The sequence below is a fragment of the Aminobacter sp. P4_H6_2 genome, from assembly GCF_056400805.1.
The window spans coordinates 1-50,658 of record NZ_JBFUKO010000001.1; the positions used below are offsets into that span (position 1 = coordinate 1).

The following is a 50,658-nucleotide window of genomic DNA, read 5'->3' on the forward strand; positions in this document are numbered from 1 at the left end:
TCCACGCCCTGCATACAAGTTTGCAGGGCTGACCACAGACGATCGCCAAAGCGTATCTCTTTTTGGTCTGCCCTTCGTGGTGATGCAGCGCTGAGCCTTTGAGTTCGCGCCTGCACAGTGACAATCCACCGGGCCTAGCCTCCCCAGATGCATCCTTTGACCGGATGCGGGATGACGGTCCGGACAGACCAGAGAACGACTATGGCATTGATCAATCTGAGGTCGCTTGGCGTAACCCTTGGCGCACCGCTTTTTTCCAATCTCAACCTTTCCATCGAGCCGGGCGACCGCCTCGGCATCGTCGCCGCCAATGGCCGCGGCAAATCCACGCTTTTGCGTTCCATATCAGGCGGCTTCGAACCGACATCGGGTGACATCACCCGCGCGCGCGGTCTGCGCGTCGGCCATGTCGAGCAGGACGTGCCGGCCAGCCTGAACGCCGCGACGTTTTTCGAGGCGGTCCTTGGCGCACTGCCGCTGGATCAGGCCGAGAGCGAAAGCTGGCGCGTCGACATCGTGCTCGACTCGCTCGATGTGCCCGAAGCGATGCGCGAACGTCCGCTGTCGCAGCTGAGCGGCGGCTGGCAGCGGCTGGCGATGCTTGCCCGCGTCTGGGTGACCGAGCCCGACGTGCTGTTGCTCGACGAGCCGACAAACCACCTCGATCTTGCCCGGATCAGCCAGCTCGAAGACTGGCTGAACGCGCTGCCGCGCGATGTGCCAGTCATCATTTGCAGTCACGACCGGGCCTTCTTCGATGCCGTGACCAACAAGACGCTGTTCCTGCGCCCGGAAAACTCGCAGGTCTTCTCGCTACCTTACTCCAGGGCACGGGCTGCACTCGATGAAATCGATGCCTCCGACGAGCGTCGGTTCCAGAAGGATATGAAAACGGCGCAGCAGTTGCGGCGGCAGGCAGCCAAGCTCAACAATATCGGCATCAATTCGGGCAGCGACCTTCTGGTGGTGAAAACCAAGCAGCTGAAGGAAAGGGCCGAAAAGCTGGAGGATGCTGCCAGGCCCGCGCACCTGGAGCGCTCGGCGGGCGCCATCAAGCTGGCCAATCGCGGCACGCATGCCAAGGTGCTGGTCACGCTCGACGATGCGCCTGTCACCACGCCCGACGGAACGCTGTTGTTCAGGACTGGCAGGCTATGGCTGCGCCAGGGCGACCGCGTCGTTTTGCTGGGCCGCAATGGCACCGGCAAGACGCGGCTCGTCAACATGGTCAGGCAAGCAATCGGCGCGCCGGAAAACGCCGGCGATGCCGTCAAGGCGACGCCGTCTCTGGTGCTTGGCTATGGCGATCAGGGCCTGTCCGATCTCGAAGACCGCGACACGCCGCTCGGCGTGCTTACGCGTCGCTTCGAGCTAGGTGAACAGCGCGCCCGCACCTTGCTGGCCGGTGCCGGCATGGGAATCGATATGCAGGCAAGCCAGATCGGCCGGCTTTCGGGCGGGCAGAAGGCGCGCCTCGGCATGCTGGTGCTCAGGCTGACCAACCCGAACTTCTATCTGCTCGACGAGCCGACCAACCATCTCGATATCGACGGGCAAGAAGCACTGGAAACCGAACTGTTGAAGCACGAGGCGAGCTGCCTGCTGGTGTCGCATGACCGCAGCTTCGTGCGCGCCGTCGCCAACCGGTTCTGGCAGATCGAGAAAAAGCGACTGGTCGAGGTCGAGGGGCCGGAGGACTTTTTCACCGATGTGGCGGGCGCCGCTTAAACGCCGCCAGCTTGCCGAGGCCCACAAGCTTCGGCAAGCTGTCGCCGCATGCTATTCGGTTTTAAGATTTCGGCTTGGATGGAGGCCCATATGCGTTCGATTTTGACGGCAATCTTGCTGGCATCTGCTCTGAGCGGCGCGACGGCCTCGACCGTCACCATCGACTTGCCCGGCGATGCGGCGGTCGAGCGTCAGGCCGTAACCTACAGATGCGGCAAACGCGAAGTGAAGGCCGAATACATCAACACGGCGAACAACTCGCTGGTCGTGCTCGGTCTCGGCGACGAGACGGTCATTGCGGTGACAGTACTCAGCGGTTCCGGCGCCAGATACGCTGGCCAGCAATATGTCTGGTGGACCAAGGGCGACAACGCCGACTTCTACGACCTGACCAAGGGCGAAGATGCTCCGCCGGTGTTCTCTTGCACGGCGGAGAAGTAGCGCAAAAGCTGCACGTTATGCTTGAGCTTCTGCCGTACCTTCAGGCCGTCCCGAACACGCTCGCGCCGTGGTCGGCGCGGCCGGCCATCTGGCGGAAGCCGGCAAACAGCTCGCGACCGAAGCCGTATTCGTTGCCGGAGAGGTCGCAAACCGGGGCCGGACGCAATGCCAGGTCGCCGGCCGGAACCAGTACTTCGAGCGTGCCTTCCTCGGCGTCGAGCCGGACGATGTCGCCGTCATGGACGCGGCCGATCGGCCCGCCTTCAAGCGCTTCGGGCGTGACGTGGATGGCCGCAGGCACCTTGCCGGATGCGCCAGACATGCGCCCGTCGGTGACCAGTGCCACCTTGTGGCCGCGGTCCTGCAGGATGCCGAGCACTGTGGTCAGCTTGTGCAGTTCCGGCATGCCGTTGGCTTTCGGTCCCTGGAAGCGGATGATCGCGACGAAATCGCGGTCGAGCAGTCCGGCCTTGAAGGCATCGTTGAGACCCTGCTGGCTGTCGAACACCAAAGCCGGTGCTTTGATGATGCGGCGTTCTGGCTTCACTGCCGAGGTCTTGATGATGGCATGGCCAAGATTGCCGCCAAGCACCTTGAGCCCGCCGTGCGGTTGGAACGCCTTGGATGCCGGCGCCAGCACCTTTTCGTCGCCGCTCAGCTTGGGAGCTGCCTCGCGCACAACCGAACCGTCGGCGCCGAGCTTGGCTTCGACCGCATAGGGGCGCAGCCCTTCGCCCCACACCGTCTGCACGTCTTCATGCAACAGGCCGACGTCGAGCAGTTCGCGGATCAGGAAGCCCATGCCGCCCGCTGCCTGGAAGTGGTTCACGTCGGCAAGGCCGTTCGGATAGACCCGCGCCAGCAGCGGAACCGCGTCCGACAGGTCCGAAATGTCCTGCCAGGTCAGCCGGATGCCGGCGGCAGCCGCCATGGCAATCAGGTGGATGGTGTGGTTGGTCGAGCCGCCGGTGGCGTGCAGGCCAACGACGCCGTTGACCACCGAGCGCTCGTCGATCATGCGCCCGGCGGGAATGTATTCATTGCCGAGTGCGGTGATCGCCAGCGCGCGCTTGGCGGCTTCGCGCGTCAGCGCCTCGCGCAGCGGCGTGCCCGGATTGACGAAGGAAGCGCCCGGCGTGTGCAGGCCCATGATCTCCATCAGCATCTGGTTGGAGTTCGCCGTGCCGTAGAAGGTGCAGGTGCCCGGCCCGTGATAGGATTTCGACTCCGCTTCGAGAAGTTCGGCGCGGCCGACCTTGCCCTCGGCATAGAGCTGCCTGATCCTGGCCTTTTCGTCATTCGGCAGGCCAGTCGTCATCGGCCCGGCGGGAATGAAGATCGCCGGCAGATGGCCGAAGGTCAGTGCCGCGATCACCAGCCCCGGCACGATCTTGTCGCAGACGCCGAGATAGACCGCCGCATCGAACATATTGTGGCTGAGGCCGACGGCTGCCGCCATGGCGATCACGTCGCGCGAAAACAACGACAGCTCCATGCCTGGCTGTCCCTGCGTGACGCCATCGCACATCGCCGGCACGCCGCCCGCGACCTGGGCAATGCCACCGGCTTCGCGCGCCGCATCCTTGATCAGCTGCGGGAAAGTTTCGAATGGCTGATGCGCCGACAGCATGTCGTTGTAGGAGGTGATGATGCCGATATTGGCGACCTTGTCGCCGCCGAGCGCCACTTTTTCCGAGGGGCTGCACACTGCAAAGCCATGGGCGAGGTTGCCGCAGGATAGCACGGCACGGTTGGCCGTCTTCCCAGCCGCCTCGGCGAGGCGGCCGAGATAGATCTCGCGGCTGACCTTCGAGCGCTCGCGGATACGCTCGGTGATGGCTTGGATGTCGTTCCTGGCGGTCATGGCCTTAGTCCTTTCAACTCGGCGCCCAAAGCTTGGGAGGGGCATCGGGCAATGGACGTCCGCTCAGGGCGCCCAATAAATCTCGGCGGCGCGCGGTGCCCGGTCGAGCACGGTGCGGATCGGCAGAGCCGTTTCCGCCGCCATGGCGGCATCGAGCACGGAACGCTTTTCAGCACCTTCGATGTGCACGACCAGCAGCCCGGCGCCGACCAGTGCGGGAAGTGTCAGTGTCAGGCGCGGCTCGCCCGCGCTTGCGGCATGCACCGGCATGACGATGCGCGCCGAAGTCGGGTCGAGTAGGGCATCGAGCCCTTGTGCGTCGGGGAAAAACGAGGCTGTGTGGCCATCGCCGCCCATGCCCAGGATCGCGGCATCGAGCGGCCAGGGCAGGGCGCGGATTTCGGCATCGGCCATCGCCGCAGCGTCTTCGACCGTAGCAGCCTCATGATAGAGCGGCGCGAATCGCGCGGCAGCGGCATTGTTCTGCAGCAGGTTCGCTTTGGCCAGCGACGCGTTGGAACGCGCAGAGGTCTCGGGAACGAAACGCTCGTCGACAAGCGTCACGATGACCTTGCTCCAGTCGAGTTCTTCCCGCGACAGCGCTGCCATGAAGCGGCCTGGCGTGGTGCCGCCTGACACGGCGAGGAACGCCTCGCCTTGTCGTGCAATCGCTGCCCGCAGCACGTCGGCGACCTTGGCGGCAAGTGCTGCCGCCAGTTCATCGCTCGTTGCAAACTCGTTCCAGCGGGCCAGGGCCATGGTGCTCAATTGCTTTCGTGCCAGGTGCGGCCGTCGCGTTCGATCAAGGCGATCGACGCCGATGGGCCCCAGGTGCCGGCGGTGTAGCCTTGGGCTTCCTGGCGGCTGGCTTCCCAGGCGTGCTGGATCGGATCGATCCATTTCCATGCCGCCTCGACCTCGTCGCGGCGCATGAACAGCGTCTGGTTGCCGCGCACCACATCCATGATCAGCCGTTCATAGGCATCGGGCGCGCGTCCGTCGAAGGACTGGGCGAAACTCATGTCGAGTGGAATCTGGCGCAAGCGCATGCCTCCCGGACCCGGATCCTTGATCATGATGAACTGCTTGACGCCTTCGTCGGGCTGCAGGCGAATGACCAGCTGGTTGTTGAAGATCGGACCGGCACTTTCGTCGAAGATCGAATGGGGGATCGGCCGGAATTCGATGACGATCTCCGAGACGCGCGAGGCCAGCCGCTTGCCGGTCCGCAGGTAGAAAGGCACGCCGGCCCAGCGCCAGTTGGCGATCTCGGCCTTGATGRCAACGAAGGTCTCGGTGGTGCTCTCGGCACCGAGTTCTTCGATGTAACCCTTGACCGGTCCGCCAGCGGAAGCTCCGGCACGGTACTGTCCGCGCACGGTGTGCTTTGGAGCTTCATTGCCATTGATGCGCTTCAGCGCGTTCAAAACCTTGAGCTTTTCGTCGCGTACCGCATTCGCCTCCATCGAGGCCGGTGCCTCCATGGCAACGAGGCAGAGCAGCTGCAGCATGTGGTTCTGCACCATGTCGCGCAGCGCACCTGCCTTGTCGTAATAGGTGACGCGGTCCTCGAGGCCGACGGTCTCGGCGACGGTGATCTGGACATGGTCGATATTGGCCGAGTTCCACAGCGGCTCGTAGAGCGCATTGGCAAAACGCAGTGCCATCAGGTTCTGCACCGTCTCCTTGCCGAGATAGTGGTCGATGCGGAAAATCTGGTGCTCGCCAAAATCGTCGCCGATGATGTCGTTGAGCGCCTTGGCCGACTCAAGGTCCCGGCCGATCGGCTTCTCCACGACAATGCGCGAATCCGGGGTGACGAGCTTGTGTTCCTTGAGATGGTCGGAGATGTCGCCGAACAGGCTGGGTGCCACGGCGAGGTAGAAGACCCGGATGCGCTTGCTGTCGGCCACCGACTTCTTCAACTCGGCAAAGCCATCACCTGACTTGGCGTCGATCGCGACGTAGCTCAGCCGGTCGAGAAAGGTCTTGAGCTCAGCTTCTTCGATATATTCCGGTTTGACGTGATCCGAGATCGCCTTCTTGGCGAAAGCGCGGAATTCCTTGTCGTCCATCTTGGTGCGCGAGGCGCCGATGATGCGCGTCGGCTCGGAAAACTGGTGGTCCCGCTGGCGATGATACAGCGCCGGCAGCAATTTGCGTTCCGACAGATCGCCGGTGCCCCCGAAAATGATGAAGTCGAAGGGATCGACGGGGATGATCTGGCTGGTCATTTTCTATCCGTTTCCAAGACGGTCGCGATGTCGCCGCCCGATATATGCTAATCGATTTAAAAACGCCAGTGCCTAGGTGTCACAGTTTCGTTTTCGACGTGGCGGTCGCACCAGCCCAACATAGGGCCTCGGCGTTTGGAAATCCAAGCACAAGCCGCTGGCCCGATACATCAGCTGCTCTGCCTTGCGTCGAGCATTGCGGTCAACTGTGGCGGCGGCTAGATCGATCAGGAAGAAAATCGACAGGGCGGAAAGACGATGCGTCTCAAGGATAAGGTAGCGATCATCACCGGGGCTGCGGCCGGTTTCGGCGAGGGCATGGCCAAGCGCTTTGCCGAGGAGGGCGCCAAGGTGGTCGTCGCCGACCTGAATGCCAGGGAAGCCGAGCGTGTCGTTGCCGAGATCGGCAAGGACGCGATTGCGGTCACCACCGATGTGTCGTTGCGTTCCGAGTTCGACGAACTTGTCTATGCCGCCAAGAGTGCTTTCGGTCGCATCGACATCATGGTCAACAATGCCGGCTACACCCATCGCAACGGCGACCTCGTCGATGTCGAGGAGGATATTTTCGACCTCATCACCGCCGTCAACATGAAGGCGATCTATCATGCGGCGCGCGCCGTGGTGCCGATCATGGAGCGCCAAGGTGGTGGGTCGATCCTGACCACGGCGTCGACCGCAGGCCTCAGGCCGCGCCCAGGTCTGACCTGGTACAATGCCTCGAAAGGCTGGGCGATCACGGCCACCAAGTCGATGGCGGTCGAACTGGCGCCGAAGAACATCCGCGTCAACTGTCTCTGCCCGGTGGCCGGCGAAACCGGCATGCTGGAAAAATTCATGGGCAAGGACACGCCCGAAATCCGCGAGAGGTTCAAAGCCTCGATCCCGCTCGGCCGTTTCTCGACGCCGCTCGACATCGCCAACGCGGCTCTGTTCCTCGTCTCCGACGAAGCTTCACTGATCACCGGCGTGGCGATGGAAGTGGACGGCGGCCGCTGTATTTAGGCGATTATTCCCTGAGGTAACCGCCTTTTCGAGCCTGAATCGTGGCGTTTACGCTTGACCGGCGATGCCGGAACCCTATTCCAATGGCTCAAAACCAGCAGGAAACGCCATGCACAGGGTTGCGATCAGCGGTACCGGCATCTTCACGCCGGAGGAAGTCATCACCAACGCCGAGTTGGTGGCCTCCTACAATGAATATGCCCACCGCCAGAACAAGCTGCACGCCGACGCCATCGAGGCCGGCGAGCGCGCGCCGATGGCGATGTCGTCGGAAGAGTTCATCGTCAAGGCGTCCGGCATCGAGCGGCGCCATGTCATCTCCAAATTCGGCATCCTCGATCCAGGCATCATGCATCCGGTGCTGCCCGAGCGCGCCGAGGACGAGCTCTCGCTGATGGCCGAGATTTCGGTCAAGGCCGCCGACAAGGCGATGAAGAAGGCGGGGCTGACCGCTGCCGACATCGACGCCGTCATATGTGCCGCCTCCAACCATGAGCGCGCATATCCGGCGATTGCCATCGAGGTGCAGCAGGCGCTCGGCATCAAGGGCTTTGCCTTCGACATGAACGTTGCATGCTCCTCGGCGACCTTCGGCATCCAGCTTGCCACTGATATGATCCGCACCGGCTCCGCCCGCGCGATCCTGATGGTCAATCCCGAGATCACGTCCGGCCACCAGGAATGGCGCGACCGCGACTGCCACTTCATTTTCGGCGATGTCTGCACGGCGGTCGTTTTGCAACGCGCCGAYGAGGCCAAGGCGGAAAACCTCTATGAGGTCGTGTCGACACGCTGCCTCACCGAATTCTCCAACAACATTCGCAACAACAACGGCTTCCTTCGCCGCACCCGTGAAGGCCACATGGCCGACCGCCGCGATATGCAGTTCCACCAGGAAGGCCGCAAGGTCTTCAAGCAGGTGGTGCCGATGGTCGCCGAACTGATGCTCAGCCATCTCGCCGACCAAGGCATCGAGCCGGCCAGCCTGTCGCGGCTGTGGCTGCACCAGGCCAACAAGGCCATGAACGACCTGATCGGTTCGCGGGTCCTGGGCCACGACGCGACGCGCGATGRGCAGCCCAACGTGCTGCAGGATTATGCAAACACTTCGTCGGCCGGTTCGATCATTGCGTTTTCGAAATTCTCCGACGACCTGCCTTCGGGCAGCCTGGGCGTGATCTGTTCCTTCGGCGCAGGCTACTCCGCAGGCAGCGTCATCGTCAGGAAGATGTGACCGGGCGTTCTAGCCCGCGCAGTCGCTCGACCACCTGATCGGCCATGCGTTCGCAGCGCGCGCCGTTGAACGGGAAAAGCTCGGCAAAGCCGCTCGACAGGCGTTTTTCAATAGCCGCCCGCATTAATTTGCGGGCGCGGTGCAGCCGCGTCTTGACCGTCTCCGGCTTGAGCGCGAGCTGAGTCGCGGTCTCGTCTATGCTCATCTCCTCGACGTCGCGCAAGATGAAGACGATGCGAAAGGCAGCCGGCAGCTCGTCGATCGCCTGTTCAAGCAGAGCGCGGACTTGCCCGCGAGCCAGCTCGGCATCTGCACCTGGTGGTGTCAGCGATGTCGGAAACATGATCACCTGGCCTCCGTTGGCCGCGATATCCAGTTCGTCCAGTTCGGCCACAGGTCGCAGCCTGCGGATGCGCGTGAGCGCCTCGTTGAGAGCGATCTTCGTGAGCCATGTCGAAAACATCGCATCGCCCTTGAAGCTGTCGAGCCGGGTGAAGGCCCTGACATAGGCTTCCTGCACTACGTCCTCGGCCTCCGCGTCATTGCGCATGACGGCGCGGGCGACCCGAAAGAGCCGCTGGTTGTTGCGTTTGATGAGCGCGCGGATGGCGTTCTCGCCGCCTTGGCGCGCGAGTGCCACCAGTTCCTCGTCGCGGCGCCCGTCGAGATCGACCTGTTGCCGCAAGTTTGCCAGCTGCATGCTGTCGCCTCCCTTTGCCGTTCAGACCCGGCGGACGATGCCCTTGGCGATGATCTCGTCGACAGGCGGAAACCCGTTCAGTGCCACATCGGGCAGCGGCGTGAGCGAGGGGTCCGCTGCACTGGGCGCCACCGGCTGCGGCGTGCCGACCACGAAGCGTCCGACCATGCCGGCGTGCTCATGCGGCACGCAGTAATAGTCATACACCCCCGGCACGGTCAGCGTCACCGAGAAGGACTGGCCCGGCAGCAGATAGTCGGAATTCCACGGCTTGGCGTTTGCCGGGATGCGCAACGGTCGGTCGAAGACGTCAGGGTGATAAGACGTCACCGTGTGAGAGTTGCCCGGGTCGCGATTTGTCCAGCGCACAGTCTGCCCCGGCTCGATATGTATGCCGGCAGGGTCGAACCAGACATGCGCGCCATCGTCCTTGCCATGCATTTCGACATCAACGATGTCGTTGCTTGCGGAGAAAGCCAGCCTGGAGAGGAGCGCGGCGAGGAAAAATCCCCCGCCGGCTCCGATCATCTGTCGGCGCGTGGCGATCATTTCGCCACCCGCGCCTCGTCAGCCTTGGCCACATGCCACAGCACGACATGGACATGCGGCTCCTCTACCCCGGGATGGCCGGCATTGTAGTAGACGCTGACATGGTCGACATTGCCGCCGGGCGAGGCGAGGTCGTCGAAGCGCTTGTTCGGATTGAGGTCCTTGATCGGCAGCATGTAGATGGTGCTGACCAGCTTGCCATCATGGTCGTAGGCGAGGAACGGGCCGGCCGGCAGGGTTGCCGGATCAACGAAGAGCTGGCCCATGCCGGGCAAGAAGTCCGGCAGCTTGACCAGGCTGCTGACGGCTTTGAACGCGCCTGGGGGTGGGGCCTTCGCCACGTCCTGGGCGAGCGCGGGCAAGGCACCGGCGAGCATGAGAGCGAGTGCGGCGGAAACCATTTTCATTGGAGCATCTCCCTGTGAACGCCCCGCATCGCGCGGCGGCTTCGAACCATTGGATGCGGCTTTCCCAAAAAGGTTCCCGGAAATCGTGGCGGCAAGCCTCCGGATCGATCCTCCGCCAAGGCCTGCAATGTAAGTGCAATCTTGGCGGCGTAGCTGCGGGCATATCGTCCAGAATTGGGATCAGACATGTCTTTCACCAATGCCTGCCGCGCTGTCGGCGTTTTCGTCGCCGCTGCGACGGTTTTTCTCGCCGGCTGCCAGTCGGACATCATGAAGAACTATGTTGGCCAGCCGCTTGAATCGGTCATCATCGACTACGGACCGCCGGTTGCCGTGCTCGAGCTGGGCCGTGGCCAACGCGCCTATCAATGGCGGAAAATATCGACGAATGTCGTGCCGGGTTCGACGAGCGGCGAAATCAGGGGCACCAGGCGCGGCACGCGGTACGAGGAGATGACGACGCCAGGTTATGTCCAGGAGCAGGAATGCTTCTACACATTCTACGCCAGCATGTCGGACGGCCGTTGGTACATCACCAATTTCCGCAAGCCCAAGCTTGAATGCGAGTGACCCAGTCGGCCTTTAGGCGTGTCGATGTTATGCAAGTCGCGCCGGCCGGTGTCGCGATAGTCAATCCCTGGTCCTTTTGAAGGAACCGCTCATGCGCATTTTGCTGCTCGAGGACGAGCCGGAGATGGCCTCGGTGCTGAAGTCAGCGCTCGCGCGCCGCAATGTGATCGTCGATCATGTCGCGACGCTTGCCGATGCCGAGGCTGCGGCCGAGTTCGGGCCCTATGACGCGGTGGTGCTCGATCGCCGTGTATCTGATGGCGAGGGGCTCGATCTGATCCCGAAGCTGCGGGCGCTGCGTGTCGATGCACCGATCCTGATCCTGACTGCGCTCAGCGGCATCAACGACCGCGTCGCCGGGCTCGATGCCGGTGCCGACGACTATCTGGTCAAGCCGTTTGCCATGGAAGAGCTTATGGCGCGGCTTCGTGCGCTGCACCGGCGTCCTATTGCTTTGAAGGCCGAGCAGACGGTGATTGGCCGTCTCACCTACGATTTCCACCATCGCGAAGCTTCCGTCGGCGACAAGCCGCTGGAGCTTTTGCGGCGCGAGCAACTGGCGCTGGAGGCACTTCTCCGCCGGCCCGGCCGAACCGTCCTGCGCGCGACGCTCGAAGAGTCGGTCTATGCCATGGGCGACGAGATCGGCTCCAATGCGCTCGATTCCCATGTCTCGCGCCTGCGCCGCAAGCTCGACGATGTCGCTGCCGGCGTCGAAATCCGGGCCATCCGCAACCTCGGCTACCTCTTGCGTGCCGTGGCATGAAGAAAGCCGGCCCACGTTCGCTGCAATGGCAGCTCGTGCGCAGGCTGATCCTGCTTCAGGCTGCGACTTTGTTCGCCTTTGTCGGTCTTATCTGGCTGGTTCTCTTCCTGCTCGAGCCGCGGCTGCTCACTGATAACGAAACCGCGGTGGAGGCTGTCGCAGGTGCTGTAAACAGGGATGTAAACGGCAACATTGTCCTGCTCGATACGGAGGAACTGCGCGCGGCGCGAGAAAATTACCCGAAATTGTGGCTGATCGTTCGCGACAAGGCGGGCAAGACCCTGAAGGAAGGGCAGATCCCGGCTGTCTATAACGACGAAAATATCGGGTTGCCGTGGGGAATCGACAACGTGCTGTTGCGGTTTCCGATCTATGATGTCCGGCCGGATGCGAAGATGGCCAATCGCGAAACCGCCGCCGGTCCGGTTCGGATCCTGACGTCGACGATGTACTCGCGTACGGACATGGACGGCGTTGATGTGACCTTCCAATTGAGCATCGATGGAACGCGCGATGTCGATGGCCAAATAGCGTGGCTGAAGATCGGCCCGATCGTTGCCTTGATCATCATCGTGATCCTTCTTCCATTCTTTGTCGTGATGGGAGGGACGACCCTGGTCGCCACGCCAGCTGTGGTGCGACGCTCGCTGGCCGGTCTTATCGCAACTGCCAGCCAGGCGGGGCGCATCGACATCGAAAACCGCGCTGTCCAGCTTCCAACCGAACAGGTGCCGACCGAGGTCGCGCCGCTGGTCCAGGCCTTCAACAATGCGCTGTCGCGACTGGGCGAGGGCTATGACCAGCGCAACCGCTTCCTCACCGATGCGGCACATGAATTGCGCACGCCGATTGCCATCCTCCGCACCCGCGCCGAACTGCTGCGCGAGGACCCCGAAAGCGCGCGCCTTCTGAAAGACATCGAGCGTCTGTCGCATCTGGCGCAACAGTTGCTCGACCGGCAGGTGCTCGACCATTCCGCCGGTGCCCGCGAGGTCGTCGATCTTGTCGAGTTCGCGCGCCACATTGCCGCCGATTTCGCGCCGCTCGCGCTGGCGGCAGGCTATGATTTTTCCTTCGAGCCGGCAGCTTCGAGCGTGCTGGTCAACATTCAGCCGTCGCAGATACAGCAGGCCGTCACCAATCTTTTGCGCAATGCCATCGACCATGGCGGCGGTGAGGGCACCATATCGGTGGTGGTGGACGCCAAAGGCGGGCTAGAGATCCGCGACGAGGGTCCTGGCATCCCTTACGAAGAACACGAACGCGTCTTCCAGCCGTTTTATCGGCTGCGCCCCCGAAACACCGGCGCAGGCCTGGGGCTCAATCTTGCCCGTGAAATCGCTAAACTGCATAGCGGCAACGTCGAAATCCTGGTGGGTCCATGGCACGGTGCCCGCTTCAGACTACAACTGCCGCTGGTCGACGGGCTGCAAGCAGCCGAGGCTAAATCCGATCGCGCAGCGCAAACCAGTTGAGCGCCAGAAACAACAGTGGCGCGCGAAAACGCCGGCCGCCGGGGAAGGGCGGTATCTTCAGGTCCTCGATCAGCTTGAGCCTGTCGCGGTTGCCGGCGACCGTCTCGGCATAGAGCTTGCCGAAGAAATTGGCCAACATCACGCCATGGCCGGAATAGCCGCCGACCGAGATGACATTGGGCATCACCTCGCGCACGAAAGGTTTGCGCGGCATGGTGATGCCGACATAGCCGCCCCAGCCATGGGTGATTTCCACATCCTTGAGCGTAGGGTAAATCTCGGCGATCTGCTTGCGGATGTGGATATGGATGTCCTTTGGGTCGTTGACGCCGTAGATTTCACGTCCGCCGAACAATAGTCGGCCGTCCGGGGACTTGCGGAAATAGCGCACCACAAAGCGGGAATCGTCGACCGACTCTCCGCCCGGGATCACCTTGGACTCCGCACCTAGCGGCACCGTCGCGCCGATGAACGAACCGATCGGCATGATGTGAGACGCACTTATCGGTTCCAGATTGCCGCCATAGGCGTTGACGGCGATCAGGCATTTCTGCGCGGTAATCGTGCCGCGCGGCGTTGTCACGCGTACCTTGCCGCCTTGTGAGGTAATGCCGGTCGACTGCGTGTTCTCGAACAGCTGCGCGCCGGCTTCGGCAGCAACTCGCGCCGTGCCGATTACCAGTTTGAGCGGGTGGATATGCCCGGTGCCGGTGTCGCGCGTGCCACCATAGTAGTGCGTCGAACCCAGCCGCTCGGCGGTCTCCCGCGCATCCATGAACCTGACATGCGGGTAGTTGAAGCGGCTCGCCATGATCTCGGCATGGGCTTTGTAGTCGTCGACAAAGCGCGGCTTGTGCGCCACCGACATCTGCCCCGGCATGTAGTCGATATCGATGCCATGGGTGGCGGCGAAGTCGAACAGATGCGCCTTGGCTTCCTCGGCGAGGTCGAACAGTGCCTTTGCCCGGGTGAAGCCATATTCGCCCTCCAGCTCTTCCGCCCAGGCGCGCTGGCCGGTGCCAAGCTGGCCGCCATTGCGGCCCGATGCGCCATCGCCGAAGCGATGCGCCTCGATCAGCACGACATTTGTGCCGGATTTTGCCAGATGCGCTGCCGCCGAAAGCCCGGTGAAGCCGCCGCCGATGATGACGACGTCGGCCTGCCTGTCGCCGTCGAGCGCTGGATACTCTGGGCGCGGTCCGGCGGTGTCTTCGTACCACGACAAGCCGGGAGAGATCGGGGATTGGTAGGGCATGATGGGCTTTCAGTAGGGCAGTAGGGCAGTAGGGCAGTAGGGCAGTAGGGTTATTCGTTCGATAGCTTTCGGATCAGCAATCGCAGCAGCTTGCCGACGCTTTCGCTCGTTGTCATTGCCTGCCGAATTGCCTCGGGAGTCGTGATACCAACGCGCTCGGCAATGAGCAGGTGTGTCTCCATTTCTTTGAGCGATCCTTGCGCAATCCTCAGGAACTGCTGGTAGGAGCCACGGTTTTCACGACCGTAACCCTCGGCGATGTTGGCTGGAACGGAGACGGCAGCGCGTCTGACCTGGCTGGTCAGCCCGTAAAGCTCCTCCTTCGGCCAAGTACGGGTCGAGCTGTAGATCGCAGTCGCCAACTCCATTGCCTGCTGCCAGACGACAAGGTCCTGATACGAGTTGATCTCGGTCGCCACGCTCGATCCCCCTCGCTGCCGCGCAACTGCCTCACTGCCCTATTCCCCTACTGCCTTACCCTTCACACATTCAGCAGCAGATACTCCCGCTCCCAGGGGCTGATGACCTCCATGAAGGTCTCGAACTCGGCCCGTTTGATCGCCGCATAGGTGGTCGCAAACGACTGCCCCAAAAGCGACGTCAGCTCTTCGTCGCCCTCAAACAGGTCGACCGCTTCGAGCAGGCCGCGCGGCAGGTCGATCTCGTCCTCGTTGGCCGTGGTCAGCACCGGCGCCTCAGCCTGCAGCTTGCTGGTGAGGCCGATCAGCCCACAGGCAAGCGAGGCCGCCAACGCCAGATACGGGTTGGCATCCGACGATGGGATGCGGTTTTCGACACGGCGGCCGCCGGGATCGGAGCGAGGCACGCGGAAGGCGGTGGTGCGGTTGTCGTAGCCCCACTTGTTATTGACCGGGGCGGAGGCCGCCTGGGTCAGCCGGCGATATGAGTTCACGTAAGGCGCAAACATCACCAAGGCGTTCGGCACATGCTTCTGCATGCCGCCGATGAAGTGGAAGAAGGCATCGGTTTCCGAACCGTCTTCGGCGGAAAAGATGTTTTTTCCGGTCTTCTTGTCGATGATCGACTGGTGGATGTGCATCGCCGAACCTGGCTGTCCCTGGATCGGCTTGGCCATGAAGGTGGCGTAGATGTCGTGCTTCAGCGCCGCCTCGCGAATGGTGCGCTTGAACAGGAACACCTGGTCGGCGAGTTCAATCGGATCGCCATGGCGCAAATTGATCTCGAGCTGGCCGGCACCTTCTTCGTGGATCAGCGTGTCGATCTCCAGGCCCTGAGCCTCGGAGAAATGGTAGATGTCGTCGATCAATTCGTCGAATTCGTTGACGCCGGCGATGGAATAGCCAGCACCTCCGCCGATCGGGCGGCCGGAGCGGCCGACGGGCGGTGTCAGCGGATAGTCGGGATCGGGATTCTTGCGAACGAGGTAGAATTCGATTTCAGGCGCAACGACCGGCTTCAGCCCAAGCTTGTCATAAGCGGCGACCACGCGCTTGAGCACATTGCGCGGCGTAAACTCGACCTGGCGCCCGTCCTGGTGGGCGAGGTCGCAGATCACTTGCGCGGTTGGATCGTCTTCCCATGGCACGACGCTCAGCGTCGAAAGATCGGGCACCAGCTTCAGGTCGCCGTCATCTTCCGGATAGGCAAAACCGTTGCCGTCTTCTGGATAACCGCCCGAAATCGTCATCATGAACACCGCCGAAGGCAGCGCCAGCGAGGTGTTGGAGGTGAATTTGGACGACGGCATCATCTTGCCGCGAGCGACGCCCGCCTGGTCGGGCGTGATGCACTCTATGTCTTCGATGCCCCGCCATTCCAGCCATTCGGAGGCTTCTTTCCAATTGCGAACACCACGTGTGTTTTTCACAAAAGCGGGCGTGCGGGCGCGAGCCCCCCGAGTGGTCGGACGGACTTCCTTCTTTGCAGGCGGCATCAATCACCAGGTTGTGGTTGCAGATTCCCGAGTATAGCCGTGCCGCGTGAAGGAAGAAAAGGGGGGCTGGCAGGCGATTCCAGCAAACTGTTACGGCCAAGCCGCTGGTTTTGAGCCGATTTCTGACCTAGATGATCGCCATGACCTCCAAATCGACCCAACTATCCACCATCGGATTCGATGCCGACGACACGCTGTGGCAGAATGAACAATTCTTCCGCATGACGGAGAAGCACTTCGCCGAACTGCTTGCCGAACATGGCGAGCAGGAGCACCTGATGGCCCGGCTGCTCGACGCGGAGAAGCGCAACCTCGGTACCTACGGCTTCGGCATCAAGGGCTTCACCTTGTCGATGATCGAAACCGCGATCGAGGTGACTGAGGGCCAAGTGCCGGCCTCGGTGWTCGAAAAGATCCTGGCCGCCGGCCGCGAGATGCTGAGCCACCCGATCGAGACGCTGCCCCATGTCCACGACACGCTTGAAGCACTCGCCGGGCGCTACCGCCTGGTCCTGATCACCAAGGGCGACCTGTTCGACCAGGAGCGCAAGCTGGCCCAATCGGGGCTTGGCGATTTCTTCGATGCCGTCGAGATTGTCAGCGACAAGTCACGGCCGACCTACGAACGCATCTTCGCTCGCCATGGCGACGGTGCGGCCCGCAGCATGATGATCGGCAATTCGCTGAAGTCAGACGTCGTTCCGGCGATCGAGGCCGGCAGCTGGGGTGTCTACATTCCCCACGACCTGACCTGGGCCTACGAACATGTCGATGAGCCGACGGAAGCCAAGCGCTTCCGCAAGCTGCCGCATCTCGGTGAGCTTTCCGACCTGTTGAAGGCCTTGGACTGAATTCAGGCTCGTCCGACGAGTTTTTCGACGACAGGCTGCAGCCGCTCCGGCGTGATCGGCTTGGCCACCACGATGTCGACTGCGCTCGACAGCGAAAGGCTCTCAGGTGTTCCCTGACGGTTGGACAGCAGGATCACCGAGGGCAGGTTCGCGCCTGAGGCGAGCCTCAGCGACAAGATCGAAGGCATCAGCGCATCGCAATCTGCGTTGTCGCTGCCACCGTCCAGAATGATCGTGCCCGGCGCCATCTTGCGCAGCATGGCCAAGGCGGTATCGGGTGATTCCGAGATCGTCTTGAGGCCAGAGCGCTCGACGATCTTGGCGACGACGACACGGTTGATCTGCGAGCGGCCAACGATGAGCACCTTTGAAAGATCGGCGACAAGGCGGTCAGGAGTGCGCGCATTCGTATCCGGGCCTTGGCCCGAATTGAGGTCATTGCGTTTCATTTGGCTTAGCCRACAGCTGAGGGGCGTCTGTTCAATGCGTGGTTGCGTTCGGTACCTTACGTTCGCGTCAACTGCGAGAAGTGTCAAGTAATACACTCAAAATGACGTGCGACTTTAGTCTTAGACGATAGCATTTCTTCTCGCTAATCAAAGTCCAATGCATAGTGCCGCTAAAGACAAACCCCGCCCGCAGCCGGGGCTGCGAACGGGGTCCGGGGGGCAGGGGCAGGAATGCTTTGACTGCTAGCCGTGCGGCTGCTGGGTCACGATGACAGGGATCAGCAGGTCGCCCCAGTTGCCATCGCCGCCGTGGTGGCGAGCCGAGCGGACCAGTTCCACCGACACGCCGGCCTCGACTGCCTTCATGACCGACTGGTTGAGTCGGTGCAGGTCGTTGGCGACGATGCGGATCACGGCCTGCTGGTCAGCACTCATGGTCGTGGCCTGTTCTTCGGCTCGTTCCTTGACGCGGGTGCGCGGTGCCATTGTGGTTCTCCTCGGGGTGTTGCCTTGCCCTTGTGGGGCGTTTCTGTCGTTTGTCGCCGGGCCTATTCGGCGGCCGGGCGGAACTGTTCGTGTTCGGTCGATTCATGCATCGCGGTCGTCGACGACTTGCCGCCGGTGATCGCCATGGAGACGGCATCGAAGTAGCCGGTGCCGACCTCGCGCTGGTGCTTGGTCGCGGTGTAGCCGTTCACTTCGGCGGCGAACTCCGCTTCCTGCAGCTCCGAGTAGGCAGCCATCTGGCGATCCTTGTAGCCGCGGGCCAGCTCGAACATGCCGAAGTTGAGCTGGTGGAAGCCAGCCAGCGTGATGAACTGGAATTTGTAGCCCATCGCGCCCAGCTCGCGCTGGAACTTGGCGATCGTCGCGTCGTCGAGGTTCTTCTTCCAGTTGAACGACGGCGAGCAGTTGTAGGCCAGCTTCTTGCCCGGATGCGCCTTGTGCACGGCTTCGGCGAACTTCTTTGCCTGGGCGAGATCGGGCTTGCCGGTTTCCATCCAGATCAGGTCGCAGAACGGAGCGTAGGCGATGGCGCGGGCAATGCAGGGCTCGATGCCATTGCGCACCTGGTAGAAGCCTTCCACGGTCCGACCGGCGTCATAATCGACGAAGGGCTGGTCGCGCTCGTCGATGTCGGAGGTCAGAAGCTTGGCGGCTTCCGCGTCGGTGCGGGCAACGATCAGCGTAGACGTGCCCATCACGTCGGCGGCGAGACGCGCCGCGTTCAGGTTGCGGATGTGCGCCGCAGTGGGGATCAGAACCTTGCCGCCGAGATGGCCGCACTTCTTTTCCGAAGCCAGCTGATCCTCGAAGTGGACGCCAGCGGCACCCGCCTCGATGAACGCCTTCATGATCTCGAAGGCATTGAGCGGGCCACCAAAACCGGCTTCCGCGTCAGCCACGATCGGGGCGAACCAGGTGTCGACCGACAGGCCCTTGCCTTCGGACACCTCGATCTGGTCGGCGCGCTGCAGCGTGCGGTTGATGCGCTTGACCAGCTCAGGGGCCGCATTGGCCGGGTAGAGCGACTGGTCGGGATACATGGCGGACGCGGTGTTGGCGTCGGCGGCGACCTGCCAGCCCGAGAGGTAGATCGCCTTGAGACCGGCGCGGACCTGCTGCATCGCCTGGTTGCCGGACATGGCGCCCAGCGCGTTGACGAAATCTTCCTCATGGATGAGCTTCCACAGGCGGTTGGCGCCCATCTCGGCGAGGCTCTGCTTGATCTGGACCGAGCCGCGCAGCCGCTTCACATCCTCCGGCGAATAGGGGCGCTCGATGCCATCGAAACGGCCTTCCGGGGCTGAAGGGACGAGGTTGTAAAAATCAGTCATTGTCGACTCCGTCTGGTCACTTTGGGGCTTGAGGCGGTCGCCGCGTCTTGGCTTCTTGCGGCGATTTCTATGTGACTTGTTTGACATCGCAGCGCCGAAGCAGCCAGAAAATTCAACAATTTGGCCGTGAGATAAGAGAAAACCTGTGTTGCGTTTGACAAAGGCCCGCTGTAAATTTGTAAAAAATGTAAAAGATCGGGTAGGGCAAAACCCCTACTTTCGTTGTAAAAATGGTGTAAAAGCCGATGGCCGAGCAGAAAATCTTCGCCGGACCGCGCATCCGACGCATCCGCAACCAAAAGGGCCTGACCCAGACGGCGATGGCCGAGGGGCTTGGCATTTCGCCGTCGTATCTCAACCTCATCGAACGCAACCAGCGGCCGCTGACGGTCCAGCTGATCCTCAAGCTCGCCTCGGTTTACAAGGTCGAGCCGGAGGAGCTTCAGGGCGAGGCGCGCGGTTCGATCGCTTCGCTTCGTGAGGTCTTCGCCGATCCGCTTTTGGCCGGCGAACTGCCGGGCGATCAGGAGCTGGTCGAGATTGCCGAGGCAGCGCCGAATGCGGCGGCGGCGGTGATCAAGCTGTTTCGCGCCTATCGCGAGCAGGCCGAGCGTCTGTCCGATCTCACCGAACTGCTAGCGCGTGAAGGGCACACGACGGCACTGTCAGGCGCGCGCCTGCCGATCGATGAGGTACATGAGGTCTTCGAGCGCCGGCCCAATCATTTTACCTCGCTGGAAGAGGAGGCGGAGGCCTTCACGACGTTGCTCGACCCAGGCGATGATCTGTTTGGCGCGCTGAAGGCCTGGCTCAGGCGCGAGCACGGCATCGTCGTCAAGGTGCTGCCGGTCGCCACCATGCCCAACTGGCGCCGACGCTACGACCGCCATTCGCAGCGTCTTTTCCTGTCCGAGCGGCTGTCACCCTTCGACCAGCTGCGCGAAGTGGCGATGGAGGCGAGCCTCATCCGCATGCAGGTGGCCGTCGCCGCCGAGATCCAGGCGCTGAAGCTGACGTCGGACGAGGCGCGTCGGCTCGCCCGTTTCGAGCTCGGCCGCTACGCCGCACATGCGCTGATGATGCCCTATCAGGCGTTCTTCGCAGCCGCTCAGCGCGCGCGCTACGATGTCGACGTGCTGCGCTCGCGCTTCGGCGTGTCGTTCGAGCAGGCCGCCAACCGGCTGACAATGCTCCAGCGCTCCGGCGCGTCTTCGGTGCCGTTCTTCATGCTCGAGGTCGACAATGCCGGCAATCGCTTCCGCAAGGCGGGCGCGCAGGGCTTCCCGCAAAGCCGCTTCGGCGGAGGGTGCCCCAAACTGCCGGTGCATGCCGCCTTCACCCAGCCCGGCCAAATTTTTGTCGAGGCGGTCGAGATGCCCGATGGCGCCGAGTTTCTGTGCGTTGCGCGAACGCTGGAGGGTCCGCAAGGCGCCTTCAGCGAGCGGCCACGGCGCACCGCGATCCTGCTTGGCTGCGACATCGCCTTCCGCGACGAGATCGTCTATGGCGCAGCTTTGCCCGCACCTGCCGTCGGCGCCAAGCCAGGCGCGGTCGCCGCGACGCCGATTGGCCCGGCCTGCCGGCTTTGCGAGCGTTCCGGATGCCTGTCGCGCGCCGAACCGCCGATCACCCGCCCTCTTGGTCTCGACGAGATGGTGACGGGGCTCTCGGCTTTTGACTTCCAGTAGACATCAGGCGATCAGTCTGGATGCAGTCTCATCCGTGCCCAGGCCGGTGTGGGCCAGGAGACGCGCGGTGCCGGAATCGAGCGGCCGCCCATACAAGAAGCCTTGCGCCTCGTCGCAGCGCCGATCCTTGAGGAACGCTGCCTGGAAATCGGTCTCGACGCCTTCGGCCAGCACCGGGATCGACAGCTTGTGACCAAGCTCGATGACTGTCTCGATGACGCTGGTTGCCTGCGCCTGCCGGCCAAGCGCGTTGAGGAAGCTGCGATCGACCTTGATCTTGTCGAAAGGGAAGGAAAACAGCGTCGACAGCGACGAGTAGCCGGTGCCGAAATCGTCCATGGCGATCCGAACGCCCAGGGCCTTGATCTGGCGCAGGATATGGAGCGCCTGCCCGGGATTTTCGATCAGCGCTGTTTCGGTGATCTCGATTTCGAGGCGGGTGGGGGCCAAGCCGGTCTCGGCCAAAATCTCCTTGAGACGCTCGGCGAAATTGGGGCGCATCAACTGGATCGGCGAGACATTGACGGCCACGCCCAGTGGTGCCGGCCACAGGGTTGCCTCCTGGCAAGCCTGCACCATCACCCAGTCGCCGATCTCAACAATGATGCCGGTCTGCTCGGCCACCGGGATGAAATCGGAGGGCGCGACCTCGCCGAGCGCGCTGCTGGTCCAGCGCAGCAGGGCTTCGAAGCCCAGCAATTCGCGTTTCTTCATCGCAATCTGCGGCTGGAACACCAGGCGTAGCGAACCGTCGGCGACAGCGCTGCGCAGGCCGATCGCGATCTGTCCGCGCCTGCGGCCGTCTTCGTCGGCATCCGCGTCGAACCAGCACCAGCTACCGTCAGGCACTTTTTTCGAACGGTACATGGCAAGGTCGGCGCGCATCGTCAGCTCGTCGATGCTGTCGCCATCCCTGGGGTAGACAGCGATGCCGATGCTGGCGCTGGTCGAAAAGCGCGCTTTGCCAAGTTCATTGGGCCGCGAAAAGGCATCGCTGATGCGCGCGGCAAACTCCTCGACCTCGTTCTCGCGGGTGAACGGTTTCACCGCGATGAATTCGTCGCCGCCGATGCGGGCAAAGAACTCGCCGTCGATCAGTGCCGAACGCATGCGTGCTGTCGTCTGGCTCAACACCGCATCGCCCGCCGCATGACCGTAGACGTCGTTGATTTCCTTGAAGCGGTTGAGATCGATGGCGATGAATGCCAGCGACGTGCCGCCGGCCTGATTCAGCCGCATCGGCAGTTCGTCGCGAATGGCGGCACGATTGGGCAGGCCGGTCAGCGGGTCGTGCATGGCCAGATGCCTGTAGTGCGCGACGGCGTCCTGCTGGCCCTGTTCTTCGGCAAGGTGCGTGACGGCGCCGAGCACCACCACGAGCACGGTGACTGCAATGACCAGGATCGCAAGCACGCTGTCGGACATGAGTTGGCCAGGGACCGCGACGCGCGGGTCGGGCGTGATCTGCACCGCGCCCATCGCGGTGAAATGCATCATGCCGATCGCCAGGATAAGGGCGGTGATGCCGATATACTGGCTGCGGCGCGAGGTTCCCCGTGCCATGCGGTTGGTCGCCAGCATTCCGAGAACGGCACCAGCAAAGATAGAAAAGGCAACGAGGGCCGGATCGTAAGAAACCGTGCCGGCCACAACGAAGCCGCGCATGCCGGTAAAATGCATCAGCGCAATGCCGGCGCCGATGATGATGCCGCCCATCTCGATCATCCAGCCACGCTCTAGACTGGCGGCGATCAGGAAGCCAGCCATCGACGTGGCGATCGCAAAGGCCAGCGAAAGCACGGTGAAGTTCGGCTCGAAACCATGTTCGACACTGGGGGTGAAGCCCAGCATCGCCAGGAAATGTGTTGTCCAGATCGTCATGCCGCCGGCGACGCCGGCCATGAAGACGAAAGCCGCATGCTTGGCGCGCCTGACATTGCGGGCACGCGAAAACAATCGCATCGATACCACGCAGCCGACGGCGCAGATGACCAATGCCGCGGCGACGAAGCGGTAATCATGTTCGGTGACGAGGCAGTTGAGTACGGTCATCATGTGCGGTTCCTTGCGTGMCTCGGCCCGACGAATTGGGATCGTTTTCGACAGGCGTGGTGCGCGGATTCAAAGAATTCGACTGCCCTTATCGAGGCCAAACATTGCCGATCCGTTTCTTCACGCTGGGGTAGGGCGCGGGGTTGATGTGCCAGGTAATTGAATGGCGTGGCTTCCCCACCCATGTGCTGTTCCAGATCGGGCGATGGCACAGTATCTGGAGAGGTGGCTATGGGTAGTTCTGATGTCGGGCATAAGAGGAAGCGGTGGCTGAAGCGCGGTGCGCTCGCGGTTGTGGCGTTGCTGATTGTCGTTGTGTTGCCGCTCAGCTTCATCCTGTATCCGGTTTTCAAATCCTATCCGTCATTGGATATATCGACCGGGGATTCTTTGGCTGACAAGAACACGCAGGATTTGGCCCATCTTCGCAATATGCAGATGATCGAACGAAGCTTTACGGCTCAAACCAGCGAAGCCTTTGGCCAAGCGCTTGACGAACTCACTACCCGAGCCTCCGAACTCGACCGGCCCGCACTGGCGATGGGAGCAGCGAAGGCGGTCGCCCTTGCCCAAAACGGTCACACCAATGTCCTGGGCCTTGCCGGCGGACAAGGCTTCAATGCCGTTCCGCTGCGTCTCGGCTGGTTTGCAGACGGTCTTTTCGTTGTCCGCGCCACCAGCGAGCATCGCGATCTTGTGGGTGCGCAAATCCTGGCGGTGAATGGCCAGTCGCCCGATGAACTGGTCAAAGCGTTGCGCCCATATGTCGGTGGCACCGACAAATACGCACGCGAGCTTTCGCCGAATTTCATGATTTCGCCTGAATTGCTCCACGCCGCCAAATTGGCGGGCAAGCCGACCGAAAGCGAGTTTCGCGTTCGCAAGGCTGATGGCTCCGAGATCGAGCGCACGCTTGCTGCATTGCCAGCCAAAGGTGAGCCTTTGCCGAGAACCGTGTGGCCAAAGCGGGATCTAAGTCCGGTCGTGGCGAATGAGAGTGACGCCGCATGGGTCCATGTCCTGGATGGTGTTGAAACGCCTGGCTATCTCTCGCGCCCCGATCAGAATTCCTGGCACAGCTATCTGGAAGCGGACGATATCCTCTACGTGCAGCTCAACCGGTTCCGCGACCAAGAGCAGGCCCCGATCTCCGACTATCTCGCAGAACTGCTTGCTGAGGCCGGCAAACGCGAGGTCAAGCATGCTGTCGTGGATCTGCGGTTCAGTCCGGGCGGCAATTATCTGCTCGCAACCGATTTTTCGCGACTGCTGCCTGAGGTGGTGCCGAATGGGCAGATATTCATTCTGACCAGCGGCAACACGTTCTCGGCGGCAATCAGCATCGCGTCGCGGCTGAAATATTACTCGGGCCAGCGTGCCGTGCTGATCGGCGAGGAGATGGGGGACGCAGCCCAATCCTGGGGAGAGGGCGGTACAACGATCTTGCCCTACTCCAAGATCGCTTTCCGATACACCACAGCCTACCACGATTGGGAAAATGGCTGCCGTCTGTCACAGATCGGGACGTGTTTTTTCCTGAACTATTTCTACGGCACGGCGGCGGGCTCCTTGTTGCCTACTGTTCCAATCGCACAGACCTTCGCCAGCTATGCCGCTGGCGATGATGCTGTGATGTCAGAAGTGCTGAGGTTGGCGAAACAAGACAAATAGAGGGTCAAAACAAACCTTTGGCGGTTTAGAATGCCGTTCCGTTGGCTTGGTAGCTGCGTGCACGCAAGATCGTCGTTGCGCCGATGAGGATCGCGATGCTGCCTACGACGAGCCCGGTGTAGAGGAAGGTGTTGGCAAAACCGAACGCCGCGATCATCGGCTGGCTGACGAAGGGCGAGATGAAGTGGCCGGCAAAGATACTCGCCGTCATGCCGCCGGCAACGCGGCCGCGCATTGCGGGCGCTGCGKCTGCCATCGCCGCCGCGGCAATGTTGGGCATGATCATCCCAAGCCCCAGCCCGACCACGCATGCGGCCGCCAGCACCGTCGCCAGCGTATCGGTCAAACCTAGAAGACCATAGCCGATGGCCGTCAGGCCAAAGGCCAGGCCGAATACGCCGATCACCCCAAGCCTGGCGCGCAAGGTGGCATAAAACAATGCTACAGCTGCCCCGATCATGTTGCCCAGGCCGATCGCCAGCCCTGCCACGGTTGGCGAGCCCATGCCCATGGCATTGAGATAGAACGGCAGCTGCGTTGGAAGCAGGTAGTAGGCGACACTGTTGAGAACGGCCGCGATGTAGACGGCAATGACCGCAAGCCAGACTGTGCGGCTTGCTGTCTGCGTGGACGCATCCACAGCGGATGGATTGTTGCGCGCAGGCTCATTGATGAAAGCCAGAACGGCCGGGATTAGTAACAGTGACAGGCCATAGACGGCAAAGGGCGCGCGCCAGTGCAATTCGGCCAGCATGCCGCCGCCGGTCAAAAAGATCAGTCCGCCAATGCCGACAAAAGCTGACTGGTAACCCATGAAACGGTCGCGTTCCGGCCCGGAGAAGTAATCGCCGACAAGTGCAGTCGCGGTCGTCATGACGCCAGCGACCGCGACGCCGAGCAAAGCGCGTCCGACAAGAAGCCCAGCCAGACTGTCGGTAAGCAGTCCCGACATGCCGCTGAGCCCGTAAAGCAGAGCGCCCGAGATCAGCAACGGCTTGCGCCCGAAGCGGTCGGCAAGCCCGCCGGCGAAGGGCGCGCAAATGACTATGAACAATGCGGGCAGCGTCAGCACCAGCCTGGTCAGGATTTGGACATGGCCGCTGCCAGCGAAGTGGCTTTCGATGGCCGGCAGCGACGGCGATATGGTCGCGCCTGACATGATGGTCAGCGTGCTGATGAGCAGCAGCGTGGCATTGCGGCCGGCATGGCTGTCGGGAAAGGGATTTGCCCGCACGACCTGAACCTGTTGCGCCATGGTCATGCCGCCACCTCGATAAAGGGCGTGTTGGTACGGGCATCACGAAGATTGATCGCCCACCATTGCAGGCGCGCGAGCAGAACCGACATCGCCTTGCGTGCGTCTCGCGGTTCTAGCAGCGCGCCTGAGGTGTCGAACCTCCTCGAGGCGAAGGCAAAGCTCACAGTGTCGCGGATCGCCACGACATGAAGCTCGGCGAAGACCAGGCGCAATTGTTCGATGGCCCGCAGCCCGCCGGAGATGCCACCATACGACACGAAAGCCAGCGGCTTGGCCTGCCACTCCACGCTGTGGGCGTCGATCAGTGCTTTGAGGTCGGCGGTGTAGCCGTGATTGTATTCGGGCGTCACCACGATGAACGCGTCGGCCGCGCCCAGGCGGCGCGCGATATCGGCACGATTGTTGGCAAGCTCGCGCGGGTCGATCAGGTCGATGGAGAACTGCTGGTGGCCGCGAATCTCGGTTGCGGCCCAATCGACGACGGTGTCGCAGAAGCGGCCTTCGCGGGCGCTGCCATAGATCAAGGCGAGCTTGATTTTCTGAGGCATTTTTGGGGTGGCTCCGTTTCATTTTTGCAGGAGCCCCGTCTGTAAAACCTCATCTAATATTGAGGTCAAGCGCTAATTTGAAACTTTGAAAACGGCGTCTGGCGTTTCGGCTCGGCAGTGCAGCTTTGCTCGTGCCACAACGGGATCGGAGCGCTGGACCTCGTCACAAAGGCAGCCTTACGTTACGCGAACGCACAAGCCCCAGTCGTTTAGAGCGCATCGTGCCGCTCGCAAGTCGTCGAGATTAGCGCCATGACAGATCTCGCCGCTCCGCCGTCGCCAACAGGCGCTACACCGCACGTCTCGCGGCGCGAGGAGCGTCTCGGCGTATTCCTGGTGTTCATGTCGGCACTGATGTGGAGCCTGGGCGGGGCCATTGCTCGCTTTATCGAGGAACCCGACAGCTGGACGGTGGTATTCTGGCGCTCGGTCTGGGCCGCGGCCTTCCTGCTGGCCTTCATGGTCTGGCGCGACGGCCTGCGCGGAACGCTGAAACTTTTCCGCGACATGGGCCTGCCAGGCCTGTTGGTGGGGATATGCTTCGCCACCGCCTCGACCTCGTTTGTCGTCGCTCTTTCCTACACGACCGTCGCCAACATCCTTCTGATGCAGGCCGGCGTGCCGCTTTTGGCGGCGTTGTTTGCCTGGGTGCTGTTTCGTGAGCGCGTGGCTGTCGCCACCTGGGTGGCGATTTTCGCGGTCATCTCAGGCGTCGCCATCATGGTCTCCGAATCGTTCAGCGGCCAGGTCTCGCCGGTCGGCGACGGGCTTGCTTTGCTGATCGCCGTGGCGTTTTCCATCGCTACAGTCATCACCCGGCGCTTCGCCCATGTGCGCATGACACCCGCCACCTGCCTTGGCACCATGATTGCTGCAGCCTTTGCCGCCTTGCAAGCTTCAACGTTTGCCGTGTCGCCACGCGACATGGGTTTCCTGTTTGCGTTCGGCGTGATCAATCTCGGTCTTGGCCTTGCCTTCTTTGCGACTGGCGCAAGATTGGTCCCGGCCGCCGTTGCCGCCCTGATCGGTACCTTCGAGCCGTTGCTCGGCCCGATCTGGGTCTGGCTCATCCACGGCGAGGTACCGTCGGTTCGCACCATCACCGGCGGCGCGGTCATTTTCACTGCTCTGCTGGTGCATCTGACACTGGAGTTCAGACGCCAGGCAAGGCCCCAGAGGCCGGGTGTGACGGGCATGCCTGTCCCTGATTAAWCAATACATTGTTTACCATTGACAACGCTGCTGTCCGGCGGGCAGGCTGCGACTTGAGGGTAACAACAACAACACAGGCGTATCTTGCCAGGTTCCACTGCCGGGGCTTCGGTGTCCGCAGCTGTAAATCGCCAGAACGTTTGCGCCGCGCGGCAAGCCGGCGGGAGCGCGCTACCTTCGTCACTCGATTTTGCATAGGGATCAGGATGCTGCCGGGACGGGCGCGTCCGTGAAAGGAGAATGTCATGAACCGTAGAGCGCTTTGGCTGACCGCCGCGTCAGCCCTTGTTGCCATTGTCGCGACCGCCGCAAACGCCCAGGAACGGGTCGTCAACGTCTACAACTGGTCGGACTACATCGACTCCTCGATCATCGAAGACTTCACCAAGGAAACCGGCATCAAGGTCGTCTACGACGTCTATGATTCCAACGAGATCCTTGAAACCAAGCTGCTTGCCGGCGGCAGCGGCTACGATGTCGTCGTGCCGACCGCCAGTCCTTTCTTGGCGCGCCAGATCCAGGCGGGCGTCTACCAGAAGCTCGACAAGTCCAAGCTGCCTAATCTGGCCAACATGTGGGACGTGGTCAGCGAGCGAACCGCCGCCTACGATCCCGGCAATGAATACTCGGTCAATTACATGTGGGGCACGGTCGGCATCGGCTACAACCAAAAGAAGATCAAGGAAGCACTCGGTGTCGACAAGATCGACAGCTGGGATGTCGTTTTCARGCCCGAACAGCTCGCCAAGCTGGCCGATTGCGGCGTCTATGTCCTGGATTCGCCAACTGACATCATTCCGACGACGATGATGTATCTCGGTCTCAAGCCGCAATCGACGGCGCTCGACGATCTGTCAAAGGCGGAGGAAGCACTGCTCAAGGTGCGGCCGTCGATCCGCAAGTTCCACTCGTCGGAATACATCAACGCGCTCGCCAATGGCGACATCTGCCTCGCCGTTGGCTGGTCGGGTGACGTCTTCCAGGCGCGCGACCGTGCGGCTGAAGCGGATCAGGGCGTCGTCGTCGACTACGTCATTCCCAAGGAAGGTGCCGAGATGTGGTTCGACCAGATGGCGATCCCGGCTGACGCCAAGCACGTTGCCGAAGCGCACGAATTCATCAACTACATGATGGAGCCGGAAGTCGCGGCCAAGGCGTCCAACTACATCTTCTATGCCAACGGCAACAAGGCGTCGCAGCAGTTCATCGACAAGGACATCGTTGGCGATCCGGCGATCTTCCCCGATGAGGCGATGCTGGCGAAGCTCTTTACCGTCGCGCCTTACGATCCCAAGACCCAGCGCGCGGTGACCCGCAGCTGGACCAAGATCGTCACAGGGCAATAATTGTAGGGACTGTCCCGGCGCCATTGGGCGCCGGGATTTATTACCGGGGCAGGACGGAGAGGGACATGAAATCGCTCGGCAACATCCGCAGGGAATTTGCGCCCTGGAACCAGCCTGACGCCAAGCCCTACATTCAATTCAAGAACGTCACCAAGCGCTTTGGTGATTTCATCGCCGTCAACAACCTCTCGCTATCGATCTACGAGCGCGAGTTCTTCGCGCTGCTCGGCGCTTCGGGCTGCGGAAAGTCGACGCTGCTGCGCATGCTCGCCGGCTTCGAGGAGCCGACGTCCGGCCAGATCCTGCTCGACGGCCAGGACCTGCGCGGTATTCCGCCCTATCGGCGGCCGGTCAACATGATGTTCCAGTCCTACGCGCTGTTCCCGCATATGACTGTCGAGCAGAACATCGGCTTTGGCCTCAAGCAGGACGGCATGCCCAAGGCCGAGATCGAAACGCGCGTCGCCGACATGCTCAAGCTGGTCAAGCTTGGCCAATTCGCAAAGCGCAAGCCGCATCAGCTGTCGGGTGGCCAGCGCCAGCGCGTCGCACTTGCCCGTGCTGTCGCCAAGCGGCCCAAGGTGCTGTTGCTCGACGAGCCGCTCGGCGCGCTCGACAAGAAGCTGCGCGAGGAAACCCAGTTCGAGCTGATGGACTTGCAGCAGACGCTCGGCCTGACCTTCGTTGTCGTCACCCACGACCAGGAAGAGGCCATGACCATGGCCGACCGCATCGCCATCATAGACAAGGGTGAGGTGATGCAGGTGGCGACGCCAGCCGAGGTCTATGAGGCGCCGGGATCTCGTTTCGTCGCCGACTTCGTTGGCAACATCAACATGTTCGAAGGCAAGGTCGCCGACCGTGACGGCATGGGTGCGACCATCGCCAGCACCAATGGCGTGAGCATCCGCACCGCCAATGCCGGCGATGCCCCGGCGGGCAGCGAGGTCGCCTTCGCCATCCGACCCGAGAAGATCAAGGTATCGTCGAAGAAGCCGGAAGGCAGCGACAATGCCATGGAAGGCGAAATCTACGACATCGCCTATCTCGGCGACATGACCATCTTCCATGTTCAGCTCGGCAACGGCCAGGTGGTCAAGGCGAGCTCGCTCAACGCGACGCGCGCCACCGAAGACCCGCTGAGCTGGGACGACAAGGCGTGGATCTCCTTCCGCAACGACGCCGGCGTCGTTCTGACGCGATAGGTGGAGAGATGAAACGCCCCCTCTCGGCCATCACCGACCGCCTCGTCATCATCGTCCCTTATCTCTGGCTGCTGTTTTTCTTCCTCATTCCCTTCTTCATCGTCTTTAAGATATCGCTGTCGACCACCGCGATCGCCATGCCGCCCTACACGCCGGTGCTTGGCCTTTCCGACGGCTTTTCTGGCCTAATGTCGCAAATCGGCGAATTCAGCTTCGACAACTATCTTTGGCTGACGCAGGACGCGCTCTACTTCAACGCCTATGTCTCAAGCGTCATCATCGCGGGGATCTCGACGTTCCTGGCGCTGCTTGTCGGCTATCCGATCGCYTACGGCATGGCACGTGCACCGGCGACGATCCGTCCGACGCTGCTGATGCTGGTCATCCTGCCGTTCTGGACCAGCTTCCTGATCCGGGTCTACGCTTGGATCGGCATCCTCAAGCCCGAGGGCCTGCTCAACCAGTTCCTGCTCGCCACCGGCGTCATCGATCAGCCGCTGGTGATCCTGAACACCCATACGGCGATCTTCATTGGCATCGTCTATTCCTATCTGCCATTCATGATTCTGCCGCTCTATTCGGCGCTCGAGAAGATGGACTATTCGCTGATCGAGGCGGCGCAGGACCTTGGCTGCCCGCCAACCACCGCCTTCTGGAAGATTACCTTCCCGCTGTCGCTGCCCGGCGTCATCGCTGGCTGCCTGCTGGTGTTCATTCCGGCAGTGGGCGAATTCGTCATTCCCGATCTGCTTGGCGGCTCGCAGACGCTGATGATCGGCAAGACCCTGTGGAACGAGTTCTTCGCCAATCGCGACTGGCCGGTCGCCTCGGCCGTGGCTGTGATCCTGCTTCTGCTGCTCGTCGTGCCGATCATGTTTTTCCAGCAGGCGCAGGCCCGCGCTCAGGAACAGGAGCGCTGAGATGAATTCGAGCTGGAGCCGCTTCAACATCACAGCTATCGTTTTGGGCTTTGCCTTCCTCTATCTGCCCATCGTGCTGCTGGTCGTCTTTTCCTTCAACGAATCCAAGCTTGTCACTGTCTGGGGCGGGTTCTCGACCAAATGGTATGTCTCGCTGTTTCACAACCAGGGCCTGATGGATGCTGCTTGGGTAACCATCCGTGTCGGTCTGATTTCGGCGACGCTTGCGACAGTGCTCGGCACGCTCGCTGCCTTGGCGTTGACCCGCTACACCCGGTTCAAGGGCAGGGTGCTGTTTTCGGGCATGGTGTTTGCCCCGCTGGTCATGCCGGAAGTGATCACCGGCCTGTCGCTGCTTTTGCTGTTCGTCGCCGTCGGGCTCGATCGCGGTTTCTTCACGCTCACGCTCGCCCACATCACCTTTTCGATGTGCTTTGTTGCGGTCGTGGTGCAGTCGCGGCTGGTCACCTTCGACCGCTCGCTCGAAGAGGCGGCGATGGATCTGGGGGCTCCGCCGGTGAAAACCTTCTTCCAGATCACGCTGCCGGTGATCTTGCCCGCCATCATCTCCGGCTGGATGCTGGCCTTTACGCTGTCCATCGACGATCTGGTGATTTCGAGCTTCACCTCGGGTCCGGGCGCAACGACCTTGCCGATGAAGATCTACAGCCAGGTGCGGCTTGGCGTGACGCCGGAGATCAATGCTGCCTGTACCATCCTGATCGCCATCGTCGCCATAGGCGTCATTGCCGCCTCGCTGGTCAACAAACAGCGCGAGGTCCAGCGCCTGCGCGACGAGCAGGCCGCGCAACGAGGGTGAGCGGGCACGCCGCCCTGCCGTCAGCAACGCCGGGCACAAGCGGCCAAAAACGGAAATGCAAGGTCGTGAAACGCCCAAAAGGTCAGGTTTTCCAAGGGTATGCCACTGGATAAGCCAAAGTCGCCATGATAGCGTCGTGGCGATAATCTTGAGGAGTAGGGTACATGACACGTTTTATGGCTACGGCCGCAGTTTTGTCTTTCGTCGCACTGGCCGCAGCGGCCTGTAACACCCCGCAGGAACGTGCGTTGGGCGGCGGTGCCGTCGGCGCAGCCGGTGGCGCACTCGTTGGCCAGGCCATCGGCGGCAACACCGGTGCGACTGTTGCAGGTGCGGTCATCGGCGGTCTCGCCGGCGCCATGATCGGTGCTGGAACGGCTCCGGGCCAATGCCGCTACCAGCAGTTGGATAGCCGCGGCCGTCCGATGTACGACCGCAACGGCAATCCCATGAGCTACGAGGCTCCTTGCCGGTAACACCACCCCGCCAGTTCTGACTAACTGTCCTTTGGGGGACAAAAACGGCGCGCTTCGACCGAAGCGCGCCGTTTTGCATTGTTGCTCTGAGCGGGCAGGTTGCGGTTCCGACACCAGAAGCTGAATCGAGGCTCCTTCAAACGTGTGATTCGCGCATACCCCGGACGAGGTGTTAAGCTGCCTTTGTTGTCTGGTGCGTTCACCCAGCGCATTTGCCGGCAACAAAATGCGTGAGTGGGGCCTCTACCCCAGCCCCCAATGCCCGAGAGGCTCCACTCGCCGTCTCCTTCGCACTCCATCAACGATCAACAAACCGTGCGTCGATAGCGCTGCGCTGGCACAGGTGGTAAATTGGGCTGTTGCGGKGCATGGGGCTGGCGCAACTGGTGGGAGGGAGCCCACGGCTTTGCTTGAGCGGCGCTCTCCCACCGCACCTTCACGACATCTCGGCACCGGTACCTATGCATGATCGTCGGCCGTGGCCGGCAGAATCCCTGGAAATCGATTTGCCGATTGGCGTTGGCAACTAAGTGTCCAAACGCGCCGTTTTGCATTGGTGTGCGCCGGTAAGGGGCAACGTTCAAGACTTGGAGGAATACTTCGTCATCACGCCCCGCTGCCGTAGAGGTGGCGGGGCTATTTGCGTTGGCCAAACTTGCTCTTGCCGATGCCGCCATAAGCTTCACGTTGGGGAAGCAACCCTCGATTGCCGAAACTTGTCTTTAGAGGGGGGCTTTGTTCACGTGCATTCGAAAGTCGCAATCATGCAGGAGTAGAAAATGAGCGTGTTTCGCAACGATGTTTCCACCRAAAGCGATGAAACTGCCGCAGGGAATGTAAGCCGCCGCAACGTGCTTCTTGGGGGCACGGTACTGGCGGCAGCCGGTGTCGTGGGCTCGATAGCCTCAACGACCAAAGTACAGGCTCAACAACAGGCGTCGACCGCAGGCGGCAAGCCACCGAACGTCCTTGTCATATTTGGCGACGACATCGGTGTCCCCCAGATCAGTGCCTACACGATGGGCCTGATGGGTTACCGCACGCCCAACATCGACCGCATCGCTTCCGAGGGCGCGAACTTCACCGATTCCTATGGCCAGCAGAGCTGCACGGCTGGGCGCGCTTCGTTCATACTCGGGCAGGAGCCGTTCCGCACCGGGCTCCTGACGATCGGCATGCCGGGCGATCCGCACGGCATCCAGGAGTGGATGCCCACGATTGCCGATGTCATGAAGTCACAGGGATACGCCACCGGGCAGTTCGGCAAGAACCATCTTGGCGATCGCGACGAACACCTGCCGACCAATCACGGTTTCGACGAGTTCTTCGGCAACCTCTACCATCTCAATGCGGAGGAAGAACCAGAAGGTTATTTCTATCCGAAAGATCCGGAGTTCAAAAAAAAGTTCGGTCCTCGCGGTGTCATCAAGTCGAGTGCTGACGGCAAGATCGAGGATACCGGTGCGCTCAACACCAAGCGTATGGAAACGGTCGACGAGGAGTTCCTGGCCGCCGCCAAGGACTTCATCGACCGACAGGCCAAGGCCGACAAGCCGTTCTTCGTCTGGTTCAACTCGACCCGCATGCACATCTTCACGCATTTGAAGCCGGATTCCTTAGGCAAGACCGGGAAAGGCATCCATGCCGATGGCATGGTGGAACATGACGGACATGTCGGCCAGCTGCTCCAGCAACTCGATGACCTCGGCATCACCGAGAACACGATCGTGCTTTATACGACCGACAACGGTGTCGAAATCGCGCTGTGGCCGGATGGCGCCATTACACCGTTCCACGGCGAGAAGGGAACCACTTGGGAAGGCGGCATGCGCATCCCGATGATGGTGCGCTGGCCGGGTGTCGTGAAACCGGGTACGCAGATCAATGAACCGGTGACGCTCATGGACTGGCTGCCGACCTTCGCGACCGCAGCTGGTCTTCCCGACGTCAAGGAGAAGATGAAGACCGGTTTCCAGGCCGGCAGCAAGACTTTCAAGGTCCATCTCGACGGCTACGACCTTACCGAACTCCTCAAGGGCGAGGCCAAGGCGCCGCCGCGCGATGCCGTCTACTATTTCGATCAGGGCGGCAATCTCAACGCGATCCGCTGGAACGACTGGAAGCTTAGTTTCGCCATAGCCAGCCACGGCAATATCGCCACAGCGACGCGCGAGATTCCGAGCTGGGCTCTGATTACCAACCTGCGCATGGACCCCTATGAACGGGGGCTCGAGGAGGGCGGTGGCGCCATGGAATTCCTTGGGCGCAACATATGGTTGCTGGTGCCCATCCAGGGCAAGATCAAGGAGTTCTTCTCCGATTTCGATCAGTTCCCGTTCCAGACGGGAAGCTCCCTGAATGCTGGTGGCATCAACTACGGATGGCTGCAGCAGCAGGCCGCACTGAAGAGACTGAACGAACTTGAGGGGCTGGCGCCTCGATAAGGTTGCCAGTGGCAAGGAGGGCGAATCAGTTCGCCCTCCTCGCTTGCCCAGCATGGGGCGTGCACATCTCCGGTCTTTGTAACGGTCAGCCAAGCCAAGCAGCAAGGATGTGGTGTCCATCTGCTGATGGTCGGGTCAAAACCCTTGAAAGCCAAGGATTGCCAGTCGCAACATGGAATTGCCGGTAGCTGGCGCCCTTGCGCACGTATTGCTTTGATTTGACTGGGAAAAATGATGGTACGGTTGGGTGGGCTCGAACCACCGACCTCCGGATCCACAATCCGGCGCTCTAACCAACTGAGCTACAACCGCGTACCTGTTGGTGCGGCGTCAATACGGACTCTTCGAACGCATTTCAAGAGCTTTGCGCATATTCCACTGCGGCGATTTGCGCTGCCTGTGGGAAGTCCTTGATATCCGGCGTTTCGGCGCCGCGAAAAATAGAAAAAGGCCGGCGGGAGGAGCCGGCCTTTTCCTGTAATGACCAGCGGGAGGAGGTGCTGGCCGCTTCGCCCGACAGGCAGAGGGAGGAGGAAACCGCCCGCCGGGTATCTGTTCAGGCGCTATTAGGCGGCCTTGAGGTCTTTCAGTGCCTTTTCGAAAGCGGTCTTGACCGGCTTCGAAACGTCTTCGGCGGCCTTCGAGGCAACAGCCTGGAATTCCTTGGCCTGTTCGACGGTCTGCTCGACGCGGYCGCGCAGATAAGAGGTCTGCAACTCGATGACTTCCGACAGCGTCTTGGCGCCGGCCAGAGCTTCGAGATGCGCGAAACCGGTCTCGGCATTGGTGCGGAGGGCGGCAATCGCCTTGAGCGACAGCTCGTTAGTCACGCTGCGGGCGGTCTCGTAGCTGGTCTCGATGGTCTTTTGCGCCTCTTCGGCACCGGTCTTGAGCTTGGTATAAGCTTCCTTGGACTGCTCGACGCCCTTTTCGGCGAAGACGCGGAACTGGTCGGAGGCCTTGGAAACGTCAAAGCTCGGCATTTCAATGGTATCTGCGAATTCTGCGGTCTTGGTCTTGGACATTGTCTCACCCTGTGGACTGGACGGGGTGTTGTCACCCGTCTCGTTTATTCGCATGTTGGATATAGGGCATTTTATGGTGCATTGCAATATCTATGTTGCAGTGCACCATTTCCGTCCGGCGGGGTTAACCACGTGGCGAGAATAATGCCGCTAGGGTCCACCTGTTTGCTAGACCTTGGCGATGACGGCTTTTATTAACAAAGCATTAATTACGAGAATGCGTGCCTTGCGGGTTATGTGAATGCCGTCAGCAGCCTATTCCTTCATCGACGTCGCGGTGGTCGATCGTGTCAGGCAGCGTTTCGCTGCCGGCGACGCTATCGTCGTTCTGTCGGTCGATCTCGAGCAGGTGCTCTGGGCCAACGGTCCCGGTGCTGCCGTGCTCGGCTATGACGACATCGATGCGGTGATCGGCGCGCCCGCGCGTCTGGGTATGGCCGCCCGCCGGCAAATCGCCGCCACCTCCGGGTTCCCCGAGATCGGCCGCGACCGCTCGATCATGGTTCGCGTGGCATCCGGCATGACCAGCAGTGCTGTCGCCTTGGCGGCAAGCTCGGTTCGGCTGCCTGATGGCGCAACCGCAATCATGCTTGCGGTGCCCGCAGCTCAAGCCAGCTCGCGCGGCTCAAGGGACATTGCTGCAAACGCTATCAAGGGTTTCACCGAGCCGGGCCATTTTCTCGCCTTTGTCGATGGCGGCGGCGAGATTGAAGCTGCGACCGACGGCTTTGCCGAACTTGGCATTGCCACCTCCACGCTTGCCGGACTGGTGTCATCAGTGGCTCGCGAGCGTGACCGCATCATCAAGCGGGCGATCCCCGCCACAGGCGGCTACCTGCCGGCCGGGCTGGCGCGGTTGACCGACGACCCAGCGCGGCACCTGCTTGTCGTCGTCGACGAGCGCCTCGAGGCGATGGACGACGCCGGCCAGGAGGTGGACGCGCCTCTGGTGATGGCGCCCACCGCGCCCAGCGAGCGCCCGCGCGACGAAGCGCCTGCACCATCGCCAACAACAGTGCATCCTCAGGGGGATGCCGATCACGATCACGATCATTGGTATTTCAGTCCCGAGGAGCGTGAAAGCCAGGCTGGTGCCACTGTTCGGGCGATGGCTGCAAAGCAGGCTGAAACACCTGTTGTATCTGCGGTGACTAAGGTGCCAGCCGATGAGCCGGCTCCCCTCCCTGAACCAGTTGTCGAGCCGGTTGCGACCTTGAAGCCTGTCGAGGAGCTTGCCGCAGTAGTAGCGGCCGCCGAGGGTTTGCCGACCCAATCCCAGCCGGCACAGGCAAAACCGCTAACCGACCGCTCGGTCGCGCCGGTTCGCTTCGTCTGGCGCACCGACGCCGAAAGCCGCTTCAGCGCGATTTCGCCCGAATTCGCTGCAGTCGTGGGCGAACATGCCGCCGATGTCGTCGGACGCCGCTTCCAGGATGTGTCGAATACCTTCGAGCTCGACCCCTCAGGCGAAATCGCCGGCCTCCTGCAGCGCCGCGACACCTGGTCCGGCCGCTCGGTGCTGTGGCCGGTCGCTGGCTCCGACAAGCGCATTCCCGTCGATCTTGCCGCCTTGCCCGTCTATGGCCGCGACCGCACGTTCGAAGGGTTTCGCGGCTTCGGCGTTGCGCGCCCCGGAGAAGCCGTCCTCGATCATGAGCGTATCGGCCTGGCGCTGGTGCCCAACGGCAAACATGCCGAAGAAGCAGGGCCGCAAGTCGCAGACATCGCCGAGCGGCCTTCCGCTGGTGAGCCCGCCGTAGTCGAATCGCCCATCACGCAAGCCAGCCTGCCTGATGTGGTAGAGCCCGAGGCCAAGCAACCAGAACCCAGGCAGCCGGAAGCCGAAAGACCGCACCCGCCTGTCGAGGAGGTTCCTGAGGGGGCCGAGGCTCCCGCAGATCCTTTTGCCGGTGAAGTGCCAGCACTTGAGGTCGGACCCACGCATGACCGCCGCTATTCCGACAAGGTGATCCGGCTTGCCGAACATCGGCCGGCAACGGTGGAAGAGCCTGCCAATGGCAAGGGGCTTTCCAGCGTCGAGCGCAGCGCGTTCCGCGAAATCGGCGAAAAGTTGAAGCGAGCAAACGAGATCGTGGCCGCAAGGCAGCAGCCGGCGTCCGCAGCGGTCAGCGACGCCCACGCGGCGGAGAAGTCGGACACCGAGAAGAATGGCGAAGCAGCATCGGCCGAGATCGCGGCCTATTCGGAAGCCGCCGCTGCTGAAATCGCCGAGCATGCATCTGTGGCTGCTGAGCCTGAAGCACGTCTGCCGACGCCTGAAACCGCCGAGCCCGCAACGCCTGCGACTGAGCCGGCACCTGTCGAGCAATTGGGGACCGAGAGCGCAGAGATCGTTACGCTGTCGTCCGTCCGTCCATCTGATACTTTTGAACAGGCCGATGTCGACCGCGACGAGCCCGAAAAGCCGCCTCTGCGCACCGAAGACGTCATTCCTTCCTTCGCTGCGGGGCGCGACACCCCTGTCGACGCGCCGATTCTCGAACAACTACCGGTGCCTGTGCTGATCCATGCCGGCGATGTGCTCCACTACGCCAACGCCGAGTTCCTCGACCTGACCGGATACGTCTCTGTAGATGAACTGGCGCAGGCCGGTGGCCTCGACGCGCTGTTTGCCGAAAGCTACGGCGACGAACCGGGCTCGGACCATGACCTCAGGTTGAAAACCCGCGACGGCGAGGAGTTTCCGATCGAGGCGGTGCTTCGGTCCGTGCCGTGGCAGGATGGCAAGGCGTTGATGCTGGTCGTGCGCCGCATCAGCGGCGATGACGATATCGACGATGCTTCCGAGCAGGTCGTCGAACTCGAAGAGCGCCTCGCCGAGATGCGCACCATCATCGACACAGCGACCGACGGTGTTGTGCTGATTGACCGCGATGGCGCCATTCGTTCGATCAGCCGACCTGCGGAAGCTCTGTTTGGCTTCGACAGCGATGAAGTCACCGGCAAGCCGTTCTATTCGCTTTTCGCCATCGAGAGCCAACGCGCCGCGCGCGACTATCTCGTTGGCCTTTCCGACCACGGCGTTGCAAGCGTGCTCAACGATGGTCGCGAGGTCATCGGCCGCGAGTCGCAAGGGCGTTTCATCCCGTTGTTCATGACCATCGGGCGTCTGCCCAACGAGAGCGGCTTTTGCGCCGTGGTTCGCGACATCACCCAGTGGAAGCGTGCCGAGGAAGAGCTGACCCAGGCGCGCGCCTTGGCCGAGCGCTCGTCCTCGCAGAAGTCCGATTTCCTCGCCCGTATCAGCCACGAGATCCGCACGCCGCTCAATGCCATCATCGGTTTTTCCGAACTGATGGTCGATGAGAAATTCGGGCCCGTCGCCAACGATCGTTACCGCGACTATCTCCGCGACATCAACCGCTCGGGCAATCACGTGCTATCGCTGGTCAATGACCTGCTCGATATCTCGAAGATCGAGGCTGGGCAGCAGGAGATGGACTATGAGGCGGTATCGCTCAACGACACGTTGGCCGAGACCGTCGCCATGATGCAGCCCCAAGCCAATCGCGAGCGTGTCATCATTCGTTCGAGCTTCGCTTCGCGCCTGCCGGAGATCGTTGCCGACCGGCGCAGCATCCGCCAGATCGCACTCAATATCCTATCTAATGCTGTGCGTTACACCCAGGCCGGCGGCCAGGTCATCGTTTCCACTGCCTATGAGACATCAGGCGACATCGTCATGCGGGTACGCGACACCGGCATCGGCATGAGCCAGGCCGAGATCGAACAGGCGCTGAAACCGTTCAAGCAGATCAATTCGCTGAAGCGCACGCGCGGCGACGGCACCGGGCTCGGCCTGCCGCTGACCAAGGCGATGGTCGAGGCCAATCGCGCCCGCTTTGCCATTGCATCGACGCCGGGCGAGGGCACTCTGGTCGAGGTGACATTCCCCTCGACGCGGGTGCTCGCCGAATAACGCGAGGCCGCAGGGTGCGACATTTTGTGCACATTGGCATGGCCCGACTCAGCGATTGTTAGAATTTGTTGAACAAGCCATTGAATCCGGTGCGAAACAATCCAGTTTAGAATAATTCTAAACTATTGAAAAGATTGGCCTTTAAACTTGACTGGAAGTCTCACAATGACCATAGGGGAGACAGCCTCGAAACCGAGGCTTTGACTTGTTCCTCGAGGGACTTTGACCCCTTTGGCCAGGAGAGAAAAATGAAGATCAACAACGCCCGGTCGGCGATTGCCGGCTACGCTTTTGCGGTTGCGGCGCTCTTCACTACGTCGGCGCTCGCCGATGGTGTCGTCAACATTTACACCTATCGCCAGCCTGACCTGATCAAGCCTGTTCTCGATGCCTTCACGGCCGAAACCGGCATCAAGACCGAAGTACTGTTCCTCGACAAGGGTCTTGAGGAACGCGTCCTGGCCGAAGGTCAGAACTCGCCCGCCGACGTCATCATGACTGTTGATATCGCTCGTCTCACGTCGGCCAAGGAAAAGGGCGTCACCCAGCCGCTGGTCGATGAAGAGATCAACAAGCTGCTGCCGGCCGAATATCGCGATCCCGAAGGCAACTGGTTCGGTGTGACCAAGCGCGCCCGCGTCATTTATGCCTCGAAGGACCGCGTCAAGGACACGGCCATCACCTATGCCGACCTCGCCGATCCCAAGTGGAAGGGCAAGATCTGCATGCGCTCGGGCCAGCATGACTACAATCTTGCGCTCTTCTCGGCGGCGATCGCCCATTGGGGTCCGGAGAAGACCGAAGAGTGGATGAAGGGTCTCAAGGYCAATCTGGCCAAGAAGCCCGACGGCGGCGACCGTCCGCAGGCTGGCGCCATTGCCGCCGGCGAGTGCGACATTGCCATCGGCAACACCTACTATGTTGGCCTGATGCGCAACAACGAAAAGGACCCCAAGGAAAAGGAATGGGGCAACGCCATCAACGTGCTCTTCCCGACTTGGGAAAACGGCCTGACCCACGTCAACATCTCGGGCGCAGCACTGGCCAAGTACGCGCCGCACAAAGACGACGCCGTCAAGCTGATCCGTTTCCTGGCCAGCCACAAGGCGCAGCAGGTCTACGCCGAAAAGAACTACGAATATCCGGTCGAGCCGGGCCTCGAGCCGTCCGAGACAGTCAAGGCTTTCGGCACGCTCAACGCCGACACGCTGCCGCTGATCGACATCGCCAAGGGTCGCAAGGCGGCGTCCGAAATGGTCGACCGCGTCGGTCTCGACGACGGCCCGAGCAGCTGACCGGCCGGGTCATGAACTGAGGAAGGGCCGGGCCGGGCAATCGGCCCGGCTTTTCCGCGTTACTGGGGAATTGCCGTGCCGACAACGGACGGAGCAGGCGGTGGAGTTTCTGGCGCGGCATTTGCCGCGAACACCCCAGCCTTGCCGGTCAAGCGCTTGCGCCATCCTCTGATAGGCACTTTGGCGCTTGCTATCGGCATCATTGTCATCCTGCCGGTCATTTCGCTGGTCGTCGTCGCGCTTTCAGGCACAGGCGAGGACTGGCCGCATCTGATCGCAAACGTCCTGCCGGGCGCGACGCGCACCACACTTGCGCTGCTGGCCATGGTGGCCGCACTGACTTCGGTCGCGGGCGTCGCCTGCGCCTGGGCGGTCGTTGCCTATGATTTCCCGTTCCGCCGCATCTTGTCATGGGCGCTGGTGCTGCCGCTTGCGGTGCCGCCCTATCTCGCGGCCTATGCCTTTGGCGAATTTTTCCATTATCAAGGGCCGGTGCAGAGCCTGGTTCGCGAAATCTTCGGCTTCCAGACAATCCGCGACTACTGGTTTCCCGATATCCGCTCGACCTGGGGTACGGCCTTCGTGCTCGCCTCGGTGCTTTACCCCTATGTCTACCTCACCACGCGCATCGTCTTCCTCATGCAGGGCCGCAACATAGCCGATGTCGCGCGCACGCTTGGCGCGCGCCCAGGCCGGGTGTTCTGGCGCGTGCTTTTGCCGGTCGCGCGCCCGGCCATCGTTGCCGGTGTTGCCCTGGTGTTGATGGAAACCATCAACGATATCGGGGCTGCCGAATATTTCGGTGTCCGCACGCTGACCGTTGCGGTCTACACCACCTGGCTCAACCGTGGCAGCCTGGAAGGCGGAGCGCAGATCGCGCTGCTGATGCTGGTGCTCGTGGTGCTGTTGCTCGTCGCCGAGCAATGGGCGCGAAGGCGCCAGCGCTTTCATGCCGGCCGCGGTACCCATCTCAAAGTCCATCCGCCGCGGGTGGCGTTGAAGGGCTGGACGCGCTTGGCCATGCCAATTGCCGTATCACTGCCGATCCTCAGCGGCTTCGGTGTGCCGATCACCGTCTTCGGCCAATATGCCTCGCGCCGGCTCGAACAATTCACCTCGCCCGATCTCGGTCATGCCTTTGTCAACAGCCTGATGACGGCCTCGCTGACGGCCGCCATCACCGTTGCCATCGCGCTGTTCCTGCTCAACGCCCAGCGCCTGTCCAAGACCCGCGCCATGGCCGCTACTGTGCGGCTGGCGTCGGTGGGCTATGCCTTGCCCGGCGGCATTCTCGGCCTCGGCCTGCTCTTCGTGCTCGCGCGCTTTGACAATTCGATCGACGCTTTCGCCCGCGCCTATCTCGGCTTCTCAACCGGGCTTCTGCTCACCGGCTCGGCCGCCGCCGTCATTCTTGCCTGCACCATCCGCTTCGTCGCACTTGCCGAAGGTGCTGTCCGCTCCGGCATGGAAAAGCTGCCCGGTAGCCTCGACGAGGCGGCGCGCAGCCTGGGCAAGACGCCGGCGCAAAGTGCCACAAGCGTGCTGCTGCCGCTGCTCAAGCCGGCTATCCTCACCGCTGCCGTGCTGGTCTTCGTCRATACCGTCAAGGAACTGTCGGCGACGATCCTGCTCAGGCCTTTCGGCTTCAGCACGCTTGCCACCCATGTCTACGAAAACGCCTCGCGCGGCGTGCCGGAAGAGGGGGCAGTCGCTGCGATCGTCATCATCGTCACGGCGATGGTACCGGTGGTGCTGCTTTCCGGTGCGCTGGTACGCGACGCCGAGGCCTCGCTCTAGACTCTCCCTGTCATGACAAAGAAAAAGGCGCCTGAACGGGCGCCTTTAAAGGAGATGCTGTTTCAACGGGGACTTGAGCGAACGAGCTATCCTCGAAGACGAGGAAAGGGATTTCTCCCTCAAGTTAGGCACGAATATCGGCGCCGAACATTAACAGCTCCTTACCCAAACAATGAAAAATTTACGAAAGTGTACCACTCCTGAAGTCTAGGTAAATTTACACTTCACCTTTCGTTAAGCATATGGGCGCCGCGCGTTCATTTTTGCAGCGCCGGAATGTCGCGATAAAGCTCCAGCGCTTCGGGATTGGCGAGCGCTTCCTTATTCTTGACCGCGCGGTGGTGGACGATGTCACGGACGGCCAGTTCGGTGATCTTGCCGGATTTGGTGCGCGGGATGTCTGCGACGGCGACGATGCGCGCCGGCACGTGGCGCGGGCTGGCGCCGATCTTGATCTTGGCACGGATGCGCTTCTCCAGCCCCTCGTCGAGAGTGACGTTGGGCGCGAGGCGGACAAACAGCACGACACGCACATCGTCGTCCCAATCCTGGCCGATACAGATGGCCTCGAGGATCTCCGGCATCTGCTCGACCTGGTTGTAGATCTCGGCGGTGCCGATGCGCACGCCGCCTGGATTGAGCGTCGCGTCGGAACGGCCATGGATGATCATGCCGCCATGAACAGTCCATTCGGCGAAGTCGCCATGGCACCAGATATTGTCGAAACGCTCGAAATAAGCGGCGTGGTATTTTATGCCGTCCGCGTCGTTCCAAAAGCCGATTGGCATTGCCGGAAACGCCTTGGTGCAGACCAGTTCGCCTTTTTCCTGGCGCACCGGCTTGCCGGCATCGTCCCAGACATCGACGGCAAGGCCGAGGCCCGCGCCCTGGATCTCGCCCGACCATACCGGTTCGGTCGGTACGCCGAGCACGAAGCACGAGACGATGTCGGTGCCGCCCGAGATCGAGGCGAGGTGGACGTCCTTCTTGATGCCGTCATAGACGAAGGCAAAACCCTCGGGCGACAAGGGCGAGCCGGTCGACGAGATGGTGCGCACGCTGGACAGATCRTGGCTGTCGATCGGCCTGAGCCCAGCCTTGCGCACGGAATCGATGAACTTCGCCGAGGTGCCGAAATGGGTCATGCCCTCGGCCTGGGCGAAGTCGAACAGCACATTGCCGTTTGGGTGGAAGGGCGAGCCGTCATAGAGCAACAACGTCGCTTCCGAGGCCAGGCCCGAGACCAGCCAGTTCCACATCATCCAGCCGCAGGTGGTGAAGTAGAAGAAGCGGTCGCCAGATTTCAGCCCGGCATGCAGGCGTTGTTCCTTGAGATGCTGGATGAGCGTGCCGCCGGCCGAATGCACGATGCATTTGGGGATGCCTGTCGTGCCTGACGAAAACAGGATGTAGAGCGGATGGGAAAAGGGCAGGGGCTCAAACGCCACCGGCTTTGCCACGAAAGGCGCCAGCGCATCGTCCAGCGCCTCGGCCCTGGCAATGCCTGACGCGACCTGCCTGGCATCGCCGAGATAGTCGACCACCAGCACCTTGGCGGCACTTGGCAGCCGCTTTGCAACGGCTGCGACCTTCTCGCTGACGTCGATGCGTTTTGTGGCATACCAGTAGCCGTCAGGCACAATGAACAGTTTCGGCTCGATCTGGCCAAAGCGGTCGAGCACGCCTTGTTCGCCAAAATCGGGCGAGCACGACGACCACACGGCGCCGATCGACGCCGTTGCCAGCATCGCCGCGACGGTCTCGGGCATATTGGGCATCATCGCCGCGATCCGGTCGCCCTGTTTGACGCCGAGCGAGACGAACAACTGCTGCAGCCGCGACACCAGTGCGGAAAGCTCGTCCCAGCTGAGACGCCGCTCGACCTTGTCTTCGCCGCGGAAGATGATCGCCTCGTGGCTGCCCGAACCGCGCAGCAGGTTCTCGGCGAAATTGAGCTTGGCATCGGGAAAGAACGCAGCGCCGGGCATCTTGTCGCCATTGTCCAGAACGCGACCGCCCTTGTGGCCGATCACGCCGCAGAAGTCCCACACCAGGTCCCAGAAAACCTCGCGATCGGCGATCGACCATGCGTGCATCTCGGTGTAGCTGGTCAACGCCTGCCCGGCGCGCTTGCTGGCCTCAGCCATGAACGCCGTCAGCGGCGCCTCCGCAATTTGCTCGGCAGACGGCACCCAAAGCGGCATCTCAACAGTCATCGGCATCTCTCCCAGAACCGCGCAAGGTTATGCATGTCGCACTGCAGCAGATCAAGGAAATGTCGAAATGCGCCATTGCGCTGTGCGCAAACGTCATCACGAGACCACAAAGACTTGAAATGCCGCGTGTCTCGGTTACACCCGGTTCCCATAACGGCGCAGCACGGGCAGCATAAGGGCAACATGCCATCACCACTGTTCAAGCGCAGCATCTGGGCGATCGTCGGCATTGCCGTCTTGATCGCCGTCACTGTTGCGGCATTGCCGTTCATCGCCTCCACCCAGATCGTCAAGGACCGCATCGCGTTCGAGATGAGTGCGTGGAGCGGATTTCGCGTCTCGATCGATGGCGCCCCCGACATCGAAATCTGGCCGGTCTTCCGTGCCACCCTCACCGACGTGACCTTGACGGACTGGGAGGACGCGGGAGGCCTGCCGGTCATCGAGGCAGAGCGTGTCGAGATCGAACTGTCCGCGCTCTCCGCCTTGAGCGGCAATGTCGATTTCTCCGATGCGCATTTCATCAGGCCGACGCTTCGCCTCAAGCGCCTGGCAAATGGAACTCTTGAGATTCCCCAATCGCGCGGCGGGCGTCTCAGCCGGGCAATCGAAAGCGCCCGGGCCACTGTCGCTGCGAACCCGGCCGAACCGGATCTGAGCGCCTTGTCATCCGACCAGTTCGGCACGATCGAATTTATCGACGGCCGTGTCGTGGCTGTCTCGGCCGAAGGCGAGGCCGACCTTTTGAGCGACCTCACCGGCAAGGCAAGCCTGCCGGCGCTCAACAAGGCTGGAAAGCTGACGGCCAGCGGGATCTGGCGCGGCGAACAGGTGGCGATCGAGCTGTCCTCGCCTCGCCCGCTCGTGCTTTTCGCCGGCGGCACCGCACCCGTCATTGCTTCGGTGAAATCAGCGCCGGTGGAGGCGTCCTTCGACGGCACGATAAGCATGGCTGCCGACATGCATGTCGAAGGTCAAGCCAAGCTGTCGGCGCCCTCGCTCAGGCGGATGCTCGAATGGTCGCAGCCCGGCGTCTTGCCCGGCAGCCCAATTGGCTCGATCTCGCTTGCCTCCAAAGTCACCGGAGATCTGTCGCGTCTCAAGATTGAGAACGCCCAGGTCACGCTCGACGGCAATCCAGGCATGGGCATCCTGGACGTGTCGCTGGCCGGCCCGGTGCCGTCGATTTCAGGCACGCTTGCCTTCGACACGCTCGACCTGATGGCCTTTGCCTCGTCCTTCGCGCCGATGGCGCCTACGAACAATCCAGGCACGTCCCAGATCGACACGAGCTTCGCCGACCGCATCAATCTCGATCTCCGGCTTTCGGCAACCAAGGCGACGGCCGGCTCCATCGCCCTTGCCGAGGTCGCGGCAACCGCTCAGGTCAAGGGCGGCCTGGCGGCATTCGACATTTCCGACGCTGAAGCCTTCGGTGGCAACGTCCAGGCCAGCATCCGCTTCGACCGCAAGGCCGGCGGCACGCAGGCCGAGATGCGGCTTCTGGCATCCGACATCGATGGCGGCGCCTTCGGTGCCGCCGCCGGCATGAGCCATATCGTGCCCATCGGCCGTGGCACCGTGTCTGTGATCCTCAATGGACCGGGTCTGAGCTGGAATGCACTGCTTGAAAATGCCAACGGTTCGGTGGCTGCCACTTTCGGCGTCGGCGCTATTGCCGGGATCGACCTTCAGGCGTTCCTGAAACGCACGTCGCAGGGTGGCTTCTTCTCGCTCGACGAAGTCAAGGGTGGCACAGTGCCCGTTGATGGCGTCGAGCTCAAGGCGACGATCGCCAACGGGGTTGCTAAGATCGACAAGGCCGAGGCACGGACTGCCACCAACCGCATCTGGCTGACCGGCATCGTGCCCTATGTCGGCCGCGGGCTGGCCCTGTCAGGGGCCATCGAGGCGAAGGACCCCGCGACCACGGCCACCCCTGAAACTCGGCCGACGGCCTTCTTTGTTGGGGGCTCGTGGAGCGCACCGTTTGTTTCGCCGCTTGTCCCACCTGTGCTTTCCAAGCCAGTGGGCGACTAAAACAGGCTGCCCTGGTTGCCGGGTTCCTTCGCCTTGGCAACGGGCTTGGCCAACGGCTTGGGCTTGGCGTCGCCACTGGTTGCGATGGCATTCGCTGTTCCATCGGCAAACTCGATCGACAATGAAGTGCCCGTGGCGATGTCGGCGGCACGCTTGAGCACCGCACCATCGGCATCGCGCACCAGGGCAAAACCGCGCGCCAGAACCGCCTTGTGCGACAGCGTCGCCATCAGCCGGTCAGCCTGGGATAGTCCGGTCCTCGCCCGTTCGAGCCTGCGCCCGATCGCAAGCGTTCCGCGCCGTTCCAGTGCGGCGAGCTGTTGGCCATAGACCTCTTGCCGCCGAACCAGCGGCTCCGGCGAAAGCCGGCCTTGGGTTCGGTCGAAACGGATGCGCTTTTCGCGCACCATGGCCCGTAGCGCTGCGTCGGCGCGCAACATGTCGCGGTCGAGATGTCGCCGCGTCTCCCCAATCCGCCGCGCCAAGGTGGCAGGGGACAAGCGCACTGCGGAAAGCCGCGCGCGCTTGCGCTCGGTGGCAACCATCAGCGCCCGGCCAAGCCGGCTTGTTGCCTCGTCGAAGCGCCGGCGCGGCAGCGCCAGAAGCTGGTCGGGCGTCGGCAGGGCGCGGGCAGCTGCCCGCACGGCCTGGCTGCGCCGGTCGATCATGCGTGAGACAGCGCCGCGCAGCCGTGCGCCAAGATTGGCGAGTGTCGCCTCAAGTTCGGCTTTGACGGGCACCGCAAGCTCAGCCGCCCCGGTGGGCGTCGGCGCCCGCCTGTCGGCGGCAAGGTCGATGAGCGTCCAGTCTGTCTCGTGGCCAACGGCTGAAATAACCGGGATGTGCGAAGCGGCAACTGCTCGGACCAGCGCCTCGTCGTTGAAGCCCCAGAGGTCTTCAAGGCTGCCGCCGCCACGCGCCACGATCAAAAGGTCCGGCTGCGGGATCGCGCCGTCATCGGCGAGTGCGTTGAAGCCGTTGACAGCGGCTGCCACTTCCGTGCCCGAGGTCTCGCCCTGCACGCGTACCGGCCAGACCAGAACATGCAGCGGAAAGCGATCCTTGATGCGATGGATGATATCGCGGATGACGGCACCGGTCGGCGAGGTCACCACGCCGATCACCAGCGGCATGAACGGCAAGAGCTGCTTGCGGCTGTCGTCGAACAGACCTTCGGCTGCAAGCTTGCGCTTGCGCTCCTCCAGCAGTGCCATCAGCGCGCCGGCGCCCGCAGGCTCCAGGCTTTCGATGACGATCTGGTACTTCGATGAACCGGGATAGGTCGTCAGCTTGCCGGTGGCGATCACCTCCATCCCTTCTTCGGGACGGAACTTCAGCCGGCTCATCGTTCCTTTCCACACCACGGCTTCGATGCGGGCGCGGTCGTCCTTCAGCGAGAAATAGGCATGGCCCGACGAATGCGGCCCGCGATAACCTGATATTTCGCCGCGCACCCGCACATTGCCGAAAGCGTCCTCGACGGTGCGCTTCAGCGCGCCGGAGATCTCGCTGACGGTGTATTCGGCAGCGTTGGTGCGTGATTCGGTGGCAAGTTCGTTCATGGCGCGATTGAGGGCCGGGTAGCCCCCCTCGTCAAGCTTTGCCGCTCAGTTGTCGCCTACCATCCCGGCATGATGTGGTTCGGCCTGAGCCGGCGCCCACGTGTGGCCGCAAGGGCGGCGAAATCGAACGTGCCGGTTTCTTCGGTCGTCGGCACCGAGATGTTGTCGAGGCTTTCCGAGATGTGGCGGGCGAGCGCATCGACGATGTCAGGCCGGCTGGTATGGCCACGCATGATGCCGATCCGGCAGTCGGGCAGGGGCCTGAACCCGTCCGCTTCGCCAAGCACGCGCATGCCCGGCCGCAATGCGCATTCGGCCAGAACCGAAACGGCGAGCCCTGAAAGAACCGCTGCGGCAATGACCGTCGCCGACCAGCTGGTGAACAGCACGCGGTACTGGCGCCCCGACGCATCGAGCATTTCGGTTGCCGTCCGCCGCCACTGGCAGTTCGGCCTGCCGAACGCCATGGGCAGGATTTTTTCCTCATGCACCAGGTGGCTCGACGACGACACCCAAAGCAGAGGTTCATTGCGCACGATCTCGGCTGGCCTAGTGTCCTCGCATTGCGTAACCAGCGCGATGTCGAGATTACCGCGGCGGATCTGGTCGGCAAGATTGACCGTGGGTTCGCACAGAACCGACAGCTCGACGCGCGGGTTGGAGCGCGAAAATCGCGCCATGATTTCGGGCAGGAAGCGGTCGGCATAATCGTCCGGCACGCCGATGCGGATCGTGCCTTCCAGCGCCCGATCGTCGAAAGCGGCGAGCGTTTCGCGGTTGAGGTGCAAAAGCCGCCTGGCATAAGTCAACAGCCGCTCGCCATCCTCGGTCAGCTTGTTCATGCGCCCGTCCTTCTCGAACAGCGCCTTGCCGATGCGGTCCTCGAGACGGCGCATCTGCATCGACACCGCCGACTGCGTGCGATGCACCTCGTCGGCGGCCCGCGTGAAGCTGCCGGTATCGACGATGGAGATGAAGGTGTGAAGCTGGTCAAGATCGAGCGGAGCGGCCATCGTCGTTTCCATCATGAACATTGATAGTAAAGATTAGAAACATTCGTTGGATTAATCAATACGGCGAGAGCACTCTCTCATCGCCGTTTGTCCCTAAGGGAGATCGCTATGACCACGCTCGACCATTCCACTGAGACGACGCATTCCGCGGCTCGGCCGGTGAATGCGATGCGTATCGTCGACTACACCGCCGATCTCTTGCGTGCCTGGAAAAACCGACGCGCCTTTTATCGCCTTGGCGAGATGACGGACGCTGAACTGGCTGATGTCGGGCTCACCCGTGGCGATCTGTATGTCGCTGTCGACCTGCCTTTTGCCAGTGACCCAACCGTCAGGTTGCGCTCGATCAGGCAATCGCGCAGCGAAAACGTCGAGGCCATGGCTCGCCGCATCGCTTGAGTTTCGCAGGCTCCCCACTCCCAGCCGGTCCCCTCCGGCCTTGCCTGCAAGTTGCCCGGTCCTCCCAAGGACCGGGCTTTTTCTTAGGGCAGTAGGGCAGTAGGGCAGTAGGGCAGTAGGGCAGTAGGGCAGTAGGGCAGTAGGGTTAGACGTCACTGCCCTATTCCCCTATTGCCGTACTCCCTTACCGCTGCCTGTCCATGCCCTTGCTGAACTGGTCGAAGATCGATTCGACGCCCTTTTGATAGTCGTCGCGCTGCTGGCGGCCGGTCTCGAACATCTTGCCGAACAGGTCGTCATAAGGATTTTTTGGCGCGGCCTGCTGTTGCTGTGGCTGCGGCTGCGGTGCTGGCGCGGCGGTCTGGCTGCCGGCGCCAAGCATCTCTTCGAAGATCTTGCCCAGCGGGTTGTCGCCATAGGGGCTCTGCTGTGGTGCCTGCTGACGTTGGG

41 protein-coding genes, 1 tRNA gene and 1 pseudogene are annotated in these 50,658 nt (G+C 62.0%); 22 read left to right on the forward strand and 21 right to left on the reverse strand.

Annotated features, from left to right (window positions below; all coding sequences use genetic code 11):
• Positions 1–201: 201 nt before the first annotated feature.
• Positions 202–1,728, forward strand: a complete 1,527-nt coding sequence (locus AC1DUU_RS00005) for an ABC-F family ATP-binding cassette domain-containing protein (protein WP_476781350.1) — start codon at positions 202–204, stop codon at positions 1,726–1,728.
• A gap of 90 nt (positions 1,729–1,818) precedes the next feature.
• Positions 1,819–2,169 (forward strand): MliC family protein, encoded by a 351-nt coding sequence (locus AC1DUU_RS00010; protein ID WP_476781351.1) that lies wholly within the window; start codon positions 1,819–1,821, stop codon positions 2,167–2,169.
• Positions 2,170–2,209: 40 nt separating this feature from the next.
• On the opposite strand, the gene edd is transcribed toward AC1DUU_RS00010, so the two are convergent.
• From edd to zwf, 3 genes are all read right to left on the reverse strand, one after another.
• Positions 2,210–4,033: a phosphogluconate dehydratase gene (edd, locus tag AC1DUU_RS00015; protein ID WP_476781352.1), complete on the reverse strand. Its 1,824-nt coding sequence runs from the start codon at positions 4,031–4,033 to the stop codon at positions 2,210–2,212.
• Between the two features lie 63 nt (positions 4,034–4,096).
• Positions 4,097–4,792, reverse strand: a complete 696-nt coding sequence (gene pgl, locus AC1DUU_RS00020) for a 6-phosphogluconolactonase (protein ID WP_476781389.1) — start codon at positions 4,790–4,792, stop codon at positions 4,097–4,099.
• Between the two features lie 5 nt (positions 4,793–4,797).
• The gene (zwf, locus tag AC1DUU_RS00025; protein ID WP_476781353.1) at positions 4,798–6,267 is read right to left on the reverse strand and encodes a glucose-6-phosphate dehydrogenase; all 1,470 of its coding nucleotides are present in this window, start codon (positions 6,265–6,267) and stop codon (positions 4,798–4,800) included.
• A 258-nt stretch (positions 6,268–6,525) separates the two neighbouring features.
• On the opposite strand from zwf, the gene AC1DUU_RS00030 reads away from it, so the two are divergent.
• Positions 6,526–7,272, forward strand: coding sequence for an SDR family oxidoreductase (locus AC1DUU_RS00030; RefSeq protein ID WP_476781354.1), 747 nt, complete (start codon positions 6,526–6,528; stop codon positions 7,270–7,272).
• 109 nt (positions 7,273–7,381) lie between these two features.
• A complete protein-coding gene (locus AC1DUU_RS00035; protein WP_476781355.1) occupies positions 7,382–8,506 on the forward strand; it encodes a beta-ketoacyl-ACP synthase III in 1,125 nt (374 codons plus the stop codon).
• On the opposite strand, the gene AC1DUU_RS00040 is transcribed toward AC1DUU_RS00035, so the two are convergent.
• Genes AC1DUU_RS00040 through AC1DUU_RS00050 form a run of 3 tightly spaced genes read right to left on the reverse strand, consistent with a single transcriptional unit; the run spans position 8,493 to position 10,162 of the window.
• The gene (locus tag AC1DUU_RS00040; RefSeq protein WP_476781356.1) at positions 8,493–9,206 is read right to left on the reverse strand and encodes an RNA polymerase sigma factor; all 714 of its coding nucleotides are present in this window, start codon (positions 9,204–9,206) and stop codon (positions 8,493–8,495) included. The two genes, AC1DUU_RS00035 and AC1DUU_RS00040, sit on opposite strands and share 14 nt — an antisense overlap.
• Before the next feature lie 21 nt (positions 9,207–9,227).
• The gene (locus tag AC1DUU_RS00045; RefSeq protein ID WP_476781357.1) at positions 9,228–9,755 is read right to left on the reverse strand and encodes a plastocyanin/azurin family copper-binding protein; all 528 of its coding nucleotides are present in this window, start codon (positions 9,753–9,755) and stop codon (positions 9,228–9,230) included.
• Positions 9,752–10,162 carry a DUF5602 domain-containing protein gene (locus tag AC1DUU_RS00050; protein ID WP_476781358.1) on the reverse strand — a complete coding sequence of 137 codons (411 nt, stop codon included), beginning with the start codon at positions 10,160–10,162 and terminating at the stop codon, positions 9,752–9,754. Before AC1DUU_RS00050 ends, AC1DUU_RS00045 begins: the two co-directional genes overlap by 4 nt.
• A gap of 186 nt (positions 10,163–10,348) precedes the next feature.
• Between AC1DUU_RS00050 and AC1DUU_RS00055 the strand changes: the two genes are divergently transcribed.
• The 3 genes from AC1DUU_RS00055 to AC1DUU_RS00065 all read left to right on the forward strand — a co-directional run bounded on the left by AC1DUU_RS00055 (position 10,349) and on the right by AC1DUU_RS00065 (position 12,973).
• Positions 10,349–10,732 carry a hypothetical protein gene (locus tag AC1DUU_RS00055; RefSeq protein WP_476781359.1) on the forward strand — a complete coding sequence of 128 codons (384 nt, stop codon included), beginning with the start codon at positions 10,349–10,351 and terminating at the stop codon, positions 10,730–10,732.
• Positions 10,733–10,823: 91 nt separating this feature from the next.
• Entirely contained in the window at positions 10,824–11,498 is a 675-nt protein-coding gene (locus tag AC1DUU_RS00060; RefSeq protein ID WP_476781360.1) for a response regulator, read from the forward strand.
• A complete protein-coding gene (locus AC1DUU_RS00065; protein ID WP_476781361.1) occupies positions 11,495–12,973 on the forward strand; it encodes a sensor histidine kinase in 1,479 nt (492 codons plus the stop codon). The genes AC1DUU_RS00060 and AC1DUU_RS00065 overlap by 4 nt, the downstream gene beginning before the upstream one ends.
• Here the strand turns inward: AC1DUU_RS00065 and AC1DUU_RS00070 are convergent.
• The 3 genes from AC1DUU_RS00070 to AC1DUU_RS00080 form a co-directional block, all read right to left on the reverse strand.
• A complete protein-coding gene (locus tag AC1DUU_RS00070) occupies positions 12,942–14,228 on the reverse strand; it encodes an NAD(P)/FAD-dependent oxidoreductase (protein WP_476781362.1) in 1,287 nt (428 codons plus the stop codon). The genes AC1DUU_RS00065 and AC1DUU_RS00070 overlap by 32 nt on opposite strands.
• A gap of 50 nt (positions 14,229–14,278) precedes the next feature.
• Positions 14,279–14,647 (reverse strand): four helix bundle protein, encoded by a 369-nt coding sequence (locus AC1DUU_RS00075; RefSeq protein WP_476781363.1) that lies wholly within the window; start codon positions 14,645–14,647, stop codon positions 14,279–14,281.
• A 62-nt stretch (positions 14,648–14,709) separates the two neighbouring features.
• The gene (locus tag AC1DUU_RS00080) at positions 14,710–16,143 is read right to left on the reverse strand and encodes a glutamine synthetase family protein (protein WP_476781364.1); all 1,434 of its coding nucleotides are present in this window, start codon (positions 16,141–16,143) and stop codon (positions 14,710–14,712) included.
• A gap of 140 nt (positions 16,144–16,283) precedes the next feature.
• On the opposite strand from AC1DUU_RS00080, the gene AC1DUU_RS00085 reads away from it, so the two are divergent.
• On the forward strand, positions 16,284–16,994 hold the full coding sequence (locus AC1DUU_RS00085; RefSeq protein WP_476781365.1) for an HAD family hydrolase: 711 nt from the start codon (positions 16,284–16,286) through the stop codon (positions 16,992–16,994).
• A 2-nt stretch (positions 16,995–16,996) separates the two neighbouring features.
• On the opposite strand, the gene AC1DUU_RS00090 is transcribed toward AC1DUU_RS00085, so the two are convergent.
• The 3 genes from AC1DUU_RS00090 to aceA form a co-directional block, all read right to left on the reverse strand.
• Positions 16,997–17,443: a PleD family two-component system response regulator gene (locus AC1DUU_RS00090; RefSeq protein ID WP_476781366.1), complete on the reverse strand. Its 447-nt coding sequence runs from the start codon at positions 17,441–17,443 to the stop codon at positions 16,997–16,999.
• Between the two features lie 243 nt (positions 17,444–17,686).
• Entirely contained in the window at positions 17,687–17,929 is a 243-nt protein-coding gene (locus AC1DUU_RS00095; RefSeq protein ID WP_067965227.1) for an SMc00767 family acetate metabolism repressor, read from the reverse strand.
• 62 nt (positions 17,930–17,991) lie between these two features.
• Positions 17,992–19,281 carry an isocitrate lyase gene (gene aceA, locus AC1DUU_RS00100; RefSeq protein WP_476781367.1) on the reverse strand — a complete coding sequence of 430 codons (1,290 nt, stop codon included), beginning with the start codon at positions 19,279–19,281 and terminating at the stop codon, positions 17,992–17,994.
• Between the two features lie 245 nt (positions 19,282–19,526).
• Between aceA and AC1DUU_RS00105 the strand changes: the two genes are divergently transcribed.
• Positions 19,527–20,969, forward strand: a complete 1,443-nt coding sequence (locus AC1DUU_RS00105; RefSeq protein ID WP_476781368.1) for a helix-turn-helix domain-containing protein — start codon at positions 19,527–19,529, stop codon at positions 20,967–20,969.
• A gap of 3 nt (positions 20,970–20,972) precedes the next feature.
• Here the strand turns inward: AC1DUU_RS00105 and AC1DUU_RS00110 are convergent, their stop codons facing one another.
• Positions 20,973–23,024: a putative bifunctional diguanylate cyclase/phosphodiesterase gene (locus AC1DUU_RS00110; RefSeq protein WP_476781369.1), complete on the reverse strand. Its 2,052-nt coding sequence runs from the start codon at positions 23,022–23,024 to the stop codon at positions 20,973–20,975.
• 156 nt (positions 23,025–23,180) lie between these two features.
• Between AC1DUU_RS00110 and AC1DUU_RS00115 the strand changes: the two genes are divergently transcribed.
• A complete protein-coding gene (locus AC1DUU_RS00115; RefSeq protein ID WP_476781370.1) occupies positions 23,181–24,692 on the forward strand; it encodes a S41 family peptidase in 1,512 nt (503 codons plus the stop codon).
• Positions 24,693–24,717: 25 nt separating this feature from the next.
• Here the strand turns inward: AC1DUU_RS00115 and AC1DUU_RS00120 are convergent, their stop codons facing one another.
• Together AC1DUU_RS00120 and AC1DUU_RS00125 are read right to left on the reverse strand one after the other, a co-directional pair.
• Positions 24,718–25,953, reverse strand: a complete 1,236-nt coding sequence (locus AC1DUU_RS00120; protein WP_476781371.1) for an MFS transporter — start codon at positions 25,951–25,953, stop codon at positions 24,718–24,720.
• Positions 25,950–26,498, reverse strand: a complete 549-nt coding sequence (locus tag AC1DUU_RS00125) for an NADPH-dependent FMN reductase (RefSeq protein WP_476781372.1) — start codon at positions 26,496–26,498, stop codon at positions 25,950–25,952. Before AC1DUU_RS00125 ends, AC1DUU_RS00120 begins: the two co-directional genes overlap by 4 nt.
• 252 nt (positions 26,499–26,750) lie before the next feature.
• Between AC1DUU_RS00125 and AC1DUU_RS00130 the strand changes: the two genes are divergently transcribed.
• The 7 genes from AC1DUU_RS00130 to AC1DUU_RS00160 all read left to right on the forward strand — a co-directional run bounded on the left by AC1DUU_RS00130 (position 26,751) and on the right by AC1DUU_RS00160 (position 34,921).
• Positions 26,751–27,710: a DMT family transporter gene (locus tag AC1DUU_RS00130; RefSeq protein ID WP_476781373.1), complete on the forward strand. Its 960-nt coding sequence runs from the start codon at positions 26,751–26,753 to the stop codon at positions 27,708–27,710.
• Positions 27,711–27,955: 245 nt separating this feature from the next.
• Positions 27,956–29,056 carry a polyamine ABC transporter substrate-binding protein gene (locus AC1DUU_RS00135; RefSeq protein WP_476781374.1) on the forward strand — a complete coding sequence of 367 codons (1,101 nt, stop codon included), beginning with the start codon at positions 27,956–27,958 and terminating at the stop codon, positions 29,054–29,056.
• A 65-nt stretch (positions 29,057–29,121) separates the two neighbouring features.
• The gene (locus AC1DUU_RS00140) at positions 29,122–30,261 is read left to right on the forward strand and encodes an ABC transporter ATP-binding protein (RefSeq protein ID WP_476781375.1); all 1,140 of its coding nucleotides are present in this window, start codon (positions 29,122–29,124) and stop codon (positions 30,259–30,261) included.
• Between the two features lie 8 nt (positions 30,262–30,269).
• Positions 30,270–31,181, forward strand: coding sequence for an ABC transporter permease subunit (locus AC1DUU_RS00145; protein ID WP_476781376.1), 912 nt, complete (start codon positions 30,270–30,272; stop codon positions 31,179–31,181).
• A 1-nt stretch (position 31,182) separates the two neighbouring features.
• Positions 31,183–32,001 (forward strand): ABC transporter permease, encoded by an 819-nt coding sequence (locus tag AC1DUU_RS00150; protein WP_476781377.1) that lies wholly within the window; start codon positions 31,183–31,185, stop codon positions 31,999–32,001.
• 164 nt (positions 32,002–32,165) lie between these two features.
• Positions 32,166–32,477, forward strand: a complete 312-nt coding sequence (locus AC1DUU_RS00155; protein ID WP_476781378.1) for a hypothetical protein — start codon at positions 32,166–32,168, stop codon at positions 32,475–32,477.
• A 779-nt stretch (positions 32,478–33,256) separates the two neighbouring features.
• Positions 33,257–34,921 (forward strand): arylsulfatase, encoded by a 1,665-nt coding sequence (locus AC1DUU_RS00160; RefSeq protein ID WP_476781379.1) that lies wholly within the window; start codon positions 33,257–33,259, stop codon positions 34,919–34,921.
• Positions 34,922–35,156: 235 nt separating this feature from the next.
• Here AC1DUU_RS00160 and AC1DUU_RS00165 read toward each other — a convergent pair.
• Positions 35,157–35,233: transfer RNA gene (locus AC1DUU_RS00165), tRNA-His, on the reverse strand.
• Between the two features lie 254 nt (positions 35,234–35,487).
• The gene (locus tag AC1DUU_RS00170) at positions 35,488–35,946 is read right to left on the reverse strand and encodes a phasin (RefSeq protein ID WP_476781380.1); all 459 of its coding nucleotides are present in this window, start codon (positions 35,944–35,946) and stop codon (positions 35,488–35,490) included.
• A gap of 241 nt (positions 35,947–36,187) precedes the next feature.
• Here AC1DUU_RS00170 and AC1DUU_RS00175 point away from each other — a divergent pair, with 241 nt between their 5' ends.
• From AC1DUU_RS00175 to AC1DUU_RS00185, 3 genes are all read left to right on the forward strand, one after another.
• Positions 36,188–39,886, forward strand: a complete 3,699-nt coding sequence (locus AC1DUU_RS00175; protein WP_476781381.1) for a PAS domain S-box protein — start codon at positions 36,188–36,190, stop codon at positions 39,884–39,886.
• A gap of 248 nt (positions 39,887–40,134) precedes the next feature.
• Positions 40,135–41,181 (forward strand): Fe(3+) ABC transporter substrate-binding protein, encoded by a 1,047-nt coding sequence (locus AC1DUU_RS00180; protein WP_476781382.1) that lies wholly within the window; start codon positions 40,135–40,137, stop codon positions 41,179–41,181.
• Positions 41,182–41,256: 75 nt separating this feature from the next.
• Complete coding sequence (locus AC1DUU_RS00185; RefSeq protein WP_476781383.1) at positions 41,257–42,978, forward strand: ABC transporter permease; 1,722 nt, start codon at positions 41,257–41,259, stop codon at positions 42,976–42,978.
• A gap of 257 nt (positions 42,979–43,235) precedes the next feature.
• On the opposite strand, the gene AC1DUU_RS00190 is transcribed toward AC1DUU_RS00185, so the two are convergent.
• Complete coding sequence (locus AC1DUU_RS00190) at positions 43,236–45,194, reverse strand: acetoacetate--CoA ligase (RefSeq protein ID WP_476781384.1); 1,959 nt, start codon at positions 45,192–45,194, stop codon at positions 43,236–43,238.
• A 183-nt stretch (positions 45,195–45,377) separates the two neighbouring features.
• Between AC1DUU_RS00190 and AC1DUU_RS00195 the strand changes: the two genes are divergently transcribed.
• A complete protein-coding gene (locus tag AC1DUU_RS00195) occupies positions 45,378–47,234 on the forward strand; it encodes an AsmA family protein (RefSeq protein WP_476781385.1) in 1,857 nt (618 codons plus the stop codon).
• On the opposite strand, the gene xseA is transcribed toward AC1DUU_RS00195, so the two are convergent.
• The gene (gene xseA, locus AC1DUU_RS00200; RefSeq protein WP_476781386.1) at positions 47,231–48,796 is read right to left on the reverse strand and encodes an exodeoxyribonuclease VII large subunit; all 1,566 of its coding nucleotides are present in this window, start codon (positions 48,794–48,796) and stop codon (positions 47,231–47,233) included. The two genes, AC1DUU_RS00195 and xseA, sit on opposite strands and share 4 nt — an antisense overlap.
• A 56-nt stretch (positions 48,797–48,852) precedes the next feature.
• A complete protein-coding gene (locus AC1DUU_RS00205; protein WP_476781387.1) occupies positions 48,853–49,809 on the reverse strand; it encodes a LysR substrate-binding domain-containing protein in 957 nt (318 codons plus the stop codon).
• 108 nt (positions 49,810–49,917) lie between these two features.
• Here AC1DUU_RS00205 and AC1DUU_RS00210 point away from each other — a divergent pair, with 108 nt between their 5' ends.
• Complete coding sequence (locus tag AC1DUU_RS00210) at positions 49,918–50,208, forward strand: YjiS-like domain-containing protein (protein ID WP_476781388.1); 291 nt, start codon at positions 49,918–49,920, stop codon at positions 50,206–50,208.
• Between the two features lie 184 nt (positions 50,209–50,392).
• Here AC1DUU_RS00210 and AC1DUU_RS00215 read toward each other — a convergent pair.
• A pseudogene (locus tag AC1DUU_RS00215) lies at positions 50,393–50,658 on the reverse strand (DUF937 domain-containing protein); the annotation flags it as partial.

Excerpts from the sequence above, each read along its gene's own strand:
- AC1DUU_RS00095 (WP_067965227.1), bottom strand. The coding sequence starts at position 17,929 with ATGGCACCGCGCACCCGCGTCAAGGAACGAGCCGAAGAACAGGCCACG.
- AC1DUU_RS00080 (WP_476781364.1), bottom strand. The coding sequence starts at position 16,143 with ATGCCGCCTGCAAAGAAGGAAGTCCGTCCGACCACTCGGGGGGCTCGC.
- AC1DUU_RS00155 (WP_476781378.1), top strand. The coding sequence starts at position 32,166 with ATGACACGTTTTATGGCTACGGCCGCAGTTTTGTCTTTCGTCGCACTG.
- AC1DUU_RS00205 (WP_476781387.1), bottom strand. The coding sequence starts at position 49,809 with ATGGCCGCTCCGCTCGATCTTGACCAGCTTCACACCTTCATCTCCATC.
- AC1DUU_RS00110 (WP_476781369.1), bottom strand. The coding sequence starts at position 23,024 with ATGATGACCGTACTCAACTGCCTCGTCACCGAACATGATTACCGCTTC.
- AC1DUU_RS00140 (WP_476781375.1), top strand. The coding sequence starts at position 29,122 with ATGAAATCGCTCGGCAACATCCGCAGGGAATTTGCGCCCTGGAACCAG.
- AC1DUU_RS00055 (WP_476781359.1), top strand. The coding sequence starts at position 10,349 with ATGTCTTTCACCAATGCCTGCCGCGCTGTCGGCGTTTTCGTCGCCGCT.
- AC1DUU_RS00175 (WP_476781381.1), top strand. The coding sequence starts at position 36,188 with ATGCCGTCAGCAGCCTATTCCTTCATCGACGTCGCGGTGGTCGATCGT.
- AC1DUU_RS00040 (WP_476781356.1), bottom strand. The coding sequence starts at position 9,206 with ATGCAGCTGGCAAACTTGCGGCAACAGGTCGATCTCGACGGGCGCCGC.
- AC1DUU_RS00070 (WP_476781362.1), bottom strand. The coding sequence starts at position 14,228 with ATGCCCTACCAATCCCCGATCTCTCCCGGCTTGTCGTGGTACGAAGAC.
- AC1DUU_RS00130 (WP_476781373.1), top strand. The coding sequence starts at position 26,751 with ATGACAGATCTCGCCGCTCCGCCGTCGCCAACAGGCGCTACACCGCAC.
- AC1DUU_RS00125 (WP_476781372.1), bottom strand. The coding sequence starts at position 26,498 with ATGCCTCAGAAAATCAAGCTCGCCTTGATCTATGGCAGCGCCCGCGAA.
- xseA (WP_476781386.1), bottom strand. The coding sequence starts at position 48,796 with ATGAACGAACTTGCCACCGAATCACGCACCAACGCTGCCGAATACACC.
- AC1DUU_RS00045 (WP_476781357.1), bottom strand. The coding sequence starts at position 9,755 with ATGATCGCCACGCGCCGACAGATGATCGGAGCCGGCGGGGGATTTTTC.
- edd (WP_476781352.1), bottom strand. The coding sequence starts at position 4,033 with ATGACCGCCAGGAACGACATCCAAGCCATCACCGAGCGTATCCGCGAG.
- AC1DUU_RS00060 (WP_476781360.1), top strand. The coding sequence starts at position 10,824 with ATGCGCATTTTGCTGCTCGAGGACGAGCCGGAGATGGCCTCGGTGCTG.
- aceA (WP_476781367.1), bottom strand. The coding sequence starts at position 19,281 with ATGACTGATTTTTACAACCTCGTCCCTTCAGCCCCGGAAGGCCGTTTC.
- pgl (WP_476781389.1), bottom strand. The coding sequence starts at position 4,792 with ATGGCCCTGGCCCGCTGGAACGAGTTTGCAACGAGCGATGAACTGGCG.
- AC1DUU_RS00150 (WP_476781377.1), top strand. The coding sequence starts at position 31,183 with ATGAATTCGAGCTGGAGCCGCTTCAACATCACAGCTATCGTTTTGGGC.
- AC1DUU_RS00090 (WP_476781366.1), bottom strand. The coding sequence starts at position 17,443 with ATGAAACGCAATGACCTCAATTCGGGCCAAGGCCCGGATACGAATGCG.
- AC1DUU_RS00050 (WP_476781358.1), bottom strand. The coding sequence starts at position 10,162 with ATGAAAATGGTTTCCGCCGCACTCGCTCTCATGCTCGCCGGTGCCTTG.
- AC1DUU_RS00030 (WP_476781354.1), top strand. The coding sequence starts at position 6,526 with ATGCGTCTCAAGGATAAGGTAGCGATCATCACCGGGGCTGCGGCCGGT.
- AC1DUU_RS00195 (WP_476781385.1), top strand. The coding sequence starts at position 45,378 with ATGCCATCACCACTGTTCAAGCGCAGCATCTGGGCGATCGTCGGCATT.
- AC1DUU_RS00105 (WP_476781368.1), top strand. The coding sequence starts at position 19,527 with ATGGCCGAGCAGAAAATCTTCGCCGGACCGCGCATCCGACGCATCCGC.
- AC1DUU_RS00065 (WP_476781361.1), top strand. The coding sequence starts at position 11,495 with ATGAAGAAAGCCGGCCCACGTTCGCTGCAATGGCAGCTCGTGCGCAGG.
- AC1DUU_RS00005 (WP_476781350.1), top strand. The coding sequence starts at position 202 with ATGGCATTGATCAATCTGAGGTCGCTTGGCGTAACCCTTGGCGCACCG.
- AC1DUU_RS00210 (WP_476781388.1), top strand. The coding sequence starts at position 49,918 with ATGACCACGCTCGACCATTCCACTGAGACGACGCATTCCGCGGCTCGG.
- AC1DUU_RS00010 (WP_476781351.1), top strand. The coding sequence starts at position 1,819 with ATGCGTTCGATTTTGACGGCAATCTTGCTGGCATCTGCTCTGAGCGGC.